The sequence below is a fragment of the Flammeovirga sp. SJP92 genome (assembly GCF_001583495.1).
GTDB lineage: Bacteria > Bacteroidota > Bacteroidia > Cytophagales > Flammeovirgaceae > Flammeovirga.
The window spans coordinates 1-57,671 of record NZ_LQAQ01000032.1 but is presented as its reverse complement, the minus strand read 5'-3'; the positions used below and the strand labels follow the sequence as shown (position 1 = coordinate 57,671).

Genomic DNA, 57,671 nt, shown 5'->3' with positions numbered 1-57,671 from the left:
AGATAAAGGAACTCAGCCGTTGGTAATTTTTGATGGTAGAATAATTGGCGGGCCAATTGTAAACAGGCCACTATTCGCATGGAAAAGTTACTCAAAGACATATATGAAAATGCTTGCTGATGGTTCATTAGGTATTGGAACTGAAACACCTGCTTATAAATTACATGTATCAGGAGATAGTTATTTTTCAGGAGGATCCAAGTCAAAATATACGACAATCGGTATGACAAAAGGAAGCAGTGACAATGGTTATGTTAGAGAAGCTTGGGTTTATCAATATGGTGGTCAGTTTGAATGGGTTCAAGATGAGAAACTATGGAAAAGGAATGATTATACTTACAATGAAACAGGGGGTATTATTTATACCCATTCAGGTGTTAGTTTTTTCCAAATACCAAGAGCATCATTGATTGGAAATAAAAATTCTTTCACAAACTCTGAACTAAGTGACTATACTTATTTATACAGCAATTTAAGCAATGGTAATGTGGGTATCGGTACAAAAAATACTGCAGGTTTCAAACTTTCTGTTAATGGAAATATTAGAGCTACTGAGGTAAAGGTTTATACAGGATGGGCAGATTATGTTTTTGAAGAAAATTATGATCTGAAACCACTTTCTGAAGTAGAAGCACATATTAAGGAACATAAACACTTGCCAGATGTACCATCAGCAAAAGAAGTAGAAGAAAATGGGGTGAATGTTGGGGAGACGGAAGCGATGTTATTGAGGAAGATTGAGGAATTGACACTTTATACTATTGAGCAGGACAAAAAAATCAAAGAACTCGAAGCTAAGAATAAAGAAATAGAAGAGATTAAAACTTTATATCTAAATCAACAAAAACTAATTGAGCAACTTTTGAAAAAATGAAAATAGATTTAGAGGAAGAGTTGGAACGTCAAGATATCTAATTTCTATAATTTTTGATAGTTCATTTTAAGTAAAATTAATTTCTAAGGTAAGTCTTTCATTAGACTTACCTACTTTTTATAAGTAACTAGAGCTTCTTACCCCAATATTTATCAAACAACCGACAGGCATCATCAAAAGATTTGAGATTTTTATTTCCACAAAATTCAAAATACTGGATTGCTTCATAAACACTTAAACCCCATTTTTCTTGATGGTTTATCATTTCAAAAGTTTCAATGGAACCATCTGAAATACTAAGTACTTTAGTGTTACCAGTTTCTTCATTATATGACCTGTGGTCAAGATCTGAATTAGTCCAATCAAAAAGCCCAAGTTCAGTTAAAGTATTGAGCAATTGATGAGATTTATTAATATCAGCTTGCTTTATTCCCACTATTCTAATCTTTTTGTTTTTCTTTTTCTTGAGAATTGTGATCAATTCAACTTGGTTTTCAGTAAAGCAAATTAGCCTATATTGTTTATTCTTGTGCCAATAAGAATCTTCTGATTTGAAGAGAATGAAATCATAGGTACGAAGTGCTTTATGATCTAAAATGTAATCACTTATTTCTGACTTAAAACCATTTGGTCTTAATGGATAATTTTGAGCATAAAGATTCGAGATAAATAATGTATTCAAGAGGATACAGAACAAAATTGCTTTAAGATGATGCATAAATAGGATTCTTTTATTTTGCAAAATATGCTTATTTTATAACAAATAGCATTAATTGAAATGAAAAATACCCCTACCTCTTAAAAAGAAATAGGGGTGACCTGTATAACTTGTTTACTACATTACTATCTTAGTCCTAAACCAAATTGGATTAGATTAAGCATCCCGTGTTTACTATCGGTACTTTCTAATGAGATTACATCTACCGACTCATTCATCGTCACCGAGTTACTACTTTTAATGAGAGTAATAGTGAAGCTTCGTTTAGAGTTGTACTCTATACCATCTCTTATTACACTAAATTTATTATTTGAACTACTACTAAAAATTATATCGTTTTTGCCTTCTTTTAGTGTTTCAAGCAAGGAGATTTGTAATTCCATTTCTTCACCACCCGTTGACTTGAGGTGAATGAATTGTGAAGTGCTCGTACTTTCTTTTATAAATTCAACTACTTCATTATCTATTGAAGCGACTGCGTTTGGCATTTCTTTGATGACAGTATTTGAAAAATTACCATTGTTGTTTCCTGTATTAAGGTACGTTCTACCATAAATTTTGGAACCTAAAGCTTCTATTGTTTTTAAATAAGCAAAAGGGGTGTTGCGGTTGTCTACTTCTACGCTTTTACGTTGGGTTACATTACTTTCAAAAGACGATGAAGTAGAAGCCTCAGTTACTGCGTGTATGTTGGCGTGGTGTTCAGTGGCCAATTTTATCAGCGTAGAATCTTTGGCTTGCGGTCTGAAAATTAAAGTGAAATAGGCAGGGCCACCACCTGTTGACAAGTAATCAAAGCCAGCTGTTTCTAGCTGAGCAATAGAATGTGTGGTTAAAGTTAGGGCCTCCGATGCTCTTACATTTCCGTTAATATCAGATGGAATCACTCTATAGTAATATTTAGTAATGGGATCTAAATTGATGGCATTTGCACCATACTGAGGGTAATAATCATAGACAACGGATTCCGAAAATGCCTCATCTTTGGAGATCTCTAACTTAATATCTAAATGATTTTGAGGATCAAAATCTTCTGGAAAACCAATATTGAAAGAAGAAAATGAGATTTGATTGCTATCTACTTTTGTCGTAGGAATAGCAGGTTTGGTGTTATCCTCAATTAAGAAATTTACCTTTGAGTAATTTGAATAGCTTGTAGATTTAAACGTTTTCTCATTTATAATTTCAGCTCTCACTCTGAAATAGAATTTTTGGTTAACCGGTACATTTATAAATGTCACTTTTCCGTGGTTGACAAAGCTTTCTGAATCATCAATTTCGATGACGGCGTCCATTTTTTTCTTCTCAGTTTTATTGAAAATAACGTCAGTGTACTTTTCATCCTCAGCTAATTGAAAACTATAACTTTCATTGGCCTGTACGTCCCAGCTGACCACAGCTTTGTTTTCAATGAGCTCAACTTTTAAGTTTTGAGGATCTTTGGCCACTACGGGTACCACAGTATCTTCTTGTTTTGAACATGACAAAAATGCCGTAGTAAAAATAATCGTAAATAGTAAAATAAAATTGCGTTTCATATCTATTGTTTTTGTGATTGATAACTATGTAAACGCCCTTTTCTGAGGATCACTTTCCCTGATTACATTTTTAAATTTCCCCTAATACCGTTTTCTTCCATTTTATCGGGTGACATTTTTATACAATGGATATAAGTAGTTGAAAAAGGAGAAATTCTTTATCCAAAAGATTGTAATGATGTATTGTTAATATGTAAGTTGTTAGGTAATTATTAAGTAAAAAAGAGGGAGGTGAATGCTTCCCTTTTTTATAGCCTATATCTTATTGAAACAAAATAATCATCTGAAATGATGGATAATTGAGTTTAATTCAGAATTTTATGTAACTATTTTTAATTTTAATAAAAAATTAAATTATTTCAGAGAATGTAAATTAAATAATATATTATTCTATTTTAGTTGAGGTTTGAAGGGTATTATTTCGTATAATGTCACTTGTGTTTATTTAATAATAAGAAGCACTAAACCGGTATAATACTCTAATTAATCTTAATGCTCTATCTACCTTTAGTTTATATTCTGAAAAATTTTAATTTTGAATTTTAGTTATGAAATAGGGATAGAAATACCCAACAATAAATTATACATACTACCATCGTAAATTAAGAAATAACCATGAAAGCACTTGTAAAATCTAAGGCTGAAAAAGGCCTATGGATGGAAGATGTTGCCATTCCTGAAGTGGGACCAAATGATGTCCTTATCAAAGTTTCAAAATCATCTATTTGTGGCACAGACTTGCATATTTATTTATGGGATGCTTGGGCACAGCAAACGGTACGCGTAGGTCAGACGATTGGACACGAATACGTGGGACACGTTGCCGCTTTTGGTAGTGAAGTCAAAGATTTCAAAGAAGGAGACAGAGTTACAGGTGAAGGGCATATTGCTTGTGGGCGTTGCCGTAATTGTAGAAGAGGCAGACAACATATTTGTGAAACAACAATTGGTATTGGTGTAAACACAAATGGTTCTTTTGCAGAATATGTAAAAGTTCCTGCTTCTAATGTGATGAAAATCAACAAGCAAATCCCTGATGAGATTGTATCTATTATGGACCCGTTGGGAAATGCTACGCACACCGCACTTTCTTTTCCATTGATTGCAGAAGATGTATTGATCACTGGATCAGGATTGATTGGTAGTATGGCTATTCAAGTGGCGAGATTTGCAGGAGCAAGACATATTGTGGCCACAGAAATGAATGAATACCGTGCGGAATTGGCGAAGAAAATGGGTGCTACAAGAGTGGTTAACCCTGCCAAAGAGGACTTGAATGAGGTCATGAAGGAATTAAACATGAGCGGTTTTGATATCGGTTTAGAATGTTCTGGTTCTCCAATTGCTTTCAATCAGTTGATTGATAATATGTACAATTCAGGGAAAGTATCTCTATTAGGTATTCTTCCGCAGTCTGCTCAAGTGGATTGGAACAAGATCATTTTCAGAGGACTTACTCTGAAAGGTATTTATGGTCGTGAAATGTACGAAACTTGGTATCAGATGGAACAAATGTTATTGTCTGGCTTAGATGTTTCTCCAATCATTACACACCGTTTTGGTATTGATGATTTCCAAAAAGGCTTTGATATTATGGAATCAGGAAATTGTGGTAAAGTAATCCTAAATTGGGACTAATTCATTATCCTTCTTAAAAACTTAACTCCAAAATTGATATTACAATGAGTAAAAAAATATACGAAAGTCTTAAAGAAGACTTAAAACAAATTGAAGCAGATGGTCTTTATAAAAGTGAAAGAATCATCACTTCTCCACAGGATGCGGAAATCACGCTTAATACAGGACAAACCGTATTGAACTTCTGTGCCAACAATTATTTAGGCTTGTCAAATCATCCACGTTTGATCAAAGCGGCAAAAGACTCAATGGACACGCATGGTTTCGGTATGTCTTCAGTTCGTTTTATTTGTGGCGCAACAGATCTTCATAAAAAATTAGAGCAGAAAATTGCTGACTTTTTCGGTACTGAGGATACCATCTTATATGCCGCTTGTTTTGACGCTAATGGTGGTGTGTTCGAACCTCTATTGACAGCTGAAGATGCTATCATTTCAGATACATTAAACCACGCTTCTATTATTGATGGGGTTCGTTTATGTAAAGCAAAACGTTTCCGTTATGCTACTGCCAATATGGAAGATTTGGAACAGCAGTTGATTGCAGCGCAAGAACAACGTTACAGAATTATCGTAACCGACGGTGTATTCTCAATGGATGGTCATGTGGCGCCAATGGATAAAATTGTAGAGCTGGCTGAGAAATATGATGCTTTAGTAATGGTCGATGAATGCCACTCAGCAGGTGTTGTTGGTCAAACAGGAAGAGGTGTAACAGAACACTTTGATATCAGAGGTAAGGTTGACATCATTACAGGTACTTTAGGAAAAGCATTTGGTGGTGCTATCGGTGGTTTCACTACAGGTAAGAAAGAGGTAATTGAAATGTTACGTCAACGTTCTAGACCTTATTTATTCTCAAACTCAATTCCTCCATCAATTGCAGCAGCAGGTATTGAAATGTTTGAAATGATGGACACAACAGACGAATTATCTGTACGTCTACATGAAAATACAGCCTTCTTCAAAGAGCAAATGTTAGCAGCTGGTTTTGATATCAAACCAACTGAATCAGCAATCTGTGCAGTAATGCTTTATAATGCTGAGTTATCACAGCGTTTTGCAGAAAAATTACTAGAGAAAGGAATTTATGTAATTGGTTTCTTCTTCCCGGTAGTTCCAAAAGAGCAAGCAAGAATCAGAGTGCAACTTTCAGCAGCACATACTCGTGATCACTTAGAAAAAGCAGTAAAAGCATTTACTGAAGTTGGAAAGGAATTGGGTGTGATTTAATAAAGCCTTTTGCCTGTGAAAAATCCATCATAAACTCGTATTTTGGTTTATGATGGATTTTTTATTGCTAAGTACTAAGTCAAAAATAAATCATAGTTAATTCTAATTTTTTTGAAGGAAGTAATCACAACACAATAAATAGAATTAGTATTAGATAATTTTGAATTTGTACTTATAATTAAGGTCTACTTTTAAAAACAAGCTTCAAAGCTAACTCTTTGTTTTTCTTTTCACACCTCTTACTGCTTCTTCCGTCCAAGGATCGTCAGGCCATGAGTGCTTAGGGTACCTTCGTTTTAGGTCTTTTTTCACTTCGAAATAAGCATTATTCCAAAAGCTATTTAAATCTGATGTAATTTGCACAGGTTTAAATCCTGGTGAAAGTAAATGAAGCACTACATTTTGTTTCCCATTATTGATCATTGGAGTAGTTTCCAAACCAAAACATTCCTGAAGTCTTACGGCAAGGATTGGAGGTTGTCCATTATCTATGTACTTCAGTTTGATGTTAGAACCACTCGGTACCTGTATTTTAGTGGGGGCTAAAGTATCTAATTGTTCTTGTAATTCCCAAGGTAAACTATGTTGCAAGATATCCTTCAGGTCCAATTTCATTAAATCAGAAGGCTTTTTGATCTTGTCTAAATATGGGCTCAACCATTTAGAAGCTGAGTACAAAAGCGTTTCTGTAGAAACATCCGGCCATTTATCTTTAGGGTTCCATTTTTTCAATGAAAGAACACGTGATTGCCATTGTTCTACATCTTTATCTTTAAAAGGAAGCAATTGTTTTCCTTCCTTTTTTACAGCATCTAAGATAGCCTGTTGCAAATGCGATGGGTCAGGATCATTGATTGGCGTGCTTTTAAGAATAATATTTCCAATGCAAAGTTGTTTGTTGGCAATCAATCCCCCTTCGTCGGTATCCCATTTTACCACTTCCTTTTCTCGGACCATTGGAGCAAGGTCAGTAGGGTCAAGAGGGGAAGCCATAAATATTTTTCCCATTCCATCTCTAGCATCAATATGTGCAACAGCAAGCCAAGATTCATCTGCTAACTCATCTCTATGACCAATAGCGGCAATTTTTCCGTTAGCTAATTGGAATTGGGCATTATTACCAGGTTTTGCACAAGCAATTCTTTCAGGGTAGGCATGTGCCAAAAGTAATCCAGTTTCAAAATCATCAAAAGAATGATTGTCTTCTCTTGATTTAAAAAGCTTACGATATACTTCGGCTATTTTATTAATTTGGCGGAAACGAGGATTTCCTTTTCCTGATTCTCTAGATCGTCTTAAAGCTGTAATGCGTGTATTTATATCAGTGCCACTGTTTTTAGGCAATGGATCTCTTTCTTCAATTATTGCGGCTAGGTCTGTGGCTAAAGGCAATAGTTCATTGTCTTCTGCAAATAAAAGCATATGGGCAATACGAGGGTGGCAGGGCAGGCGATGAATTGCTTTTCCATGAGGTGTAATTTTTTCATCTTCTAACGCTTCCAACTGCGTCAAAGTATCTTTTGCCTGTGCTACATGCCCTGCAGTTGGAGGAGTAACCCATGCCAATTCATTAGGATGAATAACACCCCACTGTGCCAAATCTAATACTAATGAAGTCAAGTCCGCCTGTTCAATTTCAGGTTCCCTAGTTTCTTCTAAACGAGTATGTGTTGTTTTACTCCACATTCTGTAACAGATACCAGGCCCTAAACGTCCAGCCCTACCGGCTCTTTGATCGGCAGCGTCTTCAGAAACCATAACGGTTTCCAACCTTGATAAGCCCGAGTTAGGGTCAAACTGTTGAATACGCGTAAAGCCACTGTCAATTACAATTTTCACTCCTTCAATTGTCAAACTGGTTTCGGCGATAGAGGTGGCTAACACCACTTTTCTTTTGCCTTCAGGATGAGGTAAAATAGCAGCTCTTTGTTTGTTGATTGGCAATTGCCCAAAAAGCGGATAAATGGCAATGCCCTTGGTATGTTGATGCAATAAATCAGCACATTTCATGATTTCTCCTTGTCCTGGTAAAAAACATAAAATATCACCATCATGATCTTTCAAGGCATTTTGAATGGTCTTGGTCATCAACTCAGGCAACAAGTACCGGTCTGTATCACCCACATAGAATTTCTCTACAGGAAACATTCTACCCTGACTTTCTACAATTGGGCAATTGTCCAGCAAAGCAGAAAGCTGAGGCATATCCAAAGTGGCAGACATCACCATTACTTTTAAATCATCCCTTAAAACCTGCTGACATTCTCTGCACAATGCCATTGCTAAATCTGCGTGAAGGCTTCGTTCATGAAATTCATCAAAAATAACGATTCCTACATCTTCTAAAGCGTTATCATCCTGAAGCATACGGGTCAAAATTCCTTCTGTAAGAATTTCTATTCGCGTACGTTCAGATACTTTCACATCAAAACGAACACGATAACCTACCGTTTCACCTACTTTTTCACCCAACATATCAGCCATACGCTGAGCAATAGATTTTGCCGCTAATCTTCTAGGTTCAAGGAGAAAGATTTTTCTTCCCTCCAGCCACTCTTCCTCTAATAAAGTCAGTGGCACTAACGTACTTTTCCCTGCCCCCGGAGGTGCTTTTAATATGATGGTGGATTCTTGTTCTAAATGTTTTCTTACCTCAGGAACAACTTCTGCAACAGGTAAATTAAATTGATGAAAATCTAAACTCACTATGCCTTTTCTTTCTGTTTTTCAAATTGAGTTGCAAGATAATGGAATTTATAGTCTAGAAGGTGAAAAGAGAATATGTTTTTCTTAATAGGAGTTTATCTAGGAAAGAAGTAAATAAGTACAAATTCAAAATTATCAAATGCTAATTCTATTTATTGTTTTGCGATTACTTCCTTCAAAAAACTTTCAATAGAACCACTATTAATACGTTTTTTAGCGTTGTACTCTCAAAAAATAAATTAGAATTAACTATGATTTATTTTTGACTTAGTACTTACATATATTTAAGAAATTTTTTAATAATAAAAAGTACCAATCTTTTACACACAACGGAATACTATGAAAGCAAAGTTTGTCAAATATTCTCCCTATTTTTATTTTCTATTGGTAGTAATTTTTGTGTTTGCACTGTTCTATCAACACAACACTTCAAAAGACGAATTATTGATAATTGGAGATGATGCAATATGTACTATCACTGAAACTGATCCGAGTATAAAAATCAAATATCAGGTAAATGGAGTAGATTATTTTGATTTTATTGATGAAAATGTGGAAGGCTGTCAGCAAGGAGAATCATTCCATATCAGATATGATAAAGACAACCCAGAAAACTATAAGGTTCTTTTAAGTAAGCCTGTTTTTAATTTTAATCATTTTGGCAAAACTCAAACAACAGACATCACAAAAAAACTACTGAATTATAAGAAAATCTCTTTTTCATATGTTGTAAATGGAATCCAATACAAAAGAGATCAATATTTACCTATAGGTTTTGACAGTGATATAATGGCTAAAGCTGAAGTAAGATTTGATGTCGAAAATCCTAGAATTGCCTATGTAATTTTATCTAACTAGAAAGCCTCCTTAGCTGAGCTATTCAAAAAAATAATACCACCTTTAAAAATTTCTTTTCTAAAAATTAGCATCATTAAAATCTTATAAGTAATATTGTCTATAGAAATACTAGAGTAATAAAGAATAAATAAAATGATATACAAAAACATTCTTGAAACAATTGGTAAAACACCTGTTATTCAAATTAATAAGCTTTTCGGAGATCGTAACGTTTACATTAAGTCAGAAAAGTTTAATCCTGGTGGAAGTATCAAAGACCGTATTGGTTTAGCAATGATTGAGAAGGCAGAGCAAGACGGAGTGATCAATAACGATACACATTTGATTGAACCAACTTCAGGAAATACAGGGATTGGATTAGCAATGGCAGCGGCTGTAAAAGGATACAAAATGACTTTAGTAATGCCAGAATCAATGAGTATTGAGAGAAGAAAGTTATTAGCTTCTTACGGTGCAAACTTGGTATTGACTGCTAAGGAAAAAGGAATGAAAGGTGCCATTGAAAAAGCATCAGAATTAGCCGCTGAAGAGGAGAATGCATGGATTCCATCACAGTTTGATAACCAAGCTAATGTGGACATTCATAGAACTACTACCGCTCAAGAATTAATTGAAGATTTTCCGAATGGTATAGATTATATCATTACTGGTGTAGGAACAGGTGGACATATTACAGGTGTAGCTCAAATCTTAAAAGAGAAATGGCCTAATTTAAAAGTTTATGCTGTTGAGCCAACAACAAGTGCTGTAATTTCTGGTGAAGGTCCTGGTCCACACCCTATTCAAGGTATTGGTCCTGGTTTTATCCCTAAAAACTTAGATACAGAAGCAATTGACGGAGCCATCAAAGTGGAAGCGGAAGATGCAAAGAAATTTGCTAGAGAATTCGCATTACAAGAAGGTTTCTTAGCAGGTATCTCAACGGGAGCTTCTCTTGCAGCAGTAAGCCAAAAACTTTCTGAAATTGAAGAAGGAGCAACAATCCTTACTTTCAACTACGATACAGGAGAAAGATATTTATCTATTGATGGTTTGTTCGGGGAGTAAACCACACCATGATAATTACTTTGTAAACTAAGTTTTTGAACCTTGAAAGTAAATCATTGAAAGCTTATAGAAGTGTCGATTTAAAGTTGACGATAATTTGGTTTTCAACATATTATTATTTGAAAAGATAGATAGTATAATCACTATATTTAATCAGAGTTTTCCTTAAATTAAGGCATCAATTTCAGATGAAGTTGATGCCTTTTTTTAATCCTCAGAAAATCAAAAACATGAAAGCAATCACATTTCATTCTTCCACAGATTCATTTCAATTAGAAGAAATAAAACTTCCAACTCCAGGTAAAGATGAAGTTAGAATAAAAGTACAAGCTTGTGGTATTAACCCCGTTGATGCAAAAGTGATCAATTGGAAAAGAATGGTAGGGGACCAAATGAACAATGATTGGGTAGTAGGTTTAGATGTTGTTGGAGTGATTGATGAAATTGGAGAAGAGGTAGAAGGGTGGAATATAGGAGATGAGGTTTTCTATCACGGTAATATGACTCGTCCTCACGGAGGATTAGCCGAGTATGCCATCCATAGAGTGAATACATTATTAGACAAACCAGAAGAACTTTCAATTTTAGATGCGGCTGCTAGTCCTTGTGCAGGTTGGACAGCTTGGAGAGCAGTTGTAGAGAAATTGAAAGTGGATAAAGATGATACATTACTAATCATTGGTGGATCAGGTGGTGTTGGTTCTTATGCCGTTCAGATTGCAAAAAATGTTTGTAACTGCAAGGAAATATTGGCTGTTGCTTCTTCAAGAAATGAAGAATATGTCAAGAGTTTGGGAGCTGATCATGTGATTTGTTATGATCAAGTAGATGTATTGGAAGAGGTCAAAAGGCTGACAAATGGTGAGGGTGTAACCAAATCTTTTGACACTATCGGAGATGATAATGATATTATTGCCGCTAATGCATTGGGTTTTAATGGTCAGATGTTGGAACTGGTGAGAGCAGTAAGACCTGAAAAATATGAAAATGTATTTATGAAAAACTTAAGTTTCCATCAATTGGCACTAGGAGCTGGACATGAATTTGGCAATGTTGGCCAAAAGGCAATTGTTGATGCCGGAATTGGTTTGACGGTAGCTTTAGTCAATGGTCAAGTGAAATCCCCTAAATTGACTACGGTGGATTTTGAAGGTGCCATTAAAACATTAAATAATATATTAAATAAGAAAGTAGTAGGGAAGGTTGTATTAACATTAGATGCATAAAGCGTATTTCATTAATCTAATAATGCTATCCTTCAAGCATGATAAAAAACTTCCAAAGCTTTATCTTTTAAATATAGCTTTGGAAGTTGAATTGCGAAAGTGTAAATACCAGCCTACATTTTTCATTTTTTTGACTTATTACTTATTAGAAATTAAAGCTACAAATAAGGTTCTGAAAGCCTCCATTTACAATATCTCCCCCTTTCAGTGAATAATTATTTATTTCAACCGGTTGAGTTCTGATTTTTAAAATAATAGCAGTTGATGTATTTCAGAATGTTTTGAAGTGTCTTTTTGAGTACCTCAAAAGGTGAAATAATTGACATAAAAGCACATTCAATCGTACAATTACAAATTTACCCCTTTTTAAAGCATCAAATTTTCCTACCCAAAAAATACCTACAACCTAATTTTGAAATGTAGATAAGGCGAAAACAAAAGGAATACAATTACAAACTATCAAACAGACTTTCAATCCTTTTGTTCTAGCAATTGAATTAGTAAAAAGAAATTAATATAAGTATGAAATTAATCAAGAAATTAACTTTGCCGATTATTCTTTGTACTGTGTTTTCTTGTCAAAAACCACCTTCACAACAGGATTTAACGACAGAAAAAACATATGAAGAAGATTGGGAATCGATCGCAAAAGTCAACAAGGCTCCAGACTGGTATCAAGATGCTAAATTTGGTATTTATACGCACTGGGGACCTGTATCAGGTGCTTTTGTGAACATGGAAGAAAAAGAGTACCTAGCTGGATGGCATGGTATGATGATGTATGGTAAAAATGGTGTGCCTAACTGGAAAACGGGTGAATTGCCTAAGAAACCTGACGGTACTCCAAATACAAAACCAACTAATAATTATTTGCATCATGTAGAGCAGTTTGGTGATCCTGCTGAATTTGGTTATAAATATTTAATTGAAAACTTCAAACCAACAGGTTTTGATGCTGAAAAGTGGGCTGATTTATTTGTGAAATCGGGTGCTAAATTTGCAGGCCCTGTAGCAATGCACCATGATAACTTTGCAATGTGGGATAGTAAAGCTACACGTTGGAATTCAGTGAATTATGGTAGTACAGATATTTCAAAAGAATTCAAAACTGCTGTTGAGAAGAGAGGTATGAAGTTTTTATCTTCATTCCACCATGCATTCACTTGGATGTATTTTGCACCTGCTCATCAATATGAAGGAGCTGTAAGTAAAGAGGATTATGATTTATACACTACTCCTCACGGATACGATGATAAAATGCCTACGAAAGAATTTCATGATCAATGGTGGGCGGTCTTAAAGGAATACATTGATGATTATCAGCCGGACATCATTTGGTTCGATTGGTGGTTAGAAAATATGGATGAGAGCTACAGAAAGAAATTCTTAGCGTACTACTACAATAAAGGAAAAGAGTGGAACAAGGAAGTGGTTGTAATGTTTAAAGAAACAACTTTCCCTGAATCAACTGCTGTAAGAGATTACGAAAGAGGCAGACCAAATCAGCCAAAGAAAGATGCTTGGGTAACGGATACTTCTCCAGGTACATGGTTCTACAGATCAAATGCTAAGTTTGTGAAAACAAACGAGCTTGTAGATATTCTAATTGACATTGTTTCTAAAAATGGTAACATGTTATTAAATGTTCCTCCAAATCCAGACGGTACAATTCCTGTAGAAATGGAAAACCTTTTAACTGATATCGGTGGATGGTTGAAAGTGAATGGAGAAGCTATCTATGGTACTCGTCCTTGGACAATCTTCGGTGAAGGTCCAACAAGAATTCCAGCGGGCGGTCACAAGATTGAAAGAAAGAAAATCGTTTATACTGAAAATGATATTCGATTCACAAAAAAGAATGACAGCGAATTTTATGCTTTAGTGATGGATACTCCAAAAGGTGATATCATTATTGAAACACTAAGCACTAAGTTTGGTATTCTAAACAACGATATTGAAAGAATTACATTATTAGGTAGCGATGAGCCATTGAAATGGGAGAGAAACGAGGCTGGTTTAGTGATTAAGCGTCCAGCTCAATTCCCAACAAAATATGCACATGCATTCAAAATCCAATGTGAGGGTTACAAAGAAACAGACATTGGAGGCGATCTAGAACAAAATTTATAATAAGTAAATTCAATAAATAGTAGTGGTAGTCATCCTCGTTTATTAACGGGGATGACTTTTTTGTCTTTAATAAAACCTACCTTTTTGAAAAGAAAAGAATAAATACTTTCAATTAAAAACATAAATGATACAAGCCTACTGATTACAATCACCCTTTAACATCAATAAATAGGCTTAATTTCCAATCAAAAGCTGTGTAATTCTTCGTAAGAAGCAGCTATTATCCATGTGGTTATAGAATCAAATTCTAAAAACAATTTTATAACCCACTTTACCTTAATCATGCAGTTTTAATTAGATAAAAACCATTATTGGAATCACAAGATCTGGATTTTCTATATTACTTAATCTTTAACCTAAAAAGCCATCCCATTACACCTTTTTTCACTAATCATAAATTCATAACATTACAACGAATTTGACTTACAAATGATAAGAGTTCTAGTCATTGTGGGGAACTTATAGTATGTTTTTTAGTAATGTATATATATAATAGGTAGTTATAGTATGAAATATTTTCTTCTTAATTTTTTTAGTAAAAACATCCTTAAAAGCCAAATTTTGAAGGGTGACAAAATGTTACACCTTTTTGCTTGAATGAATATTTGATTTCGTTATCATAAATGATGATAATTTTGCTTGTCGTACACCAAGTGTTAACAGTATTTTTTTTCATTGAATTATTTAAAGATCTTGAATTTTTATACTCAAAACCCTCATTTTTTTTATCAAAAACCAATAAAATTACTTTAAACCTATCTCTGAGATGGAGTCAAATAAATATGTTATTTGAAAATTTTTATACATAATATATGTGTAATACTAAAATGAATAATTATAAAAGTAATACTATTTTAAATTCATTTATATATAACATTAAGTACAATTGACGGAATAGTCCAATTTTAGAAATGTAAGAAGTTGTTGAAATGGAAATAGTACTCAAAAAAGAAAAGTTTTGCGTAAGAAAATATCACTAGAAAAGCTCAAACTGAATCTACATCTTTGCACCCGAAATTCTGAGTTACAGACAATTAATTTAATTTTCATCTTACTAAATTTTTATCTAACTAATTTTTTTCATGAAACATTATTATTTCTCAATGCAGAAAGTAGCTATTCTAGTACCATTGTTTATTACACTAATGGTATGCACAACTACTAAAACTATGGCCCAAGAATGGTGGGTTGGTACTGCAATCAATAAGAACGAGGACTATATGGACCTCGACAACAATGACACCTATGTAGGTGGTCCTCTAAGGGTGGGAATGATTGTAACAGAAACTGATGGCAAAACATGGTCAGGTCTGAGACAATGGAACCCAGAAAGCTCAAAATACGGTGGTATGATCATCGATGCAAACACGAGCTATGACATCTATTTGAAATCACGTCGAGTGGGTATTGGCTTAGATAACCCAAGTGACAAACTTCATGTCTACAATGGTAATATTAGAATTTCTGATCCAAATAGTTCAACAAGGTTGAACTTCTATTCAGGGACGAGTTCTAGGTTTACTATGGGACAACACACCAATGGAGAAACTTTTATCTGGAATGAATCGAACGATTTCATGCAATTCGGTACGAATGGTACTGAAAGATTAAGAATCTCAAGTGCAGGTAAGGTCAAAATTGGTACAGGTAATGCAACTGAGTATTTGGAAGTATACCCCAATACTGATGTAACTGCTGTTATTGGTATGGCAAAAATTGGTTATATCTCCAATTACTCAGACATGGCCGCGTTTGCACATTACGATAACTACACTTCATCGAGCTATGCGTTATTGCAAAAAGCAGATGGTAACACATTTGTCAATGCGAAAACGGGTAAAGTGATTGACCTAAGAATCAATAACAGTACAAAAGCACGTATGTCTGCTGATGGTTACTTTGGTATTGGAACCACTACACCGCAAACAAGATTGGATGTCAATGGTAGTGTTGTTTTAGGTGGTAACGGTAACACTATCTTCAACAATGAAGACAATGGAACAGCTTTACATGGGGATGAAGGAATCATTATTCCTGGTCCAACTTCACAGTACAATATTTCTGTGCAAGATGGTAATGGTAGAATTCAGCATAAGTGGAACGCTACTACTGGTACAAGTGAAAAATTCCTTGTAGGAAATGAGGATGCTGCTTTCATAGATATGGGTGTGGAAGTAACCAATGGTGACTGGATTGAATTCAAATGGGCTGATGGTTCAGGTAAATTGGCTGGAGAAACAATCTCTTGGGGTACACACTTTGCCATCAACAACTTAGGTAATGTAGGTATTGGGGTGAGTAATTCTCAATATAAATTAAATGTAGGTGGTACTTTCAGAGCCAATGGAGCTTCAAGTTTTGGAGAATCCGCAACTTTTGAGAAGTCGGCCACTTTTGAAAACATAGCTTCATTTGAAAAAGATGCTAATTTTGAATCACAAGTTTATATTGGTTCAAGAGATCACAGCAGTTTTAATGATCATGCAATTGATCAGTATGAATTGATTGTGGAAGGCGATGTGATTGCAAAACGTGTAGTAGCCGCTCCAAGTAATGAATGGCCTGACTACGTATTTGAAGAAGAATATGAATTGGCACCTTTATCAGAAGTAGCTTCATTTATAGAAGAAAAAGGTCACTTGCCTAACATGCCTTCAGCGGCAGAAGTGAAAGAATCAGGTGTTGATGTTGTGGAAGTAGAACGTATTTTACTTGAAAAAGTAGAAGAGTTAACCTTATATGTCATCGAATTGGAGAAGAAAATTGCTGCCGTAGAACAAAAGAAATCAAAAAGAGAAAAAAGAAAGAACAGAAAAAAGTAAACTACTCTTTTTCTAAAGCCAATGTAACCAAATGAATAGGTATACATAAGCTAATTACCAATTAATTTAAAACTCTCTTTTTATAACATTACTCATGAAAGGCTTTTATTATAAATTAAAGTCCTGGATTGCTATTGCCTTTACATTTACTTTGTTCAGTCAGGCGGAACTGATGGCACAAAGCATAAATGATGGCTGTACCAATCGGAATGACTTTGAACAGGCGCCTATTGTCAATTTTGACCCGGCCTGTTCGAATAGCACACTATTTTATTTCAGTAGTGCTACCATCGAAATAAATGACGGTGAGATCTCCAATGGAGGTATCTCAGAAAAGCACCACATTTTAGACAAAGTGGACGCCAAAGACTTCTCTCTTTACTCTGGTTTAGAGGTGACATGGTCTTATAATGCAGATGCGATTGAATCAAAATACTATGACAGTATATGGATTTATCGTGCAGAAGCAGAAAATGTGCTTGAAATTTCAGACAGCACAATTGCCACAAACCTTACTGATAACATGGTGCATATTGCAACAGTGGCTATCGATGCACCAGGTTTCACGTATACAGATTATGATGTGGAAAGCGGTAAAGAGTATTTATATATTCTAAGAGCTTTTGGCTATGATCAAAATGCTCCTGTAACTTCTTATCATGAATCAGAATACATGGCAGATTATGGTTCTGTGATGGCTTTTGGTCTCACAGCTTCCAATAAAGCATCAGATGATATGGTTCTGGTGGAATGGGAAATTGATGCCAACTGTTTGATTGGAGACTTTGATGAATCTGTTTATTTCAGAATATTGGATGATGATACAGAAGAAGAAATATTTGTAACACACATTACTGATCCTTCTTCGTTTATCAATTCAACAAAACTGAATGGGGAATATCAATTGATGTTCGAGAAAGAGGAATCTTATATTTCAATAGATCCAATTGCCAATTTATCGACAGGTTTCAGGTCTTACGAGTACAGTTTTGAAGCTTGGATTAAGATTGAAGAGTTGAGCCAAAATAAACATTTAATCTTAACGGATAATGCTGAACAACAACAGTTTTATATCAGCAATAATACCTTTTACTTAAAGACTGAAGATGGTGAACAAGAATTAGGTGGAGTTATTGAGCAAAATACTTGGACTCACGTTTCATTGACGGCAGAACCAGCCTCTGGTGAGCAGGTATTTAAATTGTATATTGATGGTGAACTTATCAATACTGTGACTGGAATTATGCCTTGGGAATTCACTAAAATTGCAGGTAATGGAAATGGTGAGCAACTCAATGGAGCAATTGCCGACATCAGACTGTGGGATCATACAAGAAACAGCTTAGAAGTAAAGTACAATTATTACTATCCTGTTTTGGGATCTACAACGGGGCTTGTGGCTTTATATTCAGCTAAAAACTATGACAGCGGAAATGCATTGTCATTGGTGAATGAAGTGACGGATAATCCAAGTTATGTGGCAGGGGTAAATTATGGCAACTGGACCGCTTTTGATAATGAGACAGATAAAAACAGACTATTTGTTGGTTCTGTAATTGATTTCTTAGGTCCAGATGTAAGCAGAAATTACCGTTTGCAAATTACAGAATATGGTTCTAGTGAGCCTGTCTGTGTGACATTGAGAACATCAGGGTCCACAAATACTTTATATGAGGGAGACCTTGTAGCTACCACAAATGATCCAGGAAAAGTGACATTGTCATGGGCTGACTCTAGTGATGTGACGGACCAATATATTGTATACAGGAACAGCTCTGAGATTGCTAGAACTCGAAGCAAATCGTATGAGGATTTCCAAAGTGAAGGTCTAGTGATGGGCGAAGAAAATACTTATACTGTAAAAAGATACAATGCTCGTCATGATGAGATATATGAATTGGCTGAGACGAATGGTGCTTTATTTGATATGGACATCACAGGTAAGTACAAAGATGGAGCAGTTACATTAAGCTGGACAAACTTAACGAGCAGTGACAATGATACCTTGGTAATAGATACGCTGGCTATTTATTACAATGGATCTCAAGTAACTCTTTTAAGTTCAAACATTGATACTTATGAATATGCTTATCCAATTCATGGTGATCCTGAAACTTATAAAATAGCAGGTATCAAAAACGGTGAAATTTATGGCTATGATGAGGTATTGCTTGATGTACCAAGAATTGGTTCGATCAGTGGTCATTTGGTTTCTGATCTAGCAGAAACGATTCGAAGAGGGAGAAGAAGACGTAATGTAGATGTTGCGGATACATTAAGACCTTGGGCCTTAGAAAACACCAGAATCATTGCCTCTGCTATTTTGGATGATGTTGTTTATTCAGATACAACAACAACAGATTTTGAAGGTGGTTTTACATTTGACGACCTTTATTTTGGTTCAACAGGGTTGACGTATTCTATTAAAGTAGCAGATTATGATTATGAATTATTGGACAATGAATTCTATGTTTCTTTAGATACACCAAGTATTAATGAGGCATTGGTTTTAGTGGATGAGGAGTTCAATGCTGTAGCAGATTTGCCAGTAGTTTATGATCCTTTGTCGTTGGGTGTAAATGAAAGTGCCACAGTAGTGGAAATATACTTCAACCTTATTCCTGATATGATTCCAAATGATCAAGTAGTCTTCTATATCTTAAGAAAATTGCCTGAACAAACAGAGGAAGAATGGGAATTATTGGAATTGATCAGCGAATGGAGCAACTATTATATGGATGGCTCAAATGATAGTGATTATCCAGTACGTTTGAGGTACTTTGATGAAAAAGTAGCTCCCAATACTACATATGATTACAAGTTGATCACAGGTACATTCACACATGATGAAGTGAATTACAATGAAACTGTTATTACAGATGTCAGTACAAAATCACTTCCAAAGCCTACTTCATTTTCTGTGACTACAAATAACAAAGGTGAAGTGAAATTCAACCTAGGTATTTCAAGTTACGATTTCAATCACTTCCTAATAACAAGAGTTGTAGAAGGATCAACTGAAGAAGAGGAAATGGCACGCCTTGAAAGAAGAGACCGTTCCATGATCTGGAGTGATTTCTTACCTGAAGAAAAGGCAACTTACTATTTATATACCGCAAGTGAGTATTCAGAGGAAAAATCTACGAGACTAGAGTTTGTTGATTTTGTAACACCAGCATTGCCTGTTCCTGAGTTTGACTTCACAAAAAGTAAGGCCAATTTAGATAAAGGTTTTGATTTAGTATGGAAGCATCAAGAAGACGAAATTGACTTATCGTTATCAAATTATAACTTTGATGGCTATCATATCTATCGTGTTTCTGCTGCTGATGACACTGTTTTAGTATCAGATGTCAAAAAAGAAGCGGTCTATGATGCTTTGGCATACACGGACAATACATTGGTGTTTGGTGAAACGTACAATTACCACATTAGAGCCTATAGAAACACATCACTTTCAGAGGATCCAGTGGTCTCAGCGTTCAATACCATCCCATTAAGCAATGTTGGTATTAATTATTCTTCAGCTGATTTAATGATTTCAGCCGCGTTTGATCCTACTACAGGGAATAACAATGTTGTGAATGTCAATTGGGGATTTGCTCATCAAAACAATTTAGGGGTAAATGAAGCGGCTCAACTGTCAAGAATTGAAATTTCTAATAGCAGTCGTGACACTGTAGTGGTGGCCAATTGGTATACGGGTAATTTTGATTACCAATTCAAAGATGGTCTGACAGGAATAGGAAGTAATGTTACTAAGCTACAGTACATTATCACCTTCGCATCAGAAAAATTACCAGTTGATATTTCTAAAACGTCTGGTCAATTATCTCTTTCAGGTACTTCAACGACTTATGTTGACCCTACAGGCTTTACAGCAACTACTAACCTTGAGGAAATGATTGAGCTTACTTGGAATCACCGTGTGGATCACTTGGCCCGATTTGTAATTTATAGAGACGGGGCAGTGTTAGATACACTTCCTACGCAATATAGAAATTACTTGGATGATCAAATTGAGGCAGGGGCTTCCTACATTTACGAACTATGTGCTGTGTACGAAGACCCAAACACTGGCGAAATCCAAAAGTCGAAGAACTATGCGGCTGTTGGTTCTAGTGCTGGAAATTTCTTAATGGAAGGGACAATTGTAGACGTGGATGGAATAGCTCCTGTGATGGGTGTAGATGTGATGGCATTACTTTATGTAAATGGAGAAGTAATACAACGTAAGAATACTGCTTCGGATCAAAAAGGTTATTTCATTTTCGAAGACTTCAATGATGGAAGTATTTCAGGTAAATCTGAAGTAGATTCAATTGTTGTTGTACTTGAAAAAGACAATTATGAAATCGCTGGAGGCACCTATGATGTCAATGAATTATCCACTGCACTTTATCATCTACAAGCACAATATCAAAACACAATTAGCTATCCTGCAGAAAAAATAGATCACTCTATTCCTGCAGAAGTAGTAGCACTAAGTGTAAATGCTGTGGAGGAGGAAAATGCAGTCAAAATTGACTGGATTACAACCACTGAAAATTACACCGGTTTTATCTTGTTCAGAGATTTTAATGCAATTGAGAAAATAGAACTTTTAGAAGGGCAACCCCTTGAGTTCTTGGATAAAACAGGTTTACCTGGGGAATCTTATACCTATGGAATTCAATCTTATACTGAGATTCCAAATGGACAGGATTATTATGGAGATACATTATTGTATGATCATTCCGTGATTTACCCAGGTATTTGTAATATTAGCAGTTTCTATGCTACTGCTGTTCAAGATTCCAATGAAGTACGTTTGAGTTGGACGTATACTGGTATTGCAGATGAATTCCATCTTTACCGTTCGGGAGATATCATTGCCGCTATTTCTTCAGAAGAAGCCAATCGATTTGTGGATTCAACAGCAGTTCCGGGTATTAATTATGTGTATAAGTTAATTGGATACAATAAAACATCCAATTCATTCTCACAAGAGGCAACAGTAACCACTACTTACCCTAATCTACAGGTAGTTCAAAACTTTACGGCAACTACTACAGATCAGAATGTAGTGAACCTTAGCTGGATGTATCCTGCTGGTCATATTGATGGGTATAAAATTGAGAGAAATGGTAAATTATTAGCGCAATTGGAGTCGGAAGTAATGACTTTTACCGATACCTCCGGTATTCCTGAAACATGGCATGAGTATACCATTTATGCCTATCGTGAAGATGCTTTTGATAAATATTATTCATCAACAGTAACAGACACAGCCACTTTCCCTCAGTTAGCATCAATAAGAAATCTACAAGTAGCTTCAGATAATAATGTAGCAAAGATAGATTGGTCTTATGATTATGATTATATCGATGGATTTGTACTATATCGTGATGGCGAATATTTAACGGAATTAGCGCCAAATGTCACTTCATATACAGATACAGATGGTAAGCCAGGATTTAGTTACACTTATCAAGTAAAGGTGCATGATTTCCGTGAAGAAGCACAATCAATGTACTATTCAGATGAGGTTGAAAAAACACTAGCCGCTTATCCTAACTTCCCAACCCTAGGAACAATTTCCTCTTCAGGAAATAGCAAGCATCATTTGGGTGCAAAGTGGACTTATGATTGGGAATACATCAATGGTTTCATAGTATATGTCAACAATGCGGCTGTAGATACGCTGGAATCATGGGAAAGAGATTTCTATTACATTGACAATGATGGAAGTTCTTGTGGACTTACAAGATCTGTAAAAGTCGCTCCTTTCAGGTATATCGATGGAAGTGTAGTCACCAATTCAACAGCAAACCGTACAGTCAACTTAAGTTTTGGAAGTTGTAATAGTGATGTGGATATGATCACTAGTTTAGAGGCAGAGACCAACTATTCTGTAGTGAAATTATCATGGCAGTTTAATGCTGATAAAGACTTAGATGAAGTTAGAATCTTCCGTAATGGTGAATATATTGGCCTAACGAACGGTACTTCTTATGAGTTTTATGACAGTGAGGCTGAAATCAATACGCTGAACTTATATGAAGTAATTCCATACAAAAACTCAGTGCCAAACGGCGCAAAAGCCGTAGCAAGCGCTTATGCTTATGCACTTAATAGTGTTACAGGTTTGGTGGCTACAGCAAATGGTAATTTACCGGTGGAAGGTGCTGAAATCAAGTTGACACATACAGATGACAACAACATCACTTACAGCTATGTCACTGAAACAAATAATGTAGGTGGTTACGATTTCAATCAGATTTATTTCAATGAAGACGATTCTGTAGAGTATACAATCACCGCTTCATACAATGATCATCGATTAATCAATACACCACAATCGTTTACAATTACCGAATCAGGTGTTCATTCAGCTGCAACCATTTATGATTTAGACGGTAAGTCCATCAATGGTATGGTGACAAAAGCAATCACAGGTTGTCCAGTGGAAGGAGCAACAGTTACTTTACATTATAAAGACGTATTGGGCAATGATGTGAAAGCTTCTGAACAATCCATCACTGACGGAACAGGTTTCTATTCTTTTGTTCCTCTAGCGATGGAAGGTTTAGAGTATTATGTCATTGATATATCAGATCAAGACTTAGAAAACGGCACTGAAGGATATTACTCTTTCAATGTGGAGCCAGACACTTTGATTGCAGCATTGTTCATGGACAAAGCAGAGTTCTCTTATGTAGATAGCACAACGTATGATTTTGCTGTAAATGTAGTGAATGGCTGTCATGGAAGCTTAGGCGCTTATAATTTTGAAGTATTGGTAGAATCGAAGGAAGGTTGTATGTATGAAAAATACAACACGAATCTCAACGGTTTACTTGAACTGAGTTTGCCTGTGGGCGAATACTCATTGAGAGTTTCTGGAGCTGAACCTTTAGATCCGATATCTCAGTCTGTGGTGGATTATTTTGCGACTAGACCGCAGCAAATTGATGTAAAGGGAATTCATGAGTCCATCTTAAGTGGAGAAAGAGAATATGTGGGTGAAGAAGATAGTATCAAGTACTTTGAATATCACGTTATCCCTGAGATTTTAACACTTCAGGTAACAGGTTTTGAGGATGTTATTGAAGAATTCAATTTAACAAACACAACACCTGACCAAATTCCAGATTGGTTGAATGTCTTTGTTCAAGGAAATGACTATGAGTTCAATTTCCAAATTGAGGAACAGATTAATACAAACACTTGTGTGCTGGATTACGGTACAGTGGTTGTAAGAAATGCAGCTGCAAATGCGGAGAAAGCAAATATTGAATTACAGGCAGGCCCTGATGGTTTATTCAATTACACTTTTACGGCAGAGAATATCAATCCTGCAGTACCTTATATCCAAGGAATGTTTGTGGAGTATTACAGTAAAGATGGAGAGTTCCTGACTGCAATAGGTTATCCAGTTTTAGTGACTGGTACAGCCGCTGCTGCGGGTAGAGATATCTTAGTTTCTGTAGATACTACCGACAATGGTGAAATATTACGACACAATGGTCATATACTATTGATCATATTCGACAAACGGTATATGAATATGATTCACTGTTGAATAATCCGAATGTAATCTTAAGTGATGAAGATAGAGAAATCTTTGAGGTAACACGTGATAACTGGGAAGCAATTGACATTTACGTCAACCGTGATGCCATTCCTATGTATGCAATCTGTAAAGAGTTGTTGCAAGATAATTTGGTAGAAGACCAAGGGTTTGATGAGTTGACTACTTTCTGTGAAGCACATTGGGGTAATTGGACGGATGATGATACATTAAATGTGTACACACCATACAATGAAGACCTTGACGCAGAATATGGTTGGACAGATCTTCTGACTGAGCAGTATGAAAATTACATTAATAATGTTGCCATTGAACAACAGCAGGCGTTCGAATATACATTATTGTCAGATGTATTTAGTGAAGCAAAGTTGGATGATGATTACCAAGGTGAGATCATTGATAAACATCCAGGTAAGGATTCTCAGAATTATAACTACGAAAGTGCAAATGTTTCATTAAAAGACGACATTATTACGGATGCAGTGGTAGTAGATGAAATTCAAGATAATATTGAGGCCTTAATGGAGGTGTTTAAAGAACAATACCAGGGTGCAGGAATCGATAATAAGACTTTCACTGGCGGTGCTGGAGCCAACACCAATCAAATTGTTTCTAAATGGGGTACACAGAATACGTTTACTCAGAAATGGAGAACAAAAGAGATGGAATATGGTTCAAGAAAGAGTGAATTCTTTATCAAAACTAAATATGCCGCAGACCTTTCTTACAAGATCGGATTACAATTCAGAGCCAAAACAACAACTATTGCGTTGGGTACTGAAGTTACTCCTGCAGGTATTAAATGGGCGAAAAACTTCGATTTAGGTATCAAAACAGGTATTGAAATGGAAACACGTACGCGTGTAATCGAAGAAGATAGAGAGACGCATTATGATCAAATCACTTTAACTGAAAAAGAAAGTGTAACGCTCGACAGTGCCTACAGAGTGGGTTATGTTCTAGATGATGATGATAATGGTGACCTTTATTCTGTAATGGTTGTGAAAGGCACGAACCAAGGCCATACACCTTATTTCGATTTATTGGGTGGTAGAACTGCTTGTCCTTATGTAGTAGGTACAGCTAAACGTGATGATTTCACTGCCGGATACGCATCAAGTGATACTTCTGTAGCTAGTAATGTGATCTATGATGTAGAACCTAATAAAGCAGCGGTACTCCACTTCTCTGTAGGAAACGGAAGCTATATCACAACGGATAGACGTTATTTTACGATTGAGCCAATTGCCGGTGAAAATAAAAATCATGCGAGCTTGACTTATGAAAAGAACCCTATCGGTTTGGATGCTGGTGAGGCTTATTATGGAACTATCCTTGTGGAAAGAGTTGATCCTTACTATGATTTTGCTGATCTGAAATTTGTAGTGAAACCTGAATGTGGAGAAGGCACATATGAAGCCGATACGCTTGAATATGAAGTGTATTTCAACAAGCCTTGTTCACCTGTTTCGATTTACGTTCCTGAAAGTGATTTTGTAGTGAATTACGATGAAAATGGTAATGAACTATTGATGATCAAAGTAACAGATTATGAAGTGGACGGTTTGTATCATTACACCGAAGGTCTGACACTGGAATACAGAAGGGAAGGAACTGAAGCTTGGACAGAAATAGAGTCTGTTGATGTGGATAGCTTAAGTAATTACTATGAATTGATGAAGCTGACTTACCCTGAGCCTACTTATCCATTTGTTTGGAATATTCATGAGGACGAAAGCATCATTGATGGTAATTATGAAATCAAAGTAACTGCTGAATGTGGTGAATACGGAAATTCAGAATACAACATTATCAGTGGTACAATTGATCGCTCTACAATTCAATTGGTAGGGTCTGCACAGCCAAGTGATGGAATCCTATCCATCGGGGATGCAATCAGTATTGATTTCAACAAAGACTTGGATTGTCACCTGATGGATTCTTCATTGATCACTATTACAGATACAGCTTTAAATCCAATCGATTTTGAGATGATTTGTTCAGGAAGCGGTTTAGAGTTCGTGATTACAGATTCATTACTTGATGTTCTAAATGATCAAGTGCTAACCGTGACGATTGATTCTGCTGCGTTGATTGATTTCCAAGGGAATGAAAATCTAGAGCAATTCACATGGGAGTTTAAAGTGAATTATTCACCAGTGTATTTCTCTAGCAATGAGATTGAGTTCTTTATGGATATGGATGCGACACATCAAGTAGAAGTGACGTTAAAGTCCAACTTTGAGCAGATTGAGTATTTCACCTTATCAGGATATGATACAAGTTGGATTTCTTTATCGAACCAAAATAATATTCTGTTAGAGAATAATGCACAACAGCAGTTCAGAAATGGAGCACGTGATATGTACTTGAATTTCGATTCCTTCCAAAAAGAGGCAGGGACTTATCGTGATACAGTATATGCTCAAGTGGAAGGTTTTGCTCCTGCAGTTCTTTACTTGACGGTGCATTTGAACAGTGAATTATCCAACTGGTCATTCAAACCAAGTGATTATGAGTCATCAATGGAAATGATTAGTGTGGTTGGTTTTGCTGAAGATGCACAATCAGAAATGCTCCTAAGTGCTGATACTAATGATATTGTTGCTGCAGTGATTGATAATGAAATCCGCGGTTTGGCTCAAATGACAAAGCTGAAAGATATCGATAGCGAAAGGCTTTACCTTACAGTCTTTGGTAATGCAGAAGACAGAGGTAAATCCGTTGATTTTAGAGTATTGGATGCTTCTAATGGATACGAATATGATGCTTACAACACCATTGGTGAAGTGACTTTCCAATCGGATACATTGTACGGACGTACTGGCTTGCCGGATACATTGAGAGTAGACAAGTCGGAAGGAAGAGCAAGGTATATTCACTTAGCATCAGGCTGGAATATGATCTCCTTAAATGCTCAACCTGAAGATGCTAGCATAAGCAAAATCTTCCAAGGTTATCCATTAACGGCAGGTGATCAGGTGAAAGACAAAAACAACTTCACACAGTTTGATGTGGAAGGTTGGTCAGCCTCAACTTTAGATTCATTGGAAGGCGGTCAAGGGTACTGGGTTTATGTACAGAATGAAGGAAGCATCCGTTTCTCTGGTAAATATCAGTCAGGTGATATTACAAGAAACTTCTTGCTCAATGATCCTTCAGGATGGTATTTGATCGGTTCCCCAATCCAAGATGAGCAAAATATCAACGAAGTGCTTGGTTTTATTGGAGATATACCAACGGAAGGTGTATTGAAAACACAAAATCAGTTCGCTACTTTTGAAGGTGGAGTTTGGTCAGGTCAACTTGCATTGATGCAACCTTTCAAAGCTTATCAGGTACAATTGGATGCCAACTCTATCATGACATTCGGTACTGACGTTCAAGAGTTATGGCCTGAAAAGGACAACTTGTATGAAAACGGAAGTAATACAAGGTCAGTCGAAAAATGGTCAGTGGAGCCTTCTCAGTTTGAACACTCTGCATCATTGATTGCTAAATTAAAAGACTTATCGGTAACTGAAGGGGATCAATTGATCATCAGCGGACAAGATGAAGAACTATTTGGTGTAATAGATGCTGTGTTTGATGAATTAAGCCAAGAGTGGTATTTCACAGGGCTTTTTTATGGTGGAGGTACTGAAGAAGAATTGGTGGTGAAATACTATCAGTCAAGTACCAATTCCTTAATTGGAACTGTGGAGAACTTTACTTATCAAACCAACCAAAGAGAAGGTTCGATGAGTAACCCAATGCTCTTTAGCTTGAATGAAAACGATAAGCAATTGTTAGATGAAAGCATCAGCTTATATCCTAACCCTGTTGAAACGGATTTTGCACTTCAGTTAGATGTTTTAGAAGATGATGTAGTTACAATCAGTATCTCTAGTATCTCAGGAGTGAAGTATTTAGAATTCAATGAAACGGTATACCAAGGTTCAAATGAGATAGAAGTTGATCTATCAGATTACAACCTAGGTACAGGAGTCTATGTAGTCAACATCATAGGCGAAAAAACAGGTGCTAAATACAAGAAGTTTATCATAAAGTAGTTTTTATGGTGGTTCAGTGGATGTTGTAATACAGTTTGTCTCTACAGCCTACTTTTAATTTTTGGTAGAAAATCCTTTATGAAGGATTCCGTTGTAGGGATGTTGCATTGCAACGTCCACACGAACCACATCAAGAACCATTTTTTTCATTCTTGATTAAGAAAGGGGATGTCTCGTACACTACCCACTGTACCCAAAGTACGCTATTCACCGTACAGCTTGTACACTATACACCGTACACACTGTACGGTGTATAGTGTACCAGTAATACATAAAGTATAAGGGCAAAAAAAGAGGTTTCATGCACCATATTTAAAACTATGGGCAGGTGTGTTACCAAAACTTAATCAAGTCTGAAGTCTTGAAGGTTACAAGAGAAAACATCACTTTAGTATTGTTGAAGTTGGTATCACCAGCCCATGACTTCATTCGTAGTGCACGCTATTTTGTCTCAGTACTGAATAATAAATATAGCCCCAAAGCCTCGGTTTTGGGGTTATATTTTTTTTAAACCATTTTAATGTGAGAAATGATGACTTCAAAAGCTCTTTTTCCTTCCTCCATTACAGGAAGAAAAGCCCAAATATGAGGCATGTCTTCACCATTAATCACTTCCAAATCGATACCAGAAGATTTCATTTTTTCAACAGTCAAAACTTGATCGGGGTAAGTGACATCATTTTCAGCCATTAAAAATAAGCAAGAGGGGAAACCATCAAAACTACCATTTAGAGGAGAAATTTCAGGATCATCCAAATTCTCATCAGCACATAATTTTTTAGCACTTCGCACACCAATTTTAGATAGCATAGGATCTTTCAATTCTACTTTCTCAATCTCATTATTACTCATAGAAGCATCCATAACTGGGGAAAGTAGAATCACTTTTACAGGTAATTTTTTATTTTTAAGGACTAACCTTTGTGTGAGTGCTGTGGCCAATGTTCCACCAGCAGAATCACCCAATAGGATAATTTTTTTGTTGGGGTAACGATTGACAAGTTCTTCATAAACATGATCAATATTCTCAGAGATTGAAACAATCTTATGTTCAGGAGCCTTAGGGTAATTACAAAACCACACTGTTGAACTGGTTTTCTTTACAATTGATTTTACGGCATCCCAATGATGTGCTGCAGGCCCAGAAATAAAGGCACCGCCATGAAGGAAAAGTACGACAGATTCGCTATTTTCATTAAGCTGAACTTCTGTGATTTTTGAATGGAGTAGCTGAAAATTGCTAATCCCTTTTTGTTTGAAAAATCGTCCTTTGGGATGGTATATATCCTCCTTTCTTATTTTCTGATAGTCAATAGGATCTTTACTGAAATCCTTTTTTATTCCTTTAAGCTGAAGTACTAATTTGACGATATAGTATGATAAGCTATGTTTCACTTTTGAGTAGTTTAATAAATGGAAACAGTCTTATGATATTAAGGAATGTTTCAAACATACTCTATTTAACCATAAGACTGTTTTTTAGTTTAATAAATAGATGAAATACTTCTCAGTGAATTTTAAGTCTGAATGACACCTACATTAAAACGTTTGTCAATTGGGTTTTGATTCGCCATTTCTATACCCTTGGAAATATAACTGCGTGTTTCTTCAGGCTGAATGATCTCGTCAATCCATAACCTTGCCGCTGCATAATAAGGAGAGAGTTGACTATCGTATTTGGCTTTGATTTCATCAAACATTGCCTTCTCTTCTTCCTTGTCAATCGTTTTACCTTGAGCTTTCATCGTAGAAACTTTGATTTGAAGCAAAGTAGTTGCAGCAGATTTGCCACTCATTACTGCCAATTGTGAAGTAGGCCAAGCAAGCATTAAACGCGGGTCATAGGCTTTTCCACACATCGCATAATTTCCAGCACCATAAGAATTACCAATCACTAACGTGAATTTCGGAACCACACTATTGGCCATGGCATTTACCATTTTTGCACCATCTTTAATGATTCCATTATGTTCAGATCTGCTTCCCACCATAAAGCCTGTCACATCATGAATAAAAAACAAAGGGATTTTCTTTTGATTGCAGTTCATGATAAAACGTGCAGCTTTATCAGCCGAGTCCGAGTAAATCACTCCGCCCATCTGCATCTCACCTTGTTTTGACTTTACTATCGTGCGTTGATTGGCAACAATACCTACAGACCAACCGTCAATTCGAGCGTAACCGCAAAGAATACTTTGACCATAACCTTCTTTGTATTGCTCAAATTCAGAATTATCAACAATTCTTGAAATAACTTCCAACATGTCATAAGGTTTCGCTCTGTCTTCAGGAAATACATCATAAATGCTTTCCATCTCTTTTTTAGGCGGAATACTTTCAGTTCTATTAAAGCCTGCCTCATCAGCATTTCCCATTTTATCCACTAGACTTTTGATCTTGTCGAGACACGCTTCATCATTTTCACATTTATAATCCGTCACACCAGAGATTTCACAATGCGTTGTAGCACCGCCCAGTGTTTCGTTATCCACACTTTCACCAATAGCAGATTTAACTAAATAGGAACCAGCTAGAAATACACTTCCTGTACCGTCAACAATCAAAGATTCATCAGACATAATAGGAAGGTAAGCACCGCCAGCAACACAGCTTCCCATAATAGCAGCGATTTGTGGTATTCCTTCTGCTGACATGACAGCGTTGTTACGGAATATCCTTCCAAAGTGTTCTTTATCAGGGAAAATTTCATCCTGCATCGGTAAATATACGCCAGCACTATCCACTAAATATATAATAGGAATTTTATTTTCGATAGAGATCTCCTGGGCTCTTAGATTCTTTTTTCCAGTGATCGGAAACCAAGCACCCGCTTTTACCGTGGCATCATTTGCAACGATAACACAGTTTCTTCCGGATACTTTTCCCACTTTTACAACAACTCCTCCAGAGGGACATCCACCATGTTCTTTGTACATATCTTCGCCAGCAAAAGCACCTATTTCAATAGCTTCCTTGGCATCGTCAAGCAGAAAGTCAATTCTCTCTCTTGCCGTCATTTTTCCTTTGCCTTTGTGTTTGGCAATTTTTTTCTCTCCTCCACCGAGAAAAACCCGTTCTCTGTTGTTGAGTAATGCTTGGGTCAAAAATTGAAGTGAAGTTTGAGATGCTGATTTTTGGTTAGTAGAATAATTCATGATTATATGTGTGTTTATATCGTTAAAAATACAAAGTCAAAAGTAGATTGTAAGTAAAAAGTAATTCTGACTGAGTATTTAAATTAAGTTAGTAATTAAATATTAAAAGTGAACAACGAAATTCATTTTTTATTGAAGACTCATTTCATTTTCATCAATATTATTCCTTTCAAAAAATGACAAAATGTTAATTATTATTGAAACTTAATTTTTCATTATTCAATGTTAATTATTCATTTAAAAAAAACTATATCTTTACACCACTAAACAGAAACATCAAACATTAGTTAGTTTTCAGAATGAAATACATCAAATTTATTTGGGCACTTTCCCTTTTTATTTTCTTAGGATATTCTTTATTGGCCTACATCTATTTTCCAGACAGTGGAGTGATGGTAATGGGTGCGACAGAGACAGAAAGTGCTATGGTGATGTCTAAAAGCAACTTTTTCTATAGTTCAATGGGGATTTTGCTTTTCATAAACATTGTATTGGCAGGGTTGGGTGCTAGTGTTTTGCATTTACCACAACAACTGATTATGGTTCCCAATAAAGCAAAATGGCTCCAAACAAAAGAGGCACAACAGCAACTTTTGGAATCAGTTAAAGGATGGACAAAAGGGCTTGCAACATTGATCAATGGTCTATTACTGTCGACCTTAGGTGTCATTTACAGAACGCAAGGTCACGATATTGAAGCACCAAAAGTAGAATATTCACCAATGGTATTTTCTGTTCTGATCTTCGCATGGTTGATTGCCTATTTCTTTATCATGAAATCACCTAAAGAAACAGAAGACTAAAAAGTATTCTTTTATAGATAGGAAAGCACAGTAGCCATTGAGTTGCTGTGCTTTTTTAATGCCCTTAGAGAAGATTTGCATATCAAAATAAAGCCTTAGTTTATTTAATATTTCGATGATGACAGTTATTAATGAGGTATGATTATTCAATAGAGAACAACACCTTTTTTCTTTTTCTAGAATTTATTTACATTTGTTTAATTATATGCTAATCATACAAACTATTATTTTTTTTATGCAAACTAAACTCTCTTTAATAGGAGTATTCCTTTTGTTCTTTATTAGTAATCAATCCATTGCACAATACACACTCACAGATGATGATGTAGTAGTGGATGCAGATGGAATCATTCAATCTTGTTCCTACATCGAAGGAGGTGATATTATTATCCCTGATGTCCTGGATGGAGTAACTGTGGTTGGTATTGCAGATGCTGATGACTATTATAACCCTATGTTTACAGGTTTAACTTCTGTTGTATTGCCAAAAGGGTTAACCTTTATTGGAGATTATGCATTTCGTAGCAATTCCTTGAGGGGGGAGCTAGTCTTACCCGAAGGTTTAACCACTATTGGTAATGGTGTCTTTTCAGGCAATTCCTTTAGTGGAAAATTAATATTACCAGAAGGTTTAACCACTATTGGAAGTTCTGCTTTTTCAAGAAATTCCTTTAGTGGAGATTTACTAATACCTGAAGGAGTAACATCAATTGAAGAGTATACTTTTTCAGGAAATTTCTTTAGTGGCGACTTAGTCTTACCAGAAGGTTTAACCACTATTGGAGGTTATGCTTTTAGAGAAAATTCCTTTGACGGTATCTTAGTCTTACCTGAAGGTTTAACCACTATTGGAGATTATGCCTTTGAAGATAACTCTTTTATTGGCGACTTAGTCTTACCTGAAAGTTTAACCACTATTGGAAGATATGCTTTTAGAGAAAATTCCTTTGACGGTATCTTAGTCTTACCAGAAGGTTTAACCACTATTGGAGATTATGCCTTTGAAGATAACTCTTTTATTGGCGACTTAGTCTTACCTGAAAGTTTAACCACTATTGGTAATGGTATCTTTTCTGGCAATTCCTTTAGTGGAGAATTAATATTACCAGAAGGTTTAATCACTATTGGAAATTATGCTTTTCGTGACAATTCCTTGAGAGGGGAGTTAGTCTTACCAGAAGGTTTAACCACTATTGGTAATGGAGTCTTTTCTGGCAATTCCTTTAGTGGCGACTTAGTCTTACCCTCAGGACTATCCTCTATTGGAAGATTTGCTTTTTATCGAAATTCTTTTAGTGGAGATTTAGTAATACCTGAAGGAGTAACATCAATTGAAGAGTTTACTTTTTCAAGAAATTCCTTTAGTGGCGAATTAATCTTACCCAAGGGAGTAACTTCTATAGGTGACGATGCTTTTTATGATAACAACTTTAGTGGCGAATTAATCTTACCCAAGGGAGTAACTTCTATAGGTGATGATGCTTTTTATTATAACAATTTTAGTGGCGAATTAATCTTACCCAAGGGAGTAACCTCCGTAGGCGATGGTGCTTTTAAAAGTAACAATTTTAGTGGCGAATTAATCTTACCCGAAGGGCTGATATCTATTGGAGGTTATGCTTTTTATCGAAATTCCTTTAGTGGAGATTTAGTTTTACCCGAAGGTTTAACAACTATTGGCTCTAATGCTTTTTCTTACAATTCCTTTAGTGGAGATTTAGTCTTACCCGAAGGTTTAACCACTGTTGATTCTCATACTTTTTCATTTAATTCTTTTAGTGGAGAGTTGGTCTTACCCGAGGGAGTAACCTCCATAGGCCATAATGCTTTTTCTTACAATTCCTTTAGTGGAGATTTAGTCTTACCCGAAGGGTTAAAAGATATAAGCTTTAAAGCTTTTAATGGTAACAATTTTAGTGGAGAATTAATATTACCCGAAGGTTTAACCTCTATTGGTACTCGTGCTTTTTCTTCCAACTCTTTTAGTGGTAACTTAGTATTACCCGAGGGAGTAAGCTATATAGGCCCTAGTGCTTTTTCTTCCAACTCTTTTAGTGGTAAAATAATATTGCCCCCTGAAATTACTACTATAGATCATAGAACTTTTTCTGGAAATGAGTTAACAGAATTAGATTTCTCCAATGTAGATTTAACAGGGTTTAATGTATATTTTTCAAGTGGAAGTAGCTTTAATGCTCAAAACGGCGAAAAAGGTTACAAAGGTATAGGTTGGTTTTATGATCAAGAATATACAGATGCTATACCATCATTGAAAGATATTACCATAGAAGACTTAAATGGTAAGATAATTTATTATCAATATTCTCTTAGAGATTATACTATCAACTATGTTGGAGCAGATACTCATAGTAATCCATCGGGTTATACGGTAGAAAGTGAAACGATTACATTAAAAGCTCCTACCCCTTCAATAGAGGGTTATACTTTTGTGGGGTGGTACACTGATGCGGAATATACAAACCCTATTACAGAGATTCCTACAGGAAGTATAGGAGATTTGACTTTATATGCAAAATTCACAGATCAAGTTATCTCGTCGATCAATGATTTACAGAAGGTAGAAATTGTAACTTATCCAAATCCTGCTGATCATGTTGTTTCGTTATCACAAAAAGTGAAACAGGTACAGCTTTACACTCTGGATGGATTGTTACTTAAAACATATCTTGATACAAATGAAATTGATGTGAGCACTTATTCAGATGGTGTTTATATTTTGAGAGGTAGCCTAAATGGAAACCTATTTGTAAGGAAAATTGTGATTAAGAGATAGTTTCTCATCACAGAAAATAATATAAAAGGGTGAAAAGTTGGAATGCTTTTCACCCTTTTCTATTGGAGTAGTGAGTATGTATATAGAAAATAGTAATTTGAATTTTGAACGTAAAAAAGTGCTTTGTATTGTGGTTCAGTGGACGTTGTAATGAAACAACCCTACAACGTAACCTATCATAAATGATATTCATTCTTTTCGAAGTTAGGAGATTTTGCCAATGTGTCATCACAAGTAACGTCTATCTACTTTACACTTTAGATATGATAATTAGCATATACTATTAGAAACTAATTTATTAATTGATTTCTCTACAAACTTTACCACAAAAGCTACAAGGTGAGAGAGCAAAACTAACTATTCAAGAAAGTAGAGAAGATGGAATCTAAGAGGGAGTTTACTTTGTCAGTTAAATACTTCTTTATTGAATAATAGGGTTAAAGAATAGGATATTGCTAAGTGCAAAGTGTTATCAAGTGTATGGCCAATTTTACCTAAAAATAATAACAACAACAGTAAACATTATTTGAACTCTTTTGTTTACTACTTATGAAATTGCTACTAAATGATGAGGAAATTGACCGAGTAATAGAGATGGCATGGGAAGATAGAACACCCTTCTCAGCCATAAAAGTCCAGTTTGGTTTGTCAGAATCAGATGTTGTGAAGCTAATGCGGCTTGAATTGAAAGAGAAGAGTTTTAAAAGATGGAGAAGAAGAGTTCACACAAAGGCGAGCAGTAAACACATAATGAAGAGGTCAAGTGAGATAAGCAGATTTAAATGTAGTAGACAACGCTTAATCAGTAACAACAAGATCAGTAAAAAAGCCTATTAATTATGACTAAAAAGCAAAGAATTAACATTGTATGGTTAAAAAGGGATCTAAGAACCCAAGACCATCTGCCTCTAAACTTAGCAGAACAAGATCAACTGCCTTATTTGATATTATATATCTATGAAAAAGACATTTTAACGTACAATGATACTTCATCAAGACACCTAAAATTCATTGCTCACTCGATTACTGACATGAATAATCGACTTTCACCCTTCAATAAAAAAGTGAATACAATGTATGGTGAGGCCGTTGCTATTTTTCAATATTTGATGAAGGCTTTCGATATCGTCAATGTATTTAGTTACCAGGAAAGTGGTATTCAGGTGACCTACGATAGAGATAAATCCTTGAAGGTTTTATTTCATGCTCAAGGTGTTCGATGGAATGAGTCACAGAGAGACGGTATCAAAAGAGGAATCGTCAACAGAGACAACTGGGACAAAGATTGGTTTTTGACCATGAAGGAACCGATTATCATTAATCAATTCACGGATCGAACTGAGGTTGAGCTAGTCAATCTGTTCCCACTGCCAGCGTCCTTCAGAAATGTAATTAAAAGTTACAACGAACATTTTCAACCTGCGGGCGAAACGTACGCATGGAAGTACCTTCACTCTTTTACAGATGAGAGAGGGAAGGATTACAGTAAGTTTATTTCCAAACCGTTGGAAAGCAGGAAAAGTTGCGGGAGGTTATCGCCTTATCTTGCTTGGGGCAATATTTCCATCAAACAGGCTTATCAGCACATCAAAAATCATCCTAATAGGGCTTTTCATAAACGAGCTTTTAACGGTATTTTAACACGTTTAAAATGGCATTGTCATTTTATTCAGAAGTTTGAAGTGCAGTGCAGTTATGAAAATGAATGTTTGAATACAGCATTTGAGCATCTCACTTATCAAAATAATAGCCGCTTTTTAGAAGCATGGAAAGTAGGTATGACAGGATATCCAATGATTGATGCCTGCATGCGTTGTCTGCATACCACAGGATGGATTAATTTTAGAATGAGAGCTATGCTGGTGAGTTTTCTGTGTCATCATTTGGATCAAGATTGGAGAAATGGTGTGTACCATTTGGCGAAGTTGTTTTTAGATTATGAACCAGGAATACATTTCACTCAGTTTCAAATGCAGGCAGGTACCACAGGGATCAATACAGTAAGAATTTACAATCCTGTAAAACAATCACAAGACCATGATCCAAAGGGTGTATTTATCAAACAATGGGTGCCTGAATTGAGAGAAGTACCCGAACGTTTTATTCATGAACCTTGGCAAATGACCTCATTAGATAAAGCTTTTATAGGGTTGAAGGATTTTAATTATCCTGATCCCATCGTTGATTTAAAAGAAAGTGGAAAGAAGGCACGAACCAAAATCTACTCTTTTAAAAAATCGCCAGAAGTCAGACAAGAAAAAGAGCGGATTCTATTATTGCATACGCGAAATTTAAAATCGAAAACTGTTTAACACAATTCAATGCTTGCATTAGTTTTTCCACATCAATTATTTGAAAATTCTCCTTTATTTAACACAGATTGTATGACTTATGTGTTGGTAGAGGAGTATTTGTTTTTTTATCAATATAAATTTCACAAACAGAAACTTCTTTTCCATAGGGCTTCTATGCTTCAATATGCTAATTATTTGGAAGAGAAAGGGTATGAAGTGATGTATTGGAAAGCTTGCACTGCAGAAAAATCAGATGTTAGGCATGTCATTGAAGAGGTATTTGTAGAACGTACTGATACTTTGATATATATAGATCCCGTTGATGATTGGTTGAGTCGAAGAATTCACTCTTCGGCACAGAAAAAACTACTGCAAACTATAGAATTAGAGACACCTATGTTTTTGAATACTAAAGAAGACAACCGTTCTTTCTTTAAATCAACCAATAAGAAGTTTTACCATGCTAATTTTTACAAACGTCAGAGGGTACAACATCGCTTGTTGATAAATAATGAAGATAAACCCATAGGAGGAAAGTGGTCGTATGACGATGAAAACAGGAAAAAATACCCTTCCAAAAAGCAACCACCTTTTACGAGTTTTTGTAAGAAAGATAGTTTTATTACAGAGGCAAAGGCGTATGTAGAAGAATATTTTCCTGACAATTATGGTAAGTGCAATGACAACTTTATTTATCCAACAAATTTTGAAGCTGCAAAACGATGGCTAGAAGAATTTTTGAGGGATAGGTATTTTGAATTTGGCCCTTATGAGGATGCTATTGTCAGTCACCAGAGTGTATTGCATCATAGCTTATTGTCACCTTTACTTAATGCAGGTTTACTAACGCCTGATTATGTAATAGAGAGAATAAAAGATATCACTTTTTCAAATAGTATCCCGTTGAATTCGGCAGAAGGGTTAATCCGTCAACTTATTGGTTGGAGAGAGTTTATAAGAGGTATTTATGAAGCGAAGGGAAGACAGGAACGCACTTCCAACTTCTTTTCCTTTCATAAGGAAATTCCTACTTCCTTTTATAATGGAACAACCGGTATTCTACCCATTGATATTACGATCAGAAAAGTGCTTAGCACCGGTTATTGTCATCATATTGAGCGTTTAATGGTATTAGGCAATTTTATGGTACTTTGTGAGTTTAACCCCAATAGCGTTTACCGTTGGTTTATGGAATTGTTTATTGATGCTTATGATTGGGTGATGGTCACTAATGTATATGGAATGAGTCAGTTTGCTGATGGAGGACTAATGGCTACAAAGCCGTATATAAGTAGCAGTAATTACCTGATGAAAATGAGTGATTATAAGAAGGGAGATTGGCAACAGGTTTGGGATGGACTCTTTTGGCGGTTTATGAATAAGCAAAGGGATAAAATTGGGAACAATCCCCGTATTAATATGCTTTTGAGAAATTATGATAATATGAATAAAGAGAAAAAAGAATTACTTTTAGAAAGTGCGGAAAACTTCCTTAATAAACTACAAACAGCAGACAATAATAAAAGGAGTTTTTAATATCTATTCTGAAGTTTCATTGAATTCATCTTTCACCATGAGTTTGATTTAATGTTTAATAGAGAATTAGTATTTAATTCTTCCTTTGAAATTGTTCAACTGTTAAAAAAACAGACTACAATTATGCTCTCACTATTTGATCAAACAGCCGATAAAGCGCAAAATTTATTACCCTATGAAGGAGAGGTTTATTATTATGGAAAAGTATTTTCATATGCAGAGGCCACCTCATTCTATCAGTTGTTGAAGGAAAAAATTGATTGGCAATCTGATCTTATAAAAATGTTTGGAAAAGAGATTTTTACCAAACGGAAAATGGCTTGGTACGGCTTAGAACCGTATGAGTACACTTATTCTAAAGTCAAAAAAACAGCCCTTCCTTTTGATGATTTACAACTCCGTCTTCTTAAAAAAATAGAAGAAAAAACCGGTGAGACTTACAACTCATGCTTACTGAATTTATATCATAATGGGAGTGAAGGAATGGGTTATCACAGCGATAATGAAAAAGAGATGAAAGAAGATGGAGCCATAGCATCTATATCTTTGGGTGCAGAACGTAAATTTTCTTTTAAGCATAGAGAAACAAAAGAAAAAGTGAATCTTTTGCTAGAACATGGATCTCTTTTAGTAATGAAAGGAGAGACTCAAAAACATTGGGTACATGCTTTGCCTGTTTCAAAAAAAGTATCGAAGCCCAGGATTAATTTGACATTTAGAACCGTAGTTTAGTTTATTTATTGGCAGGGTTATTTTCACTATGATGTATCCTGAGAATAATGGGAAATTGCAACTAAGTATAGGGGCAATTTATAAATAGGAAATTCAGGTATTTCAAGTTGAATGATTTTGATAAAAGAAAACAGGACACCCAAATAAGGATGCCCTGTTTTATATAATAGATCAATTTATTTTCACTATTCTGTTGGAGGAACTTCGTACTCGTAGAATTTCAAGTTATCGAATTCGATTTCCGTTTTTCCGCCAGCACCACTGCCAATTTGTAAGTGAAGCTTAGCTGCATCCCAATCCGCAGGAGGTTTTTTGTCCGTTAAGATTTGGATTTTTTGCCATGTACCTTCATTTTCAGCTTTCAATTGGTCAGTACAGCAAGCACCTTGCCATGACTTGTAGTTATCTGCCCATCCATCACTAGGCTGAACTCTCCAAGTAAATTGAAGTGCATTTCCACCAGGATTACTCTTCACTTTCACCCAGAATTCAAATGCGTAAGTTTTTTCCTTATTTAATGAGAAGAAACCACTTTCCATAGCCATTTGAGCATTAGTACCTTCATCCATCAAGATGTTAAGGTGTTTAGTACCTGATTGAGAATCACCAGAAATTACAGTTACATTGGCAAAACCTGCTTGATTCCAAGGATCAGCAAATGGATTTTTAGTACCATCTTCAAAATCAGGGTTCACTGTCAATAAGTTGTTAAGGTAAACAATTACTTCTTGATCTGTGAAAGTCTCTAGCTTCACAAAGTCTGAAGACTGAACACTACCTACACTAGCATCATAAGATACTGATGCAGTTTGAGAATTGTACAAGTCGTCTTCTAAGATCACCTCAACAATACTAGCATCGTTCTTATTCAACTGTACCGTTTTAATTGCAACAGCAGTTCCATTTGCTTTTACTGTAAATGCAGAGATATCACTTTCGTCAATAACATCCATTTCTCTAGAGAACTGTAAATGAACAACACCTGCTTGGTCAATTTCTTTTGCACCTGTCAGTACAACTGGTAATGTTGAAGGAATTACTTCGATGAAGTCTCTTAGAATAAGAGTATCCACTTTGCCGTAAGGCTCTAATCTAGAAGAAGCTAAACCTACAGAGTATAAACCAAGTTTTTTGTACTGTACCTCAACCGTTTTAGTTTCTAGAATTTCATCATGACCTTCAATTAACCATTGGTAAGTATCAGGGCTACCAGAACTTGTATCCGTCATTGTTACAATAGAACCTGCTTCTACGATATACTTGCCATTTTCTTCAGTGTAATTACCTTCAATGTTTGTTACCGCAATATCTGTTGTGATCGTATCTAATACCGTCACCATAAAGGTTGAATCTCTTGTAGTAGTACCTAAAGAATCTTGGAATTGCCATTCGATCACTAATGGAACTTCACCTACTTCCATAAACTTCACAAATGCAGTCTCTTCATTTAATACAGAGTCGTCATTATTTAAGAAGTAAGAAGGGAAGGGAACAGACCATTTTCTATCTATAAAACCTTTAGATCCATCAGCAATTGAAATTTGCTGATTAATCTCAACTGTAATTTTGCCAGTATAAGGAGAAAAAATGGCAACGTCTTGGAAGTCACCATATGGGACAACCTCATCTTTTTGGCAGGATGTGAGAGCAACTAATAAAGCAATCACTCCAAGAGATATATTTTTTAGAATTTTCATGTCCTAATTCTTTTTTCAATTATTGACCGATATTTGGATTAGTAAGTGCCTCGTCCACAGGAATAGGGAAGTAATCATGTGCAAGAGGAGTATAAGCAGCTGCACCTTCGCCATATTCTTGAAGGATTAAAGCTTCATCATCATCTGCTTCAGCATATCTTAGAACTTTTTCAGCAAGAATAAATTCTAATTTAGAAAGACGTTCGTATTGCTCTTTTACTTTACCCCAACGTCTCAAGTCTACCCAACGAGTATCGTGACCTTCAAACATTAATTCTTTAGGTCTCTCATCCCACATAATGTGCTCCATCAATGATTGAGCAGTATAATCTACAGGGTCTAACTGCAATACACCTGATCTACCTCTGATTAAGTTGATTAAGGTTACAGCTTCATTGACAGCACCATCACCATTTAATTGTAAGATACATTCAGCGTATAATAAATAGATGTCAGCTAAACGGATAATTCTTTCATTAATACCAGAGCTATAAACATCACCTAAACCATCATTTTCGTTTTGGTGATTTTGGAATTTTCTTAAATAAGAAGCCTCACCGTTATTGAAACCTGCTTTATCTACTTCTTGTTGATAGAACATTGTACCATCGTCTCCTAACGCAATAGAAGCTTCACATCTTAAAGAATAAATTCTTCCTTCATTTCTACCATCAGCAGGGTCCATTGGATCTTCTTTCAATTGCATTGTCATCCAGTAAGATGGCATTACAACTCTCCATCCACCTGCTCCACCAGGAGCTAAAGTTCTTGCTCTAGTTGTACCTTCAGATCCAGTAGGACCATCAGGGTTACCAGCAGCACCTGAACCAGGCTTTTGAGTAGCTGAGAATACTACTTCAAAAATTGACTCTGAGTTAAATTCGTGCTCTGCATCAAAGTTCCAAGAAATTTCTGGAGTTAATTGGTACAAATCACTTCTGTCAATTAACTGCTTGTATTCAACTCTTGCTAACTCATATTCGTGCTCATTGATATAAACATGTCCTAAGAAACCAGTTGCCGCACCCCAAGTTGCACGTCCAAGGTTATTGTCATCCCACTTATCAGGAAGAATACCTTGAGCATGTTTCAAGTCTTCTAAGATTAATGCTAAAACATCTTCTTTAGCAGAAACAGGCTTAGCGAAGTCCTCTTTTGAGGCAGGAACAGAAGTGTGCAAAATTACTTGACCATGGTTATAAGTAGAGTATAACCAGTAATAACAAACACCACGGATGAATCGAGCTTCAGCAATGTAAAGTTCCTTTGTTTCTTCGTCCATTTCAATACCAGGTACTTTTTCAATAACCTGATTGGCACGAAGAATAGCAGTATATAAATCCGCCCACTTATCTTTAACTACAGCTGTGTTATCATTGAAAGATAACTTTTGTAATGATTGAGCACCTGCATTCCAGTTGTTAGGTCTACCAGTATCAGATCTTACGGGAGTGTTTACAGCAGAAGTACCACCAGTAACACCATGTCCTTGTAAGCCACTGTATGTTGCCATTAAACCTTTGAAAGCATCCGATTCATCTTGCCAGAACGAATCTTCTGTGATTGTATTGACGTTTTGTACATCGAAATAGTCTGTGCAGCTTGATAAGGAAGCTGACAAAGCAAGTCCAACGAATATTTTAGATAATAATTTCATGATTGTAAGTAAGTTTAGAATTCAAGAGATAAACCGCCTCTGTAAACTGCTGAAATAGGATAGTTACCTCTATCAACACCTCTGAAGAAGATACTTTGTGAACCCACCTCAGGATCGAAACCTTTGTAATTCGTGAAAGTAAATGGATTCTGAGCACTAACATAGAATCTCAAGTTGCTCATTTTCAATCTATGTAAAACAGACTTAGGTAAAGTATAGCCTAAAGCAATGTTTTGAATTCTTAAGTAACTACCGTCTTCTAAGAAGTAATCAGAGAATGTACGAGTGTTGAAGTGTTCAATCTCATCTCTTGGCATTGGAATCTCAGAAGTAGGGTTAAATGGAGACCAAGCATTTACTAATTCACCATTTCTCTTTGTTAAGTAAGAATAAGCTCTTGAACCATTGTAAACTTTAGCACCGTATGAACCGAATAATTGAACTCCTAAATCAAAGCCTTTGTAAGCAACATTTAAGCTAAGACCTGCTTCCCAGTCAGGAGTACCACTACCTTGGTAAACTCTGTCGTCTTGACCAATTTCACCATCACCATTTACATCAACATATTTTAAGTCACCTAATTGTGCAGATGGAACTAGTTTTTGATAAGCCGCTAATTCTTCAGCAGTTTTGATTGTTCCTTCTGTAGGGATCAAGAAGAAAGAACCTGCCGTATAACCTGGCTTTAAGAATGTTGTAGGCTCACTGTTTCTACCAATGATTGGCTCACCACCAGAGATTGATTCAACTGTTGGAGCAAGTGAGATTACTTTATTTACGTTTTTAGTGAATGTACCATTTACTGAGAACTTCACATCACCAAAGTGGTCGTTATAACCTAAAGCAATTTCAAGACCTTCGTTAGATAAGTTACCTACATTTTGCCATACTCTATCGTAGTTGTTATTTGATGTTGCACCAGTTGATGGAGGAATTTGAACAGCCAATAACATATCACGCTTATCGTTTTTATAAACATCAGCTGAGAATGTAATACGACCTTCTAAGAATTCAGCATCAAGACCAATGTTTTGTGAAATGTTAGTTTCCCATCTGATTGATCTGTCTACGAATGTTGGTGCAATAGAACCGAATTTTAAAGCATCAGAACCTTCACGTCCTAAAACGTAGTCTACTTGAGGAGTTACAATAGATTGGTAAGGAAGGTCAGCCATTAAGTTATTTAAACCTTGACCTGCTTTATCACTACCTGTTTCACCATAACCGTATCTAATTTTTAAGTTAGAAACAACAGGTTTGATAGGTTGCCAGAATTTCTCTTCTGAAATATTCCAACCTGCAGATACTGAAGGGAACACTCCCCATCTATTGTCTTCATGGAATCTTGATGAACCATCACGTCTTACCGAAGCACTGAATAAGTATCTGTTGTCATACGCATACTGAACACGGGCTAACATACCGATATTCTTGTTCTCAGAGTATCTTTCGTCTGCAGCAATAATCTCATTGGCAGCACCAATTGATTGAGTATCATTGCTAGGGAAGTCTCTTGCCTGGATGAAGTGTCTGTTACCTTTTGATGTTTCAAAAGTAATACCTCCTACAAAACCAACTTTGTGCTTACCGAATTTTCTGTTATAAGTTGCAGTATATTCTTGGATTGTACGTTGGTATTTGAAGTCTGTATATCTAAGCTGCGCTATTGGATTCGAAGCATTCAATAAGTATTCTCCTTTTTCGTCAAATACGCTGTATGAAGGCTCAAATAACTTTTGGTTGGTATGAGAAATCGAACCACCAATGTTTGCATTTAATTTGAATCCTCTGAATACTTCATAGTTGATACGAGCATTACCATTGTAACCGTAGATGTCTTCTTGGTTGACTTGATTCAACTTACCAACGAAACGTCCCATATTTTCTGGGTTAGCACCCGGTACGACTACATCTGTATCACCTGGATCAATCCCTTGTAGGAAAGGAGACTGCTTGATGGCATCATATTGTAATCCCCATGGCTCTTTGTTTGCATTACTGTTATTAAGACCCATGTTAACTTGGAACTGTAATTTTCCTTTTTTGTAAGTAGTATTCGCTCTTACTGTTTGACGAGTATAATCAGATCCAATCAATACACCTTCTTGGTCAAATAAAGTACCAGTGATGTTGTAAGTAAGGTTATCTGAACCACCTGAGATTCTCAAACTGTGGTTTTGCATTGGAGCCATATCATTTTGAAGCTGATCCATCCAGTCTGTGTTATAATACAGACCTCTTTTGTTTTGGTCCAATGGATTAAACTTACCAGATTCTTTGAACATGTTCGATAATCTGTTGATGTAAAGGTGGTCGTTTGTACCCGCTAAGTTTACACCAGAAGTAATTTTCTGAACACCATAGTATCCATCATAATTCACTTTCATTTGTCCAGACTTACCTCTTTTTGTTGTAATCAAGATTACACCTGCAGAGGCTCTAGAACCATAGATAGCGGCAGAAGCACCATCTTTTAATACTTCAAGTGACTCAATTTCTTGTGGAGAAATATTAGGGTTTGAAGTATATGTTACACCATCCACAACGTAAAGAGGCTCAGAACCACCTTCTTGGAATGAGGAAACACCACGAATTGTAATTGTTGAATTAGAACCAGGAGCACCCGATGCCGCTCTTACTGATACACCGGCCATTTGACCTTGTAGGGCCGTACCAATGTCAGAAGTGGCTAACTTATCAAGATCTTCTGATTTAACTTGAGCAATTGAACCTGTTACTTCACGTTTTGATTGCTCACCATAACCAATTACCACAACTTCTTCTAATGCTTCAGTATCGTATAACATCACGATATCAAACTGAGTTCTATCCCCAACATTTAATAACTGAGTCATGTAACCGATAGAAGAAATTTCAAGGACACTCTCTTTGCCCGGCACTTTTAATTCAAACTTACCCGTGAAATCAGTTACCGTACCAATTGAAGTACCTTTTACCATCACATAGGCTCCAATAAGTGGAGCTTTCTCTTCGTCTACTAATGTGCCCTTCACAATTATATCTTGTGCAAACAGCTGAATAGAAGAGAACAATACTAGCAGAATCGTTCCGCTTAAGTATTTGAATAGATTTGCTTTTGTAAAATAACAATTCATAATCTCTACATACTAAGATTTTAAAAATTCAATTCATTTATCATTGACAGTTCAAAACTAGATTGTTAATTTTTCATAAGTGTTAAAAAAACCATTGTAAAATCGGGGGGAAAAAATATTGTAAACCTTCCGTATATGCGTATTAGACGTTTTTCAAAAAATACACCCCCTATACAATAAAAAGTTTTGACAATGAGATATTAAAGAGAAATGGACTAGCCAATTTTTTTTGAGACCTTAGAATTTTTTAGTAGTGTTTTGAACCATAAAATTTAATATAAAAGTTAAAAAAATCATTTTCATAAATATTTAAAATATACGATATGTACAAAATTCACATTTACTTATCAATTATAAAGAGTGAGTGATGAAAGATTGTATCAATTCTGCTTTTCAGAACCTAACATTTAAGTTTATGAGTTAAATAGATGCTCTTTTTGATTAGTATTGAGCATGTGTAATTACTCTTTCATCACTCACTTAGAATAGACTATTGTCCTTCTACTATATCTTCTAAAATGTCTGAAGCTTCCCCTTCAGTAGAGTTTTCCTTTAAATAAGCTGACGGAGGTATACCAAATTCTTTCTTAAAGCAATTTCTGAAATATTTCAAATCATTAAAACCAACTTCATATGTAACATCACTGACACTGTATCGACCAAGCTTTAACATTTGGGCTGCTCTCTTTAAGCGAATATTTCGTATAAATCCTTTTGCTGTTTGCCCAGTAAGTGCTTTTAGTTTTTGGTTAAGGCGTATAGGAGTCGCACCATATTCAGAGGCAAGCATATCAACAGTAAATTCAGAATCAGAAATATTTTCCTCTACAATGTTGACTAATTTTTTCAAGAATTTCTCGTCAATTGAAGTGTAAGTGATTTCACTTGGTTTCACATCCACTTTTGTACGGAATTTTTTCTGTTGATTTTTTCTATTTTCAATTAATGAATGCATTCTGGCAAGTAAAACATCAGAATTGAACGGCTTAGTAACATAGGCATCAACACCGTATTCATATCCCTTCAGTTTACTTTTTTCAGAGTTTTTTGCGGTTAAAAGGATGATTGGTAAATGACAAAGTTGATCATCATCACGAATACTTTTCGCCAATTCATATCCATCCATTACTGGCATCATAATATCTGAGACCACAAGGTTGGGCATAATTTCTTTAGCCGTTTGTAATCCTTTTTGCCCATCTTCTGCAAGATAAACGTCGTAATCTTCTTCTAAAATACCTTTTAACAGTTCTCGGATAGAATAATTATCATCTACTACCAAGACTTTTGCTTTGGTCGAAACTTCCAACTCATCTTCTTCCTGTTGTTGATGTTCAATCAGAAGAGTTTCATTGATTACAGGTTCGTTGATGATTTCATCAAATTCTTCGCCAGCGTAATCTTCTTTATGTAATGGGAATTCTAAAAAGAATGAAGTGCCTTTATTCAGCTCACTTTCTACTCTAATACTACCATGGTGTAAGTCGACCAAACTTTTTGTAAAGGCCAAACCAATGCCTGTACCTCTGTTTTTGGCTTTTTTCAAATTGCTAACCTGATAAAAACGATTGAAAAGATAATCAAGTTTTTCTTCAGAAATACCAATACCTGTATCTTGAAGTTTGATTTTTACTTTATTCTCATCTTGCGTAAGCGACAAATTGATTTCGCCATCATAAGTAAACTTAAAGGCATTTGAAAGTAAGTTATACAGGATTTTCTCTAGCTTATCAGTGTCCATATAACCATGGATGTTGCTAGAAGTCACCTCATAAGTGAAGCTGATATTTTGGTGTTCAGCAAACTCTTTGAAAGAGTGATGTACTTGCTCCAAGAAAGTAGACCAGTTTCCTTTTGACAACTGAAGTTTCATTTGCCCTTGTTCCACTTTTCTAAAATCAAGTAACTGATTTACTAAACGCATTAAGTGTTGCACATTTTTAAATATCATCTGATAGCTTTTCTCTCGATCGCTAGAAGAAAGCTGTCCACCTTTTTTGATCAATTGTTCAATAGGTGTATGAATCAGTGTCAAAGGAGTGCGTAACTCATGAGAGATATTAGTAAAGAATTGAAGTTTCAATTGACTCAAATCTTCAAGTTTTTCACGTTCAAACTTCTCCATTTCTAACTGACTCTTCTTTCTTGCTGTGATGATTGTATAGCGAGAGAAGAAGAATACCATTGCCATAAATAAGGCAATATAAGTGACTTTAGCCCACCAGCTCCACCAGAAAGGAGGCAATACCTCAATTTTAAGAGCAATAGGAGTAGGGTTCCAAATGTTATCACCATTTGAAGCTTTCACATAAAGTGTATAATCGCCAGGAGAAAGGTTAGTGTATTTTGCCTCTCTTTGTTCCACGTCTGCTACCACCCAATCTTTATCAAAACCTTCCAATTTATATTTATAGTGATTGTTTTCTGAAGCACCGTAATGTAAAGAGGCGAATTTTACAGAGAAACTATTATGGCTGTATTGTAATTCAATACTTTCAGTGCTTTGTAAAGATGAAGAAAGAATTTCATGCCCCTCAAACTTGTCATAAGTATTGATTTTCTTATTTAAAATTTTCAATTCCGTGAAAATCAAATCAGCAATAGTATTGTCGTCAATGATTTCATGAGGCTTGAAAATATTAAGGCCATTGACACCACCGAAGAGCAATTCTCCACTTCTTAATTTAACAGCAGATAACTCACCGAATTCATCATCTTGTAGTCCATCAGAAATATCTAAATTCTTAATGGTTCTATTTTCTAGGTTGATTTTACTCAGACCTTTGTTTGTAGCTACCCAAAGGTTTCCATAATTATCTTCTAATATCGATTTGATCACATTGCTTGGTAAACCTTCAGCGTCTGTCACTCTTTCAAATTGAATATCCTTGATTTTACCATCAGAAGGAGTGAAGACATTTAATCCGCCACCTAAAGTACCAATCCAAATTTCACCATTTGAAGCTTGAAAAACAGGCAAAATATAATTATAACTTAAACTGTTTGGATGATCTGCTTTATTTTGGAATACCTTAAATTCAGGTTCTTTTTTTATTTTTTCTTCCTTAGATAAATAAACCAAACCTTGACTTGTTCCTAACCATAAGTTTCCGTGTTTATCCATCATTATACTGCGGATAACGTCAATAATCTCATCGTCTTTGTCTAATATTTGAGGGTAAGACCATTGAAATTTATTGTCTTTATAAACACCTTTAATCAAACCACCTCCATAGGTAGCAAGCCAAAGAAGAGAGTCACCATCATTTTGTACATCAAAAGTGGCATTATGATGATTATTAGGGTGAATAACACATTCTGATAACCTTTTTTCAAGTTCTGTGGCTTTTTCAGTTTTGATTGCTAATGTTTTGTATGGATAGCCAATACCGAATATCATTAGGTCTTGAAACTCCTCAATTGCATAAACCACATTTTGTGATTTCTTTGTAGGAGCAAGGTTTAAAACTTTAAAAGCACCGTCTTCGAGAATATTGACACCGCCACCTTCAGTGCCAATCCAAAGTCGACCTTTTTTGTCTTCATAAGTTCCTCTAAGTTTGCTATAATTTAAGTCAGTTGGCTTGTCACCCTTTTTAATATGTCTGAATTTTTTTCTTCTTGGATTAAACTTGTTAATGCCGCTTCCGTTGGTACCAATCCAGATTACTCCAAGTTGATCTTCATAAATTGAAGTAATGATATTTGCACCGAAGTGTTCATTATTATCACTATTAAAATGGTCAATAACATTCAACTTTTCTCCAATAGCATCCCATTTCAAGCGATATAAGCCATCTACAGCACCTGCCCAGATAATTCCCTCTTCATCATTGCGGATATGTTCGGCTTTTAGGTCAGTTATTTTTTTGAATTCACCTTCGCTATCGCCAATACCTTTTACTTTTAATTGATAAATACCATCAAAGTAAGCCACTAGAAGACAGTTTTTACCTTCAGTCACAGACAGCACACTGTTATCATATGTACCTTTATGGAATTTCTTGAAGATACTGAATTCACTTTTTTCTTTTGGGTTGATTAATAATTGAATTCCCTTTTTACTACCTACCCATAAATTTCCTTTTTGGTCCACAAATAACCTTGTAATGTAATTATCAAGAATACTCTCGTGGTTGTGAGGATTGTGGAAATACTTATCTACTTTGATCTTATCTAGAGTAGTGTATTTACTTTCAATTTTATTAAGTCCCTTAGTATTACCAAACCAAATATTACCATCATGATCTTTGACCATAGATGTAACACTATTGTCTGTAAACAGTTTTGGACTTTTCTTAGTGTTACCAAAGAAAGTAAACTTTTCAGTGGTCGTGTTATAACGAAAAATTCCAGCATCAGCAGTGCCTATCCATAGACTGCCATGATCATCTTGAATCACCGATGCAATAAGGTTAGAAGGGAGATTGTGCGTATCCATTCTATAGGTTATAAATTCATAACCATCAAAGCGACTTAGGCCATCATTTGTACCAATCCAAATCAATCCCTTCTTATCTTGAAAAATGCAATTGACATCATTTTGAGGCAGTCCTTGTTTTGTGGTATAATGTGCAAACACAGGAGTTACATCAAATGCATATGATGGATTAAAGACAGCTAATAGTGTGCATAGAAAAGGCAAAACATACTTTAGAAATCGTAAATATTTTGCGGTAGTTGATAGTAAATTCATTTCAAAGTAATAATAAATCATGTAAATCTTCTCAAGTCCAAAAAATACTTATACAAAGTACATAAATCCCCCTTTGGTATCAATCTCCCAAGGAGAAAGAATTAATATACACCCTGTATACGATTAAAAAATTCTCTTCAAAACCTCATTTTAACAATGTGAGCAATGTTTTGTTTGAAAATGAGGTAAAATAGTGTGTGAAATTTAAAAATTATCTTCTTATAAAAAATACCCTCTAAAATCTTGCCTAAAATGTGGGGTGTTAATTTGTTTGTTTGATATAATTATCATTAAAAAAGGTAGAATTATAGATATTCTCAAATTATAGCCCCTCTATTTGAAATGATAATTTCCAAGTTGTCTTATAAATCAATCCTAAATTTGAATCATTGATAAAGCGAACATTATCCTAACAAAACAAACGGTTTTGGAAGAATATAAATATCAGTTCGATAACCATCTGAAATGATATTGAAAGCTTAACCAACAGTTGGACAATTAAAATCGAGAATTATATAAATTTTCATTTTTTTATTCCACTCAAATTAATAAACATATGTGTGATGAAATTAACATTTGTCTAAAAGTTGATTTATGAATATCGATAGTTGATCCTTTACTGTTATAAGATTACGTTTAAAGAAAAAAAGATAGTATGAGAAATGTTGTTATTTTAATTATGGCTGCTTTCCTAGGTGCATGTTCTGTGCAAAAGGAAAATGCAACAGCAAACAAAGAGGTATTCGAGCCCAATTGGGAATCCCTACAGCAATATGAAGTGCCAGATTGGTTTCAAGATGCAAAGTTGGGAATCTTTATCCACTGGGGAGCTTATTCCGTTCCAGAATATGGATCAGAATGGTATCCTAGATTAATGTACATGGACAGTGTGGAGTGGTCTCCTAAAGGGGAAGCAAAAAAAATCGGAGCCACAGACATGAATCAGTATCATGTCAAAAACTTCGGTACACTTGATAAATTTGGCTATAAAGACTTCATCCCAATGTTTAAAGGAGAACATTTTAATGCTAAAGAATGGGTTGATTTATTCCAAAAGTCAGGAGCAAAATATATAGTTCCCGTAGCTGAACACCACGATGGTTTTGCAATGTATAAGTCAAAGCATACTCGTTGGAATTCGGTAGATATGGGGCCAAAGAAAGATATCTTAGGAGAATTAACAAAAGAAGCTAGAAACCGAGACATTAAAATAGGAGCATCGTCGCATTACGCGTTCAACTGGAACTACTTCACCTATAAAGAAGGATTTGATACGATGGATCCTCAATACAGTGACTTATACAGCCGTCCGCATGATCACTATGCTCCTGCAGATCAAGAATTTTTATCACACTGGTGGGATAGAACAAAAGATATCATTGACAGCTATCAGCCAGATATCTTATGGTTTGACTTCTATATTGACCGTGAAGAGTTCATGCCTTACCATCCTAAGTTAGCAGCTTACTATTATAATAAAGGAATCGAATGGAAAAAAGACGTAGTACTTCAAACTAAAAACTTCAAGATGGTGACTTTCCCAGAGGGAACACACGTATTGGATATTGAAAGAGGTAAAATGTCAGATATCAATCCAAAAGTATGGCAAACAGATACTTCAATTGGTAAAAATTCTTGGGGTTATGTAAAGAACTGGATTTCGAAAGATGCCAATACTTTGATTGATGACTTAGTAGATATTGTAAGTAAAAATGGTTGTCTGTTATTGAATGTAGGGCCAAAAGCAGATGGTACTATTCCAGAAGACCAAAAAGCAATTTTATTAGAAATCGGACAATGGTTATCAGTAAATGGTAAAGCAATTTATGGATCAAGACCATGGAAGATTTATGGTGATGGTCCAACAAAAGTAGCCACAGGTCACCATACTGAAGGTAAGAATGAGGATTTAACAGCAGATGATTTCCGTTTCACAACTAACGATGGAAAGTTATATGCTATCTCTATGGCTTGGGCTTCAAATGGAAAAGTAAAAATTCCAGTATTAAACAAAAATTCTGAATATGTAAGTTCAGGAATTAAGAAAATCAAATTATTAGGAAATGATGGTGCACTTGACTTTAACCAAGATGAGGAAGCATTAGAAATAATGTTACCATCTCAAAAACCTTGCGAACATGCATTCGTATTTGAGATCCAATTCGAGGACAATAGTCAAATTGCTTTAAAATAGATATTTTAAGATCACAACAAAAAGCTGTTCTTCTTTGAGGGACAGCTTTTTCTTTTTGTAGGAAGAATGATTAGAAATTCACTTTTTATTCTACAGAATTCTTCCTCTTCATTCAATTCTTCTATATTTGTGTCGCTAAACAGTATTCAAACTTAAATCTTATATATTTTCAACAAGAATAATAACTTGAAGAACATTTTTTATTATGAATATCATTTTTCAGACCATACAATTTATTCGTTCTGTATTACCCAAAGATCAAAAAGTAAAAGCCATAGGTGTCAGCATACTCTTATTCATTAATTCAGGACTAGAATTAATAGGTTTAAGTGCCATGCTCCCCGTTTTTGCCGTTTTATTAGAGGATGATGTAGTAAATAAATATGCATGGGCTAACTGGATCTACAATTTATTTGGTTTGACGGATGATAAGCAGTTTATCATTTTACTGACAGTAGTTTTGTTTCTTGTTGTAGTAGTAAAAAATATAGCGGGGATGATTATTGTAAAATTACAAAGTGAATTTGCAATGGGGTTGTATAGTGATTTTGCTAAGAGACTACATCAGATTTATTATAGAAAGGGTTTTTTGTTTTTTAAGGAGGAAAATTCAAATGTCCTACATCGTAATGTACAAGCTGCAACTCAATCTTTTGCCAATCTGCAAGTTTTGGGTGTGTTAAATATATTAAATGAAATAATTGTATTAATATCTATTGTGCTGAGTATTGCAATTTACGATTTCAAAATACTCATATTATTAGCACTAATTGTTATCCCATCTTTCATTATTTTATATAAATACGTTCGCAATAAATCTCTTGAGATTGGAGAAACTAGAAAGATAATAGGTCCAAGATTAAATAAAAATATTTTTCAAAGTATTTTTGGTTATGTAGATGTTGTTATTTCTGGGTCTGAAAACCTTTTTAGAACTCGAATGAATAATGATGTAGATGAACTTGTCGATTCAAATATTAAAATAAATATCTATAACCTTGCTCCAACACGAGTGATTGAGAGTGCTTTAATGTTAGCAATTTTGGTAATGAATATTTATGGTGTTTATTATTTAGAGTCTAGAATTGAATTATTACAATTATTAGGTGTTTTTGCTATTGCAGGTTTTAGAGTAATGCCATCAATAAATCGTATGATGACCTTTTTGAATGCTCTAAATCAGAATAAATGGACTTTTGGAGTATTAGATGGTCTAAAGTCAGAAACACATTATATGAAACCTATTCAGAAAGAACTAACTTTCGAACATTCATTAGAGTTGAAAAATATAGAATTTCAATATCCTGATGCAAATGAAAAAAGTATTGTAAAGGATTTTTCTTTACTTATTAAAAAAGGTGAAACGATTGGTTTAATTGGAGCATCAGGATCAGGGAAAACCACAATTATGAATATTTTATTAGGTTTCCTAAAAGTCACAAAAGGACAATATCTTATCGATGATCAAGTCTTTGGAGATGAATACGTAGATTCTTTCTACCATAAAGTGGGTTACGTACAACAATCCGTCTATATTATTGATGGATCATTAGCAGAAAATGTAGCTTTCGGTGTTAAAGAAGAAAATATAGATTATCCAAAACTAGAAGAAGTACTAAAAAAAGCATCCCTTTACGAAGTAAGCCAAGAATTAGAAAATGGAGTACACACTAGAATAGGTGAGAACGGAACAAAATTATCAGGAGGGCAACGTCAAAGAGTAGGTATCGCAAGAGCTCTCTATTTTGATGCAGAAATTCTTTTCTTTGATGAAGCAACATCAGCGCTTGATACCCAAACGGAAAAAGAAATTACCGAATCCATTCATAAACTATCAGAATCCAGCCTTACTATTATCATCATTGCTCACAGAATAAGTACTTTAGAGGATTGTGATAGAATAATAGAAATCAAAAAAGAAGAAGAAGTTATTTGAGTTTAGAGTTAAGAATGAAGAAAATGTATCGAGATGTGGTCCCTAAAGTGGTTTTTATGATGATGGCCCTTGTAAGGATGTTACATTGCAACCGTCCACTGAATCAATGCAAGAACCATTTTTATCATTCTTAATAATGAAAGAGGGTAAAATACCATAACTCATGACTCGAAATCATGGTCTTTTTGTAAGCTATTCACTTTATGACTCTCATTATAAACTTTAAACGCTTTAAATAAAAGATTTACAAGCCCTGATACATTAAAAACGAATGGGTCAATATTTTAATCAAAAGCTGATAAACGAGATATCTTCCCAAAAGGCCATAATTTCAATTACCAGTCTATGAAACATTTGGAATTGCTATGTCTCTTCTAAAAAATATCATTAGCCTATATTTTAATTCATAAGCTAATGATGTGGGTGATAAAAATATCACCTCTTCGATACTTTGATAGCTGTAATTCCCTTATTCGTATTCACTTTTACCAAATACATTCCACTAGGAATATCTTGCATATCAATAGTCCATTTATACATTGAGTTCGCTCTACTTGCTACCTTAAATTCTTTACCTGTAACATCAAAAATACTCACTTCTAAAATTCTTATATCCTCAGAAGTTTGAATATGAATATCACTATCCGTTGGGTTAGGGTAAACAGATATTTTACTGGTAATAAGATTTTTAATTCCCGTTACACCATCTACAAGAATAGGGAAGGAAGTGAGAACAATATCTTTATAATGAGAATTGGTAATGGTATAGTTATATTCTCCGATGTTATTTACTCTTAAAGAATCAGTAGTTTCCCCTTCTAAGGGGCTTCCATTGTAATACCATTGGTAAGCATCATTTTCAGTTTGGTCTTGCTTTGGAACTTTAAGGTAATTTACACCATTTTCTAAAGTGATTGTCAGACCTGCTTCACCTACTAACTTTTGATTACCATATACAAAATGGATTCTTTGGTTTGAGTTACTTATCCTTACTTTATCTAATTCAGCAAAAGTGAGATGATTCTGAGAAGCATTGAAATAGGTTAAACTAGGTTCAAGATCTCCAATGTCATCGGGTAACTCAAAAATATTATTCGCACTAATATTCACGCTTTTTAATGAATCTAGGGTAGCAAATGATGTCGGAAGGATATCAATATTTTTATTCCAGATGTCAATGTCCGTGATTCTTGCCGAAGCACCGTCCACTTTTATACCTTCCCATAACCTTACAGGTTGATCAATTGACCAATCTAAAGTATGCGATGGGTTTAATTCTTTAATATTTACAAGTACTAGTGAATCTGATGTATTGATCATACCTGGTTCTACAAATATGCTCGCAACCTTCAAAGTTAAATTAGGGTAGTTGGAATTGGTGATCGTACAGAAGTATTCACCGTATTCACTGACTACATCATAATACCTTTGATTTGCACCAAGTAGTAATATACCTTCAAAATACCATTGATAAGTATTGAAAGGCTCAACTTCGGGAGTAGCATCAATAGAAGGGTCAATCTGTATTTTGATATAACCTGAAGTAGCAATATTTTGTTCTTCACCAATTATTCCTTGAGGAGTGTAGGAAAGAATTGCGTTTGTGGGTAACCTATCAATGTCATCAAATGAAAGGTGATTGTTTTCAATTGAAATACTATTGGTGTTTTGTAGATTACTTATTTTAGGATCTAAATAATTTAATTCATTACCATTAATTTCTAATACTTCAAGAGTTGTAAGCTCATAGATCTCATCTTGTAAAGTTGTGAAAGCATTATCACTTATATCTAAGAGTTTAAGGTGTGGGAATAGACTTATACTGACTGGTAAACTACTAAAATCATTATTACCGATTCTTAATGAATCTATTTCAGTTAAATCTCCAATGTTATCAGGTAGTACATCTAATCTCTTATTTTTTAAACTTAAGTTCTGAACACGACCTGCTCTAATAGTGACACCATTCCAAGTAGAGATAGGAGTATTGAAGTCCCAACCCAAAGTATTACTAGTGTTTAAGGAAGCTATTGTGCTAACAATTATTGAATCTTGCTCAAAAGCATCTTGATCAAAAATGAAGGAAGGAGCAGAGGATAATGTTAATGCATTAAAATCAGTATTTGTGATTTTGCAAACATAAGATCCTACTTCAGAAGTAATATAAAAAGAATCTACCGCACTATTAATGAGAATACCATCTTTATACCATTGGTAGTCATTACGATCATCTTGAATAGAGGGGTCAATAGAAAGTCGAATAACATTTCCTGTATATCTAAATGACATTTCTTCTCCCACTGTACTTTGATTCTGATAGTTGGTAAACTCCTTAGATTGATTGATAATAGCTTCAGCATTATATAAATCATAAAAGGTGAAATGATTGGAAGAAATATCAAATGAATCTATCGCTAATAATGCTCTATCATTACTAAAATCGATTGGAATTGTATTTAAGTCTATATTTACAAGATTTAAAGCTGACACTGGATCGGCAGGTGAGCCAGAATGTGTAATATGTTCCCATTCAGATATAGGAAGTTGTGTACTCCAATTAACATTAATTTGTGGATTGGCAATTTTAAGGGATAGAAGTGCCAATGAATCTGCAATGAATTGAGTTGCATCAACCAGTGTAAAATTG

The 57,671-nt window shown here is 35.2% G+C and carries 28 protein-coding genes (1 of these 28 running past the window's edge); 18 read left to right on the top strand and 10 right to left on the bottom strand.

The window, feature by feature from the left end:
• A protein-coding gene (locus AVL50_RS07700; protein WP_062615907.1) for a hypothetical protein crosses the window boundary here: on the top strand, positions 1–874 show its 3' portion. The gene continues 524 nt to the left of window position 1, outside the view; only the last 874 of its 1,398 coding nucleotides appear in the window; its start codon lies off the left edge, out of view; the stop codon is at positions 872–874.
• Between the two features lie 127 nt (positions 875–1,001).
• Here the strand turns inward: AVL50_RS07700 and AVL50_RS07695 are convergent, their stop codons facing one another.
• Together AVL50_RS07695 and AVL50_RS07690 are read right to left on the bottom strand one after the other, a co-directional pair.
• Positions 1,002–1,592, bottom strand: coding sequence for a hypothetical protein (locus AVL50_RS07695; protein ID WP_062615906.1), 591 nt, complete (start codon positions 1,590–1,592; stop codon positions 1,002–1,004).
• Positions 1,593–1,717: 125 nt separating this feature from the next.
• Positions 1,718–3,130, bottom strand: a complete 1,413-nt coding sequence (locus AVL50_RS07690; protein WP_157491198.1) for a hypothetical protein — start codon at positions 3,128–3,130, stop codon at positions 1,718–1,720.
• A gap of 615 nt (positions 3,131–3,745) precedes the next feature.
• Between AVL50_RS07690 and tdh the strand changes: the two genes are divergently transcribed.
• Both tdh and kbl read left to right on the top strand, forming a co-directional pair.
• Positions 3,746–4,768, top strand: coding sequence for an L-threonine 3-dehydrogenase (gene tdh / locus AVL50_RS07685; protein ID WP_062615904.1), 1,023 nt, complete (start codon positions 3,746–3,748; stop codon positions 4,766–4,768).
• A gap of 44 nt (positions 4,769–4,812) precedes the next feature.
• Positions 4,813–6,000, top strand: coding sequence for a glycine C-acetyltransferase (gene kbl / locus AVL50_RS07680; RefSeq protein WP_062615903.1), 1,188 nt, complete (start codon positions 4,813–4,815; stop codon positions 5,998–6,000).
• 210 nt (positions 6,001–6,210) lie between these two features.
• Here kbl and hrpB read toward each other — a convergent pair whose 3' ends face one another.
• Positions 6,211–8,706: an ATP-dependent helicase HrpB gene (hrpB, locus tag AVL50_RS07675; RefSeq protein ID WP_062615902.1), complete on the bottom strand. Its 2,496-nt coding sequence runs from the start codon at positions 8,704–8,706 to the stop codon at positions 6,211–6,213.
• A gap of 339 nt (positions 8,707–9,045) precedes the next feature.
• On the opposite strand from hrpB, the gene AVL50_RS07670 reads away from it, so the two are divergent.
• The 7 genes from AVL50_RS07670 to AVL50_RS07630 all read left to right on the top strand — a co-directional run bounded on the left by AVL50_RS07670 (position 9,046) and on the right by AVL50_RS07630 (position 28,414).
• Positions 9,046–9,564 carry a hypothetical protein gene (locus AVL50_RS07670; RefSeq protein WP_062615901.1) on the top strand — a complete coding sequence of 173 codons (519 nt, stop codon included), beginning with the start codon at positions 9,046–9,048 and terminating at the stop codon, positions 9,562–9,564.
• Between the two features lie 132 nt (positions 9,565–9,696).
• The gene (cysK, locus tag AVL50_RS07665) at positions 9,697–10,611 is read left to right on the top strand and encodes a cysteine synthase A (RefSeq protein ID WP_062615900.1); all 915 of its coding nucleotides are present in this window, start codon (positions 9,697–9,699) and stop codon (positions 10,609–10,611) included.
• A gap of 230 nt (positions 10,612–10,841) precedes the next feature.
• Positions 10,842–11,837 (top strand): zinc-binding dehydrogenase, encoded by a 996-nt coding sequence (locus AVL50_RS07660; protein WP_063850603.1) that lies wholly within the window; start codon positions 10,842–10,844, stop codon positions 11,835–11,837.
• A gap of 522 nt (positions 11,838–12,359) precedes the next feature.
• On the top strand, positions 12,360–13,967 hold the full coding sequence (locus AVL50_RS07650; protein ID WP_062615897.1) for an alpha-L-fucosidase: 1,608 nt from the start codon (positions 12,360–12,362) through the stop codon (positions 13,965–13,967).
• 1,082 nt (positions 13,968–15,049) lie between these two features.
• Positions 15,050–16,789, top strand: a complete 1,740-nt coding sequence (locus tag AVL50_RS07640) for a hypothetical protein (RefSeq protein WP_062615895.1) — start codon at positions 15,050–15,052, stop codon at positions 16,787–16,789.
• Between the two features lie 94 nt (positions 16,790–16,883).
• Positions 16,884–24,353: a LamG domain-containing protein gene (locus AVL50_RS07635; protein WP_062615894.1), complete on the top strand. Its 7,470-nt coding sequence runs from the start codon at positions 16,884–16,886 to the stop codon at positions 24,351–24,353.
• Entirely contained in the window at positions 24,350–28,414 is a 4,065-nt protein-coding gene (locus AVL50_RS07630; protein WP_062615893.1) for a T9SS type A sorting domain-containing protein, read from the top strand. The genes AVL50_RS07635 and AVL50_RS07630 overlap by 4 nt, the downstream gene beginning before the upstream one ends.
• 507 nt (positions 28,415–28,921) lie before the next feature.
• Here the strand turns inward: AVL50_RS07630 and AVL50_RS07625 are convergent.
• Entirely contained in the window at positions 28,922–29,809 is an 888-nt protein-coding gene (locus tag AVL50_RS07625) for an alpha/beta hydrolase fold domain-containing protein (protein ID WP_062615892.1), read from the bottom strand.
• A gap of 122 nt (positions 29,810–29,931) precedes the next feature.
• On the bottom strand, positions 29,932–31,569 hold the full coding sequence (locus tag AVL50_RS07620; RefSeq protein ID WP_062615891.1) for an acyl-CoA carboxylase subunit beta: 1,638 nt from the start codon (positions 31,567–31,569) through the stop codon (positions 29,932–29,934).
• Between the two features lie 299 nt (positions 31,570–31,868).
• Here AVL50_RS07620 and AVL50_RS07615 point away from each other — a divergent pair, with 299 nt between their 5' ends.
• The 6 genes from AVL50_RS07615 (at position 31,869) to AVL50_RS07590 (ending at position 39,728) form a co-directional block, all read left to right on the top strand.
• Complete coding sequence (locus AVL50_RS07615; RefSeq protein WP_062615890.1) at positions 31,869–32,372, top strand: hypothetical protein; 504 nt, start codon at positions 31,869–31,871, stop codon at positions 32,370–32,372.
• A gap of 235 nt (positions 32,373–32,607) precedes the next feature.
• Positions 32,608–35,166, top strand: a complete 2,559-nt coding sequence (locus tag AVL50_RS07610; RefSeq protein WP_172826788.1) for a leucine-rich repeat protein — start codon at positions 32,608–32,610, stop codon at positions 35,164–35,166.
• A gap of 549 nt (positions 35,167–35,715) precedes the next feature.
• Entirely contained in the window at positions 35,716–36,003 is a 288-nt protein-coding gene (locus AVL50_RS07605) for a TIGR03643 family protein (RefSeq protein ID WP_062615888.1), read from the top strand.
• Between the two features lie 2 nt (positions 36,004–36,005).
• Positions 36,006–37,478 carry a cryptochrome/deoxyribodipyrimidine photo-lyase family protein gene (locus AVL50_RS07600; RefSeq protein WP_062615887.1) on the top strand — a complete coding sequence of 491 codons (1,473 nt, stop codon included), beginning with the start codon at positions 36,006–36,008 and terminating at the stop codon, positions 37,476–37,478.
• Between the two features lie 9 nt (positions 37,479–37,487).
• The gene (locus AVL50_RS07595) at positions 37,488–38,996 is read left to right on the top strand and encodes a cryptochrome/photolyase family protein (RefSeq protein WP_062615886.1); all 1,509 of its coding nucleotides are present in this window, start codon (positions 37,488–37,490) and stop codon (positions 38,994–38,996) included.
• A gap of 51 nt (positions 38,997–39,047) precedes the next feature.
• Positions 39,048–39,728, top strand: coding sequence for an alpha-ketoglutarate-dependent dioxygenase AlkB (locus AVL50_RS07590; protein WP_253764263.1), 681 nt, complete (start codon positions 39,048–39,050; stop codon positions 39,726–39,728).
• Positions 39,729–39,913: 185 nt separating this feature from the next.
• Here AVL50_RS07590 and AVL50_RS07585 read toward each other — a convergent pair whose 3' ends face one another.
• From AVL50_RS07585 to AVL50_RS07570, 4 genes are all read right to left on the bottom strand, one after another.
• On the bottom strand, positions 39,914–41,425 hold the full coding sequence (locus tag AVL50_RS07585; protein ID WP_062615885.1) for a carbohydrate binding domain-containing protein: 1,512 nt from the start codon (positions 41,423–41,425) through the stop codon (positions 39,914–39,916).
• Between the two features lie 19 nt (positions 41,426–41,444).
• On the bottom strand, positions 41,445–43,082 hold the full coding sequence (locus AVL50_RS07580) for a RagB/SusD family nutrient uptake outer membrane protein (RefSeq protein WP_062615884.1): 1,638 nt from the start codon (positions 43,080–43,082) through the stop codon (positions 41,445–41,447).
• A 14-nt stretch (positions 43,083–43,096) separates the two neighbouring features.
• Positions 43,097–46,198, bottom strand: coding sequence for a TonB-dependent receptor (locus tag AVL50_RS07575; RefSeq protein ID WP_062615883.1), 3,102 nt, complete (start codon positions 46,196–46,198; stop codon positions 43,097–43,099).
• 490 nt (positions 46,199–46,688) lie between these two features.
• Positions 46,689–50,894 (bottom strand): two-component regulator propeller domain-containing protein, encoded by a 4,206-nt coding sequence (locus AVL50_RS07570; RefSeq protein ID WP_172826787.1) that lies wholly within the window; start codon positions 50,892–50,894, stop codon positions 46,689–46,691.
• Positions 50,895–51,573: 679 nt separating this feature from the next.
• Between AVL50_RS07570 and AVL50_RS07565 the strand changes: the two genes are divergently transcribed.
• Complete coding sequence (locus AVL50_RS07565) at positions 51,574–53,088, top strand: alpha-L-fucosidase (RefSeq protein WP_253764262.1); 1,515 nt, start codon at positions 51,574–51,576, stop codon at positions 53,086–53,088.
• Between the two features lie 205 nt (positions 53,089–53,293).
• Positions 53,294–55,024, top strand: a complete 1,731-nt coding sequence (locus tag AVL50_RS07560) for an ABC transporter ATP-binding protein/permease (RefSeq protein ID WP_062615880.1) — start codon at positions 53,294–53,296, stop codon at positions 55,022–55,024.
• Between the two features lie 435 nt (positions 55,025–55,459).
• On the opposite strand, the gene AVL50_RS07555 is transcribed toward AVL50_RS07560, so the two are convergent.
• Positions 55,460–57,671, bottom strand: a 2,212-nt coding sequence (locus AVL50_RS07555; RefSeq protein WP_062615879.1) for a T9SS type A sorting domain-containing protein, incomplete at its 5' end; no start/stop codon positions are given.

Coding starts and splice junctions, on each gene's coding strand:
- AVL50_RS07695 (WP_062615906.1), bottom strand. CDS start 1,592: ATGCATCATCTTAAAGCAATTTTGTTCTGTATCCTCTTGAATACATTA.
- AVL50_RS07690 (WP_157491198.1), bottom strand. CDS start 3,130: ATGAAACGCAATTTTATTTTACTATTTACGATTATTTTTACTACGGCA.
- tdh (WP_062615904.1), top strand. CDS start 3,746: ATGAAAGCACTTGTAAAATCTAAGGCTGAAAAAGGCCTATGGATGGAA.
- kbl (WP_062615903.1), top strand. CDS start 4,813: ATGAGTAAAAAAATATACGAAAGTCTTAAAGAAGACTTAAAACAAATT.
- AVL50_RS07670 (WP_062615901.1), top strand. CDS start 9,046: ATGAAAGCAAAGTTTGTCAAATATTCTCCCTATTTTTATTTTCTATTG.
- cysK (WP_062615900.1), top strand. CDS start 9,697: ATGATATACAAAAACATTCTTGAAACAATTGGTAAAACACCTGTTATT.
- AVL50_RS07660 (WP_063850603.1), top strand. CDS start 10,842: ATGAAAGCAATCACATTTCATTCTTCCACAGATTCATTTCAATTAGAA.
- AVL50_RS07650 (WP_062615897.1), top strand. CDS start 12,360: ATGAAATTAATCAAGAAATTAACTTTGCCGATTATTCTTTGTACTGTG.
- AVL50_RS07640 (WP_062615895.1), top strand. CDS start 15,050: ATGAAACATTATTATTTCTCAATGCAGAAAGTAGCTATTCTAGTACCA.
- AVL50_RS07635 (WP_062615894.1), top strand. CDS start 16,884: ATGAAAGGCTTTTATTATAAATTAAAGTCCTGGATTGCTATTGCCTTT.
- AVL50_RS07620 (WP_062615891.1), bottom strand. CDS start 31,569: ATGAATTATTCTACTAACCAAAAATCAGCATCTCAAACTTCACTTCAA.
- AVL50_RS07615 (WP_062615890.1), top strand. CDS start 31,869: ATGAAATACATCAAATTTATTTGGGCACTTTCCCTTTTTATTTTCTTA.
- AVL50_RS07610 (WP_172826788.1), top strand. CDS start 32,608: ATGCAAACTAAACTCTCTTTAATAGGAGTATTCCTTTTGTTCTTTATT.
- AVL50_RS07605 (WP_062615888.1), top strand. CDS start 35,716: ATGAAATTGCTACTAAATGATGAGGAAATTGACCGAGTAATAGAGATG.
- AVL50_RS07600 (WP_062615887.1), top strand. CDS start 36,006: ATGACTAAAAAGCAAAGAATTAACATTGTATGGTTAAAAAGGGATCTA.
- AVL50_RS07595 (WP_062615886.1), top strand. CDS start 37,488: ATGCTTGCATTAGTTTTTCCACATCAATTATTTGAAAATTCTCCTTTA.
- AVL50_RS07590 (WP_253764263.1), top strand. CDS start 39,048: ATGTTTAATAGAGAATTAGTATTTAATTCTTCCTTTGAAATTGTTCAA.
- AVL50_RS07585 (WP_062615885.1), bottom strand. CDS start 41,425: ATGAAAATTCTAAAAAATATATCTCTTGGAGTGATTGCTTTATTAGTT.
- AVL50_RS07580 (WP_062615884.1), bottom strand. CDS start 43,082: ATGAAATTATTATCTAAAATATTCGTTGGACTTGCTTTGTCAGCTTCC.
- AVL50_RS07575 (WP_062615883.1), bottom strand. CDS start 46,198: ATGAATTGTTATTTTACAAAAGCAAATCTATTCAAATACTTAAGCGGA.
- AVL50_RS07570 (WP_172826787.1), bottom strand. CDS start 50,894: ATGAATTTACTATCAACTACCGCAAAATATTTACGATTTCTAAAGTAT.
- AVL50_RS07565 (WP_253764262.1), top strand. CDS start 51,574: ATGGCTGCTTTCCTAGGTGCATGTTCTGTGCAAAAGGAAAATGCAACA.
- AVL50_RS07560 (WP_062615880.1), top strand. CDS start 53,294: ATGAATATCATTTTTCAGACCATACAATTTATTCGTTCTGTATTACCC.